This is a genomic window from Pseudonocardia sp. GCM10023141 (assembly GCF_042653605.1).
In genome coordinates this window covers 1-48422 of sequence record NZ_JBHSIR010000034.1, presented here as the reverse complement: position 1 = coordinate 48422, position 48422 = coordinate 1, and the positions used below count along the sequence as shown (strand labels likewise).

Sequence of the window (48422 nt, the reverse complement as noted above, 5' to 3'; positions counted from 1 at the left end):
GGCGCGCCGAGGCATCTGCCCAGGTCAGAGGCACAATCGGTAGCTACTTCTTCAGGTCGAAGTAGCTAGCCAACAGCAGGGTGATCGAATTCGGAAGCCTTCACGCCCTGAACAAACGCAGACCATTCGCCTTCGGTGTACCGGATCCGTGCGCTCTGGTCCCGCGAGCTTCCGACCTCGACGTCCCCATTGTCTCGTACCGTCACGACCACGCAGTTCTGCACGCTGAAGCTCGACTTGGTCGCGACATTGTATGCCAGCATGGCGATCTCTACTCCACTGTGCTGTTCGGGGTGAGGTGTTTGGTCAAAACTCGGCAACGGTCCACCGTCGGCACTACATCACCGACGCAGTTGTCAGCTCGACGCTGGCAGCGCAGCGGATTGACTTCAACGCCTCCGCCGACCAAGGTCGCAACCAACATAAGTCGATGCTGCTCCTACCAAAGAGGGTCGACTCGCGCCGGTGGGCAGCCTACGTCATCTAGAGCCCAATGGCGGCAGACACGCAGTTCGTTCACCTGCGCAGGATATCTGAAACCCTACAAATGCCAAGACCCTATGACCCTACTGGGTGATGGATCCAGCGATCGGCGCCTTTTAGACGGCGAACGGCCCACACTTCGAGCAAGTGACCCAGTCAACATTGAATGAATCCAATGACTACCGCTTGTCGTCCCTTGAGGACCGCTTACGGAGGCGTCCGGCCAGCGGTGCGCAGGCATGGACTTGCCGTGGGCCCCGTCCACCTCGGGACAACCTCAGTCCCGTTGAGGCTGACGGGACAGCCTCCGCACCTACACATCACGTTACGCCGTTGGCGGCCGCTTGCTCCACACGCCCATCTCACTCAACCGTTCAGTCGCTACACAGGGGACGAACTTTCACAACCTCTTCGACAGGACTGGTCCGTCTGGGTGCCAGTGACAATCAGCAGTCGCACCGCTAAATCACGCCAACTAATATTGCGGTCGATGCCACCAAGCAACGGATCGCGACGGACCTGGGAAGCGGTCGCCCATGAGATCCGCGAGCTTGTCGTCACGGGAATTTGTCCGATTGGGGCGAAACTCCCAACCAAGAAGGATCTAGCCCAGCGCCACAACGCATCGGGCGCCACGGTCCAACGCGCTATGGATCAACTCGCCGACGAAGGTTTCGTGGAGGCTCGACCTGGACGAGGATGGTTCGCCTCCAAACCAGTCCACATCTCACTCCTTCGCAGTTCGCCACATTGGCACGAACGCAATGCTCAAGTCAAGCCAAGCGGAAACCACGGCTGGCTGGACCCAACTATCAGGATCACGACACACAAAATGGGTGCCGATCCGCGCGTTGCGGCCGACCTGCACGTCCCAGTCGGCACCCGAGTCTGTCGACGAGAGCGGCGCGTCAGCAACGGCGGGCGAATTATCCACCTTGGACGAAGCTACCTGCCAGAGGCAATAACGAGAGACACAACACTCGAAACCGACGCGATGATGGAAATTGGAACATACGAAGAACTAACGCGACACGGGCATGCCCCCAAGAGTATTACAGAGACTGTTTCCGTAGGGACCGCAACGGTTAGCGAAAGCAAAATCCTGGAACTTGACATCGCCCGGTCTCCGATGGTCATACGCCTTGTTCGGATCGTGCACGGTGAGCGCGGAAGACTTGAGGTTGACTATCTGACGGCCCGCATGGGACAACTCCGTCTGGAGTACCAGCTACCAATCCCACGTTAGAACGGATGGACCCAACAGGGCCCAAGTTGTAAGTTTTCTGGCACACCCGACAGCTTCCGCACGTACCCGAGAGACGCGCGTCAGGGCGACCGGTCGTCGGCGTCCCCCATGTCCTGGGCGAGCACGGCCAGGAACTCCCGGCCGGCGAGACCGGCGTCCTGTGGGCCGAGGTCGGCCGGGAGTTCGGCTATCACCATGCCCCGGACAAGACGGCCGAGTCGCACGACGCACGCGGCTGGGCCACGGTCGGCGACATCGGCCGTGTCGACGACGACGGCTATGTCTGGCTCGTCGACCGGCGGACCGATCTGATCATCTCCGGCGGGGTCAACATCTACCCGCGTGAGGTCGAGAACGTCCTGATCGCCCATCCTGCGGTCGCGGACGCGGCTGTGGTCGGGGTGCCTCACGAGGAGTTCGGGGAGCAGGTCACCGCGATCGTCGAACCGACGTCCCTGGCAGCGGCGGGTCCGGACCTGGCGACCGAGCTGGTCGCCCATTGCCGTGCGAAGCTGGCACCGGCCAAGTGCCCGCGCTCGATCCAGTTCCGCGAGACCCTTCCGCGGCTGGCGAGCTGTCGAAACGGGCGCTGCGGGACGAGTACCTCGGGCTCACGTCGGCCGCTGATCGGGGGTAGGTGCGGACAAGGCTCCCCTGCGCAGGGATCGCAGCCGCCCGGCACCCGGATCGCCGGCGTAGGCCTGCGCCACCGACGTCCACGCCTCTGCGGTGCCCCCTACGACGTCGAGGTCGAGGTCGTCCTGATGCCGACGACGGGTCACGAGGAGTGCGAAGGCTAGCGCTGTCCCGGAGATGCGGTCGCGAGCGGTCGGCGAGCCGTGTGTCCAGCGGCCACCGTCGGGCGCCTCGAGATCGACGAAGACCTCGCCGCCGAGCGGTGACACTCCGTGCAGTGCGAAGGAGTAGTCACGGGTACGGATACCCAGGTGCACGACGTGGCGGATCCGGTCGCTCACCGAGGTGGGCAATCCGAGCGCGTCCGTCACGTCGACCCCGTGTGCCCACGTCTCCATGAAGCGGGCCGTGGCCATGCTCACGCGCGACATCGGCGGGCCGAACCACGGGACCTTCTGCTCGGACGGGTAGCAGCGCAGGGCGGAGTCGACCGCTGCGCGGGAGCTCCGCCATCTGGCCATGACCGCGTTCGGCCCGTCCCGGGCGAGAGCCCAGGCAGCCGTGTCCGCAAAATGTGTGGGGTCCGCGGCTTCCTCCCGACGCAGCCTCGACAAGAGCTCCGGATCGGTGAGAGCCGCGACCGCGACCTCGTCGGTCCATGCCAGGTGGGCGATCGAGTGCAGGATGGACCATCCAGGAGCGGGTGTCGGCCGGTCCCAGCCGCTGCCATCGAGGTCCGCGACGGCCGCATCGAGGGCGGCCGACTCCACGGCGAGGTCGGCCAGCACCGCGTCAAGCAACGGCGTCGAGTCGGCGTCGGTCACGCCCGCCTGCCCTCGCGCGCCACGGTCAGACCGAGCGCGTCGAGGTCCCAGGTCTCGCCCTCGATGCCGGGGAGTTCGTGGCGCATGACCCGCCCGAGCGCGTTGCGGGGCAGGGACTGCGACACCGTCACGAACCGCGGGATCGCGAAGTAGGGCAACGCCTCGACGAAATGGGCGAAGAGGGAGCTTGCGTCGAGGTGCCGCCCGTCCATCGGAACCACGCAGGCCAGGATGTCCTGCTCGCCCGACGGCGACGGCACTCCGACGACCGCTGCCTCGACCAGGTCCGGGTTGGTGAGCAGTGCCGTCTCCAGTTCGAGCATCGAGACGTTCTCGCCACGCCTGCGGATCGACTCCTTCTTCCGGCCCGCGAACCGGAGCGAACCGGACGCGGTGATCCGGCCGAGATCGCCGGAGTGGTACCAGAGGTTGCGGGTCGCCTCGACGGTCGCGTCCGGGCGTTTCCAGTAGCCGGAGAACATCACGCCGGGTGCCCGCGGGCGGACGCAGATCTCGCCGGCAGCGCCCGGCTCCACCGGACGGTCGCCGTCGTCGAGGATGGCGACGTCGAGCCACGCTGCCGGACGCCCGTTCTCGCGGTCGGCCAGATCGCGCATCCCCGTGCACGAGATCGGCAGGCACTCTGTCTGGCCGAACGCCTCGGCCCACACCGGCACTCCGAAGCGTCGCTCGAACGCCACCTGGGCCTCCGGGTCCATCGGGGTGGACATGAAGCCCCGGAGCCGGTGCCGGTCGTCGTGGCTGCGTTCGGCCGTTGCCAGCAGCGCCATGCCCATGGCCCCGACGGTGCAGGCGAATGTCGCGCCGGTATCGGCCGCCCTGCGCATGAACCGGCTCGCCGAAAACGCCGGTTCGACCACTAGAGCAACACCGCTGACCAGTGCTGTCGCCACCGTCATCAGGCGCCCGGCGCTGTGGAACATCGGCAGGGTCGTGAACAGGACGTCGTTGTCGATCAGCTCCCACGCCCGGGCCATCGCCCGTCCGGTGTGCAGGTAGTAGGCGTGCGACATCATGCAGCCCTTGGGCAGGCCGGTCGTGCCCGAGGTATAGAGGATCGACATGAGCGCGTCCGGTTCCACCTCCCTATCCCAGGCGGGACCCGGCAACAGGAGGTCGGCGAAACCGATGTGTTCGTGAGCCGATCCCCGGTGCTCCAGCGGTGAGTCGTCGAGTGCGACCAGCGTCCGCAGGCTCGCGAGAGCCGGGAGGTGGGGCGCGGCCGCCCGCAGCCCACTTGCGTCGGCGACCAGGACGACGGGGTCCGCGTCGGCGATCTGGTGCGCGAGGAACTGTCCTTTAAGAAAGGAGTTCAGCGGTACCTGGACCGCGCCGAGTCTCGCCACTCCGAAGTAGAGGTCGAGGACCTCGATTCGGTTCGGCGCGAGGATCGCGACCCGGTCTCCCGGCTGCACACCTCTGGCCGCAAGACCGCGGGCGATGCCGTCGGCGCGCCGGTCCATCTCGCCGAACGTGCGCGATGCGGTACCGCAGGTGAGGAACGTCTGCTCCGGTCGGAGCGCAGCCTGTCTCCTCAGCTGCTCTCCGACCGTCGACGCGTCACTCATGAGGTTCCTCCTGTCGGGACGTCGTCCGGTGCACGGTCACCGGGAGGGCCGTCATGATCGGTTGACCGGCGAGAGGATCGACGTCGCGGGTCGACGAGCAGAGCCGGGAGACGTTGTGCTCGAGCCAGCCGTTGGCCACCGAGACGACGCCGGGTGCGACGTCGGTGCTCAGCTGCACACCGGCGGTGACAGATCCGTCTGATCCCACCACGTTGACCAGGTCGCCCTCGACCACGCCCAGGTCCGCGGCGTCGCCCGGGTTGAGCGCGACAGTGGGTCGATCACGGCTCCGGTCCGGAGCAACGAGGCTCTCCGAGCAGCTGCGCGAGAGCTGGCGGCCGCAGACGAAGGTGAATCTGCCGGTCCCGGGCAGGTCCGTCTGCAGCTCCACCAACCGGTCGAGCATGACCGTTGGCAGAATGTTCCACCGCCCACCGGGGACGACGCGCTCGCGCATGTAGCCCGAGATGTGGGGTATGCGGAGCCCGTACGGGCCCGCCGCGATCGGATCGCCGAGATCGGTCCGGCCGCCCGCCAGTAAGGCCCGGACCCGGTCGAGGTCGTCGCCGTCGTCGGGATCGGCGCCGTCGAGGATGTCGACGCCGAGCCTCCTGCCGAGCTGCGCCGCGACCCACCACAGTGGACGTCGCTCGGCGCCCGGGTCGACGACGGCAGGCGCCACGCGTACGTAGTCGTCGGTCCAGGTGAGGAGGTCGGTCCGTTCCATCTGACCCGCGACCGGCAACACGTGGGTCGCGATCGCGGTCGTCGCCGACTCCGCGACGTCGACGGCGACGAGGACGTCCAGCTCGCGCAGGAACCTCTCGGTCTCCGGCGGGTCGGGGAAGGAGCTCATCGGGTTCCCGCCATTCACGAACAGCGCGCGCAGGTTTCCCGCGCGGATCTCGTCCCCCATCGCCACGACCGGGACCTCGCCGGCGAGACGCTGCAGGTCGGGACGCGACCGGGGCGCGGGCAGGCCTTCCTGAGGACGTGGCAGGCGCTCCTGGAGGAGATCCAGGGCCTGGAACCAGTCGCGGCCGAACCACATCCCGCCGGGCTGGTCGAGGGAGTCGGTCACGAGAAGGAGTACCCAGCGCAGCCACTCCGTCAGTACTGCGTGGCGCTGGAACAGCACGCCGGTCGAGCTGACCACCGCGATCCGACCGGCCCGGACGACCTGGTCCAGCAACGTCCGCAGCTGTGCCACCGGCACACCGGTCTGGGTACCTGTGGCGCCGAGCGTGTAGCGGTCGATGCCTGAGAGCAGGTGTTCGCGCTGAGCGGGAGTGGTGCACTCGAGGAAGGAACTGCTGACCGTTCCCGACCGCAGCAGCTCCCCCACCAACCACGCGAGCAGGACGTGGTCGGTCCCGGGCCGGATCTGCAGGTGATGGTCCGCGATGGCGGCAGTCCTGGTGGCCCGCGGATCGACGATCCACAGGGACCCACCGCGAGCCCGGAACATGCGGATGCGCCGCACCGGGTCCGGCATCTGCGTGACGTAGCCATGGGACACGGCGGGGTTGCCTCCCAGCCAGATCGCCAGGGTCGAGTCGGGGTCGTCGGGGAGCCAGCGGGGCAGCGCCGCCGCCGTCCCGGCGACGATCTGGGCCACCCGCAGCATCGGTGCGATGTCGATCGTCGACACCGAGTAGCGCTGGTCGCTGCCCAGCGCCGTCAGGAGCGCGGACAGCGCTGCGATGCCGGACTTGTCGGCGTGCCCGCCGTGCCCGCGGAACGTCCCGATGCAACCGGCGCCGTGCGTGGCGATCAGGCCGGCCAGCTTGCCGGCGAGATCGTCGAGTGCCTCTGACCAGGTCACGCGCTTACCCCTGACCATGGGATGGTCGAGCCGGTCGGGTCTGGCGTGCGACCAGGGCAACGCGCGACCCTTCGGGCAGAGGTAGCCCTGCGACAACGGGTGGTCACGGTCGCCGCGGACGTCGACCAGCCGGCCGTCAACGACCTCGGCGACGATCCCGCATCCGGCGCTGCAGCAGCGGCAGGTGCTGAGCAGCTTCATCCCGACACCCCGATCACTTCCGTGCGGTCGAGACAGCCATCTCGGCAGGCTCGTCGGTGGCGTCGGCTGTCCCGGCCTGTGGAGCGGCCACCGTCGGCCGACCGGTGATCTTCGACCTGGCCCAGCCGATCGCGTCACGAGCGGCGACCGTCGCCCCATCGGGGTGGCCCATGACGGTAGCGACGAGCAGGATGCCCGAGATGAGCTCGACGTACTGCGGATAGTCCGGGAAGCGCTCGGTGAGGAACAGGTAGAGGATCCCGCCGTTCGCGGCGATCCCGGCCAGGACGGCCCCGCTGACCACGGCGACCCCGCCGATGTAGACGAGGGTGATGATCGCGATCGAGCCGAAGACGTCGAAACGGTCGTAGGAGACGGCGCCGATCTGGTAGGCCAACAGCGCACCGGCCATCGCCGCGATCGCCGCGGACAGCGCGAAGGCCTGCAGCTTGGTGGCGGCCACGTCGATCCCGGCGACCGCCGCAGCTCGTTCGTTGCTGCGGACGGCCAACATCCGCAGGCCTGCTGGGCTGCGGCGCAGGTTGCGGACCAGCACCACCAACAGCGTCGCCACGATCAGGCAGAAGACCGCGTACCGAGCCGGATAGAGCGTCGCGTCCAGCGAGAATCCGAACAGCGACGGGGCCGGCACCAGGTCACCGGAGACGCCTCCCGTCAGATCGATGTTGTTGAACAGCACCGCCGTCATCGCGACCGCGGCGCCGACGGTGACCACCGCCAGGTTGAGCCCGCGGACCCGTAGGGCGGGCAGTCCCAACAGCGCACCGATGGGAATCATGCACAGGCCGGCGAGCACGATGGGCAGCGGGAACGGCAGCCCCCAGCCCTGCGCGATCTTCGACGTCAGCATGCCGCCGAGGCCGGCGAAGGTCATCGGCATCAGCGAGGTCTGCCCCACGTAGCCGGTCACGACGACGATCGAGAGCGCTGCGGCCATCGCGATGAACGAGGTGGTCAGGGCGGAGTTCGCGAGATCGTCGAAGAGCACGATCCCGACGACGGCACAGATCAGCAGGACGATCCCGGTCCGGTCGCCGAGCGCCATCCGCGGGGCGAGGGGCTGGCGGATCAGCGAGAGGGTGCCTCGCGCCGGGATCGACCGCCCGGTCAGGACCATCGCCACGATGACGACGACGAACGGCAGCGCATCCGCGGCCCCGGGCAGGGTCCAGTAGTTGCCGACCACCGACTGCGCCGAGCCGATCGCGATCGCGGCCACGGCGGTGATCGCGAACGAGGTGAAGGAACCCAGCAGCGCTGCGGCCAGACCCGGGAGGATCATCAGCGTCAGAGTGGTGATGCTGAGCCCGACGATGGGGCTGATCAGCACCCCCGCGAGGGCACCGAGTGCACACCCGATCGCCCAGTTGGCCATGGCGATCAGTCCTGGCGAGTAGCCCAGCAGCGACGCGCCGCGCTCGCTCTCCGCCGCAGCCCGGGTGGCGATGCCGAAGATGCTGAAGCGGTACCAGGCCCACAGTCCGAACGCGACGAGGACGACGATGCCGAGGAGCCAGAGCCGGTCGCCACCGAAGGCGATCTCGCCGACCCTGACGACGTCGGTCGGCAGGAGCGACGGGGCGGTCCTGATCTCGGTCCCGTAGCGGATCAGGGCGACCCCCTGCAGCAGCGAGAGCAGCCCCAGGGTCGCGACTACCTTGGCGAGCACCGGTGCTCGGCGCAGCGCCCGCATCACGATCAGATGCCACAGGACGCCCAACAGCGCGGCCCCGACCAGGACGACGGCAAGCGCCACCCCGGTCGAGACGCCGCTCTCGACCATGTCGGCGAACCCGAAGGCGGCCACCATGCCGATCGCACCCTGCGCGAAGTTGACGGTTCCGGATCCGCGCTGCACCAGGACGATGCCCAGCGCGAGGATGGCGTAGGCCGCCCCCGAGCCGAAGCCGAGCACGGCGAACACGAGCACGGTCTCCATCAGACTCTCCTGTCCGGCCGGGGCGGCGCTGCCACAGCGCCCGCCTCGATGCCCAGGTAGCTCGCTTCCAGCAGCTCGCGCCGCTCGGCCAGCTCGGTCGCCGGGCCCTCCTGGACGAGGTCGCCGTGATTGAGCACGTACGCCCGGTCGACCGACCGCAACGCGATGTCGATGTGCTGCTCGACGATCAGCACCGCGGTGCCCAGCTCCGTCGCGATCCGGCGCAGGACCGGCATCAGCGACTTCACGACCACAGGGGCCAACCCCAGGCTCATCTCGTCGACCATGAGAACCTTCGGTCGCGTCGCGATCGCCCTGCCCAGGGCCAGCATCTGCTGCTCGCCGCCCGAGAGCAGGCCCGCCCGCAGCGACATCCGATCGCCCAGGGCCGGGAAGTACTCCAGCACCAGCTCGGTCGGATCCTGGCCCCGCTGGCCTCTCGCGAGCCGGAGGTTCTCCCGGGTCGTCAGGCCGTAGAAGATCGAACGGTCGTCGGGAACGAGGCTCAGGCCCCGACGGGCCACCCGGTGCGGCCGGCCCGCCGGAACCGGCTCGCCGCAGAACAGCGCCGCACCGTCGATCGGAGCCAGTACCCCGGCGAGGGTGAGCAGCGTGGTCGTCTTGCCGGCGCCGTTCGGCCCCAGGATCGCGACCAACTCCCCCGCGTCGACGTGGATGTCGAGCTTCCGCACGACCGGGACGCCCGCATACCCCGCGGTGAGCCCCACACACTCGATCATCGCGGTGGACATCAGCCGGCGCTCCGCGACGGTGCAGCCGGCTCGCCGTCGTCGGCTCCGAGGTAGGCGCGGATCACGCGGTCGCTCGTCCGGATCTCCTCCGGCGTCCCGCTCGCGATCAGCTTCCCGAAGTCGAGGACCTGGATCCGGTCGCAGACCCGCAGCACCAGCGCCATGTCGTGGTCGATCATGACGATGGTGACGCCCTGCTCGACCAGTGCGCGCATGCGCAGCCCGAACTCCAGGCCCTCCCCGCTGTCCAGACCGGCTGCGGGCTCGTCGAGCAGGAGCAGCCGCGGACTCTGCGCCAGTGCCCGCGCCACCGTGACCAGCTTGCGGCGGCCCAGCGGCAGGTCCGGTGGCAGCAGGTCCGCGACGGCACCGAGGTCGAGCAGCATGATGGCCCGATCCACGGCCTCCGCCGCGGACGCGCTGGGACGCGGGCGGACGAGGTCGCGCGCCAGCGACCACCAGTGCTGCCGCTCCGCGGCGACGAGCAGGTTCTCCCGGACCGTCAGGTCCTCGAACAGCTCCAGGCTCTGGAAGGTGCGGCTGACGCCCGCTCGTACACGCTGGTGGGAGCGGTACTTGTTGAGGTCGCGCCCGTCGAGCACGATCCGCCCGGTGGACGGGACGAGCCCGGTCACTGCGTCCATGAAGGTCGTCTTGCCCGCACCGTTCGGACCGATGAGACCCACGAACCGGCCTTCCTCCACGTCGAAGGAGACCTCGTCGACGGCCTTCAACCCGCCGAAGCGGACCGACAACCGATCGATGTGCAACAACGTGCCCACTGCTCAGCTCCCAATTCTCGGGTGATGCCGCCGCCGGGTCGGCAGCGGCATCAGTGCGCGGGAAGGTCGAGTCGTTTGAGGTGGAACCGGCTCGCCGACAGCGCCTTCGACACGATCGCCGTGAGCACCGGCTCCGGGGCGAGGCACTCGGCGCAGTCCGCGGACCCCGCGCCGATCCGGACGGTCACCCCGCCGTCGGGGTCGAGGTCCCACGCCGCGGTGAAGCCGTCCCTGGCCAGCAGGGCCACGACCTCGTCCAACCGCGTACCGGGGCCGTCCTCGAAGCGCCGCCCCGCCGTCTCGACCGGAACGATCGACGGCGCACCACCGATGAGGTCGAAGATGTCGACGACCGTCGACACCCCGGCGTTGGCCGCCCCCGCGACGACGATCTGGACCGCTGTCGGCGAGGTCAGGGCGTGCAGGTTCCCGTCAGCCCCGATCTGGTCGTCGACGATCGCGTCGGAGTGGCCCCGGGGCAGGCGCCAGTGCTGCTGCCGGGAGATGCCGCCCTTGCCGACCGCGTCGAGCTGCTGCTGGGTGACCCGTGCCTCGGCGAACAGGAACTCGCCGATGCCGGCTCGGTCCCAGCCCTGCCCGGCCAGCAGCGAGGCGTGCTCCGGGCAGAGGACGAGACACGAACTGCTCGTGCGGAACATCATCGCTCCGGTGCGCGCCACCGTTCCGGCGATGTCGCGCAGCAGCTGTTCTGCATCTGTCGTGTGCCGGGCCTCGATGTGCGCCGCGGACCGCATCGTCAACACGGTGACCGCGCTCGCCGCCGACGCGAAGCCGTGCGCCTCGTGGAAGGCGGGCCACGGACTGGCTTCCTGGTTCTCCCCGATGCAGGAGGTGTACTTGGCCGGTGTTCCCTGGGTCGACTGGTCGAGCGCGTGGGGGCGCACCCCGAACACGTTGAGGATGCCCAGGCGGACGGCGCGACCGATCGTCGCGTTGGCGCGGAACCCCGGACCGAACACGTTCCCGGCCGAGTTGATCCCGATCTCGGCCCGCACGTCGCCGTTGACGATGATGAGCGGCGCCGTGCCGGTGGTGCTCTGCATGACGCCGTTGGCGTAGCCCTCGGTGGTCATCGACCGCCACGCCGCCACGACGGTCGGGAAGTACTCGGGCCGGCACCCGGCCATGGCGGCGTTCAGAGCAGCGAGCCGGACCGTGCACGACCGCCCGAGGTGGGGCATGGTCAACAGGACGTCGTCAGGGCCGCGATCGGTCGTCGCGAGGAACTCCGCCAGCAGCCGCTCGGTGCAGGGGACGACCGGCAGGCCGTCGGTCCACCCCTGCGCGTAGCAGTACTCGAGGGCGTCGCGGACCTCGTCGACGCTCGAGTGCTCCCGAACCGCGGTCATCCGTCCGCTCCGAGGATCGCGAGGATGCGCGGCAGCGCGTCGGTGACCCGGGTGCGGACCCCGGCCAGGTCGAGGCTCGCCACCGGATGACCCACCGACACGTACTCGTATCCGGGGAAGCCCCTCGTGTCGGCCATGGTGGCGGCGGACAGGCGGAAGGCGTCCGAGCAGATGCTCACCGTCGGCACCCCGACCCGTTCGAGCTCGATCCCGTCGGCCACCGTCGCTGCACTGCACGATCCGCAGTCCCCGATGGCCGTGACCGCGACCCCACCGAGCGCCACCAGATCGTGGAGCATCGCGTCCGGCAGCGTCGTACCCGCGTCGTCCTTGACGAAGACCTCCACGCCTGCGAGGCGGAACCGCTGCCCGAGTGCACCGGCGACCTCGGAGAGAAGGAGCCCACCGTTCGCCTTCCCGTTGTCGAGGAGGCAGAGCGTGAGCCCGTCGAGGGTCGTCGGTCGGGGGGCGAGCCGGGTGTCCAGGACACTCTTCTCACCCGAGGTCGGATCGAGAATCGTACGGGCCCAGTCGGTCATGTCGGCGTACCTCTCCTCGCATCGACCGGTGGACGTCAGGGCTTGTCCTCGGTCTTGCCGGTTGCGGAGTTGGTCCAGCCCTCCTGGACGTTCTCGATCTTCCCGCCGGCGTAGCGCACGTACTTCACGTAGGGATTGCCGATCGCCGGGTAGTCCTTCGGGGCCGCGGCCCGTGAGTACGAGGCGCCGGCGAACACCGGAACGGTCTGGGTGGAGTAGGCCTTCGCCATGGACTCCTTGGTGAAGTTCGCGAAACCCATCGACTCCGCGAGCTTGAAGTTCGTCATGACCACGGAGAATCCGAGGAGCGCGTTCTGAGACCGTCCCTCGATGGAGGTGTAGTCCTTCATCGCCTTGCGATAGACGGCGACGTCCGGATTGGTGACGTCGTCGGGCGAGGCGCATTCCAGCTCGTAGATGCTGCCTTCGAGCGCGGCCTGGGGTTGCACCTTCGCGTAGAAGTTGTCGACGTCGACGAGGGTGCCCGAGCCGAAGACCTTGCTCGGGTCGAGTCCCTGCGCGAACAGCCCTGCGTAGAGCGCTGCCCCCTTGACGCCGGAGAGTGAGTTGATCACGACCTCCGGCTTCGCCTGCATGATCTTGGCGATGGTCGGCGCGACGTCGGCGCTGGAGGCGGGGATGAGTGCGTTCAGGACCGAGCCGCCGGCCTGCTGGTAGATCGGCTCGAGCTGCTTGAGCGCGAGCTGCGCGGGGACACTGTCGACCGCGGTGAAGACGGCGACCTTCTCCCCCTTGTTGATCGAGTAGAGGGCCCTGGCCGGGTAGGACGCGGCGCTACCGCCCGCGAGGGGGAAGCTGTTCGCGGCCGTGTAGTCCTGGGTGGCGATGGGGAACATCTGGACGGGGATGCCGGCCTTCTCCAGTACCGGAACGCCGTTCGGCCCGAAGTTGAGCGAGTACCCGGTGACGAAGTCGACCTTCGCGGCGGCCATCTTGTTGGCGCAGGTCAGCGCGCCGGCCGTGGTCGACTCGGAGTCGCACTCCACGACCTCGACCTGCCGTCCACCGAACCCGCCGCGCTCCTTGTTGATGTAGTCGGCGGCAGCCTTGGTCGCGGTGCCCCACTGGGTGATGTAAGCGGCCTGGTAGGGCCCCGACTCCTCGAGCACGAGCCCGATCTTCACAGGGGCCCCGGAACCGCTCGCCGCTCCGGAGGGGGCACTCCCGCCCCCGCATGCCGCGAGGAGAACCACGGCTGTTCCCAGTACGAGCCCGACCGTCCACCGTCTGTGTGAGGCGTGTCCCATGAGACGTCCCTGTCCCTTCACGAAGGTCCTGCTGCGCTACCGAGGCATCGGGCGGACATCCGCCCGCCGTTGATCGCGGCCGCCCCCGATGCGGCCTCGCACGACGCCACACCAACCGGTTGTTGGGGAGCATGACAGCTGGAAGAACGGGCTGTCAACGGCTCACGTCGACCGGGCGCCCGGCCGATCGACAATGTCCGCGAGCTCCTTCTTCAGCACGTACTTCATGACCTTCCCGGACGGTGTGCGCGGCAACTCGTCGACGACGACGACGGCTTTCGGGGTCTTGAAGCCGGCCAGCCTCTCTCGACAGAACGCGATCAGAGCGTGCTCGCCGACGACGTGCCCTGGGCTGCAGACGACGACGGCGACGACCGCTTCGGTCCATCGCCTCGACGGCACGCCGATCACGGCACACGCCGCGACCGCGGGATGGCGTGTGAGCACGTTCTCCACCTCGGCCGGGTAGACGTTCTCCCCACCGGTGACGATCATGTCCTTCAGCCGGTCCGCCATGTGGACGTAGCCGCCGTCGTCGACGCGCGCGGCGTCGCCGGTCCGCAACCATTCGCCGTCGACCAGCGTCGCGGCCGTCGCCTCGGCCTGACGCCAGTAGCCTGCCATCGTCGACGGCGACCGCACCCACAGCTCGCCGACCACCCCGGCGGCGACGTCGTCGCCGGTCTCGGGATCGACGATCCTGATCGCGGCGCCGGGGACGGCCCGCCCACAGGACCGGAGCAGCTCCGGGGTGTGCTCGGCCGGGGCCAGCACCGTCACCAGCGGGCACTCGGTCAACCCGAAGCCCTGCACGAAGTCGCACCGCAGCGTCGTCAGCGCCTGGTCGAGGAGCCGAGCCGTGATCGGGCCGCCTCCGTAGTAGAGGGTCGCGAGCGACGTCACGTCCGCCGTCCCGATCCGCGGCGAGTCGAGCAGCGACTGGATGACAGCCGGAACCGCGATCATCACGGTGACGCGCCGGCGCTCGACGGCAACCAGCAATGCATCGGCCCCGGCGTCGCGCTCCAGGACCGTGAGACACCCTGCGGCGAGCCCGGCCAGCGCCCACCCGATCCCGCCGATGTGGAAGAGCGGCAGCGTGGAGAGGCTCACCGACGACGCCTCGATCCGTGCGGCCTTGCCGAGCGCACGCAGGTACGGCGGGAAAGCACTGTTGCGGCTCATGACCCCCTTGGGACGCCCCGTCGTCCCGGACGTGTAGATCTGCAGGACGACCTCGTCAGGTGCGGACCGCAGGACGGCCGGCACCTCCCGGCGCCCGTCCCGCCACTCGACGTATGCGTCGGGGCCGACCGGTGTACTCACGACCACCCGCCGCAGGTCGGGCAGCCGCTCGCGCATCCGGCCGACGACAGGTGCGTACTCGGCGTCCACCACGATCAGCTCTGCGCCCGAGTCTGCGAGCACCTCGGCGATCTCGGGGGCCGCGAGCCGCCAGTTGACCGGCACCAGCACAGCACCGACCTTGGCCGTACCGAACAGGACCTCGAAGAACGCGATCGCGGTCCGGCCCAGATACGCCACCCGGCTCCCGGGCTCGATGCCGTCTCCGGTCAGGGCGGCCGCGACGCCGTCCGACCGCACGTGGAGTTCACGGTAGGTCGACACGTCCTGTCCGCAGCGCAGAGCCGCGACGTCGGGACAGGTGCGCGCCCGCTCGATGACGAGCCCGGCCAAACCCTCGAACCACACCGTCTCACCTTCCGCCGGCACGCACAGGAGGCGCGCACAGCGGCATTCTGCCCCAACAAATGGTCGGTGGGGTATGGTCGTCGTGCGGTCGTGCCGCCGCTTCTCACCACGCCTCGCGGGGTATCCTGCGCCGCAACAGCTCGACGCTCGGCCCGTCCGGGATGACATAGGGGGGACCGTGACGTCGGTTCGCAGTGATTCCCAGCGTCGACCCGTCGCACGTGCGGACATCGAACGCGCCGCCGCCCGGGTCTTCCGCCGGGAGGGCTACCGGGGTTCGACGATGCAGCACATCGCCGACGAGGTCGGGCTGCACAAGACCAGCCTCTACCACCACATCCAGTCGAAGGATTCGTTACTGCTCGCCATTGCGGAGTTCGCCATGGGAGAGCCGTTGCAGGAACTCCGCACACTGTCCCAGGACGAGTCCCTCGACGAGGTCCAGAAGCTGGAACGTGCCGTCTACGAGCTCGTCATGATGGTGACCCAGCGGACCGATTCCGTTGCGGTGTTCACGATGTACGCCCAGGACATCGGCGATCCGGACCGCGCGCGGTTCTTCGCCCAGCAGCGCCATGAGTACGGCGAGATCTTCGAGGGTCTCGTCGCCGATTGCCTACGGGTGAGCGGCTGCGACGACGACCCGCGGAAGGTGTCCACCGCGATCCTCGGGATGTGCAACTGGATGCTGCACTGGTACCAGCCCGGGCACCGAGAGACACCGGTCGAGATGGCCGAGGCATTCTCCAGGATCGCCCTGCGAATGGTCGGGTGCGTCGACGGTTCCGACGGGCAACCGGCCACGGGGACATCTGCGGACTGATCCGCAGCCGGGCACACCGCAGCCCCGTACTTCCAGCTCGCCCACCCGTCCGCCCGCCGGCAGGTCGGTACGTCGCTGTGCGCACTTCGGTCGACCGCACCTGCCGAGACGAGGCCTTCGCCTCCTATCGGCGGTCGACGAGCGTTGTTGACGACATCGTAGTGCCGCCCTACGCTCGCCCCACCAACCAGTTGTTGGAGCCGAGCGCGCCGTCAGTCTTCCCGGCGCCCGCCCTCACTGACAGGAGCTGCTGTGGACGCCGCGATGTTCCAGACCCCGTTCATCCCACCAGGTCGATCGCCACGTCAGGTGTTCGAGTGGGCCGTCGACCAGGCGATCGTCGCTGACCAGGCCGGCCTCACCGAGTACTGGGTCGGCGAGCACGCCACGCAGGCATGGGAGTGCATCCCCAACCCGGAGCTCGTGATCTCCGCCGTGGCGTGCCAGACCGAGCGGATCAAACTGGCACCGGGCGCGCACCTGCTTCCCTACCACCACCCGGCGTCACTGGCGATGCAGGTCGCGTACCTGACGCAGATCCTCGAGGGTCGCTACATCCTCGGGATCGGCGCCGGCGCCTTCCCGGCCGATGCCGCTCTACGCGGTATGACCGACCTGTCGGCCAACCACAAGATGGTGGTCGAGTCACTGGAGATGATGCAGAAGATCTGGAAGGGCGAGCCGTTCCAGCAGACGGGCACCTACTGGAGCGCCGGTTTCCCGCAGGCCGAGGAGGGCCACCCGTTCCGAGACATGCTGCCCTACGGCGGGCACGTCGACATCGGTCTTGCCGGGCTGAGCCCGAACTCACCATCGCTGAAGTTCGCCGGAGAGCGGGGCTACATCCCCCTGTCGATCTTCAGCGGAGACGAGTTCCTGAAGAACCACTGGGAGACCTATTCCACCGCGGCGGCCGCCAACGGGCACACGGTCGACCGGTCCATCCACCACGTCGTGCGCGACGTGTTCGTCGGTGAGACCGACGCGGAGGCCAAGCGCTGGGCCATCGAGGGCGGCCTGGGCAAGTCGTGGAGCGAGTACCTGCTCCCCCAGTACAAGCACTTCGGGATCATCGACGGGCTGATCAAACACCCGGGGATGAGCTACGACGCGATCGATCTCGAGTACCTGGCCGAGCACGTCTGGCTCGTGGGATCGCCGGAGACGGTCGTCGCCAAGTTCGAGGAGGCGATGGAGAGCTCCGGCGGTTTCGGGACGATCATGGCCTACAACCACGACTACATCGACAACCCCGAGCCGTGGAACCAGTCGATCGAGCTACTGGCGCGAGAGGTTGCGCCCAAGGTCCACCTGCCCGTCTGACGTCGACGCCCTGGAGAGGAAGATCGATGAAGATCTCGTGTGCCTTCGGCCCGTCGTCCCAGACCCCCGACCACATCGCACTTGCCGAGGAGCTGGGCTACGACCGCGCGTGGGTCTACGACTCCCCCGCGGTCTACCTGGACGCGTGGGCGACCCTGGCCGTCGCGGCCGGTCGTACCGAACGGATCGGCCTGGGCACCGCCGTCGTGACCCCGTCACTACGGCATCCGATGGTGACCGCGGCGGCCGTGTCGACCATCGAGGGCCTGGCGCCCGGCCGGGTGGCACTGGGCATCGGAGCCGGCGCCAGCGCACGGTGGCTACTGGGCCGCTCGGCGATGCGGTGGGCCGACGTCGAGGCCTACGTCGTAGCCGTCAGGGGTCTGCTGCGCGGCGAACAGGTGCAGTGGGACGGTACGACGCTCAAGATGGTGCACCCCGCCGGTTGGGGGCCGAGCCGCCCGATCGACGTCCCGATCATGGTCGGGGCCGAGGGCCCGAAGGGCATGGCGGTCGCGCGGCAGCATGGCGACGGCGTCTCGACCTTCGTCCAGACGGCGCCGACGGAGTTCGACTGGATCATGCGTCTGGTCTTCGGGACGGTGCTCGACGAGGGCGAGGCACCCGACTCGGACCGGGTCGTCGACGCGGCCGGCGCGATCGCGGGCCTCGGCTACCACGCCACCTACGAGTGGCAGGGACCCGACGCCGTGCTCGGCCTCCCCAACGGCGCCGAATGGCTCGAGGCCGTGCGAGCGGTGCCCGAGCCGGAACGGCACCTCACCATCCACAACGGACACGGGGTGGTCATGCACGACATCGACCGCCGGTACGTCCCGCGCGACCTGGTGGCGGCGTCGACCTGGGTCGTGCGGCCCGGTGAGCTGCGGGCACGCGTCGAGCAGCTGGTCGCCGATGGCGTCACCGAGGTGACCTACCAGCCCGGTGGGGGCGACGTACCGCGCGAGCTGCGGACGTTCGCCGAGGCGACGATGGCCGTGCGGGTCTGACGGCGCGTCAGTCGACGATGCCCCCGGGGATTCCCCGGGGGCATCGTCGTGCGCAGGCCTCAGCTCAGCGGGCCTCCGACACGACCCCTTCGGCCACGGCGAAGGCCGCGGACAGCAGGTCGCGTTCCTGTTCAGCGCTGTGCGGCACGGCGTAGCCGTCCTCGGCGCAGATGGTCGCCCACTGGTCGCGGACGTCCTCGAGCGTCAGGTCGGGCGTGTAGAACCCACGCGTCTCGGCGATGAACACCTTGGCGACCCGACCTGCAGCGACCGAGAAGACGTCACCGTTGACCGGGCAGTCCTCGTGGGCGAGGAAGGCGACCGCGGGCGAGACGAGCTCGGGACGCAGGCGGCGCTCCCACTCCTCGTCCAGGATGCCGGCCGACATCGCCGTGGCCGCGATCGGCGCCACGACGTTCGCCCTGATCCCGTAGCGCTCGCCCTCGAGGGCGAGCACCCTGGTCAACCCGACCAGCGCCATCTTGGCCGCGCCGTAGCCGGTCTGGCCGAAGTTGCCGAAAAGGCCGGCGGCCGACGAGGTCGACACGATGCGCCCGTATCCGTTCTCGCGCATGACCCGGAACGCGGGGCCCGTCACGTGGAACGCTCCGCGCAGGTGTACGTCGAGGACCGGCTCGAGCAGGTCGGGTGTCAGCTTGGCGAAGGTCTTGTCCCGCACGATGCCGGCGTTGTTGACGACGATGTCGACGCGGCCGAACTGCTGGAGCGCTGTCGCGACGATCGCCGCACCACCGTCGGGTGTGGCGACCGAGTGGCCGTCGGCAAACGCGGCACCACCTACGGCGACGATCTCCGCGACGACGGATGCAGCGGATCCGTCGCCGTCGCCGGCCGCGATGTCGTTGACCACGACAGCCGCACCGCGCTCGGCGAGCAGCAGGGCGTGCGCGCGGCCCAGGCCCGAGCCCGCGCCGGTCACGATCGCGACGCGTCCATCGAAACGCATGGTCATCCTCGACTCATCTCCTGCTCCTCGGACGCCGCCACGACCACGCCGAGCAGCAAATCCTCCACCTTGGACGGCGCGTAGCCCAGCTCGGCCAGGATCTCGCGGGTGTGCTCCCCCAGCTTCGGGGCCGGCCGGGTGATCGGCCCCGACCGGTCGTCGAACAGCACCGGCTGCCGGACCACACGCAGGCCGGGCGCACCCGTGACCGGCGCGATGACGCCGCGGGCGACCACCTGGGGGTCCTTCGCGACGCCGGCGTCGTCGTTCACCAGTCCGAATCCCACTCCCCGCCCAGCCAGCGCCGCCTCCAGGTCACGGGGATCCGCCCCCCGTAGCGTCTCGGCCAACCACGCACTCAACTCCTCGCGGCGCGCCTCTCTCGCCGAGACCTCGATGGTCGCCATGTCCGGACGGCCGAGCACGGTGCACAACGCATGCCACTGATGGTCCTCGCCGGCGATGCTGAGGGTGAACAGCTCGCCGCCTGTACCGACCGCGAACACCCCGTAGCCTGGATCCTCCGGCGGGTAAGGAGCGGGCGCCAGCCCGTTGAGCGCCGACACGATGGCGGTGCTCCGCCACGACACCAGCGAGTCGAGCATCGAGACGTCCACCCTGCTGGCCCGACCGCCCCGCTCCCGTCCGAGCAGGGCGCTGACGATGCCCAACGCGGCGAACATGGCCGATGCGATGTCGGCCAGCGGCAGCGGCGCCGGTGCCGGCCGGTCGCCCGGCTGCACATATCCGGCGAGCCCCTGCACCGAGAGGTCGTGGCCGCCGCGCGCGCCGAGCGGCCCGGTCTGACCGAAGCTGGAGACCGAGGCACACACCAGGTCGGGGAAGCGTCGCTGCAGCTCGACGGGGTCGAGGCCGAGACGGGCCATGACGCCCGGACGGAAGCCCTCGATCAGCACGTCGGCACCCGCGACCAGGTCGAGGAAGACCGCTCGCCCCGCGTCCTGCTTCAGGTCCACTGCGATCGAGCGCTTGTTCCGGTTGAGCGCCTCGAAGTGCCCGGAGAACCGACGGGTCGGGTCGCCACCCCGGGGGCGTTCGACGAGCACCACGTCCGCGCCCATGTCGGCGAGCAGCATCGTCGCGAACGGACCCGGGTACTGCTCAGCCAGGCTGACCACCCGCATCCCCGCGAGCGGGATGCTGGGATCACCCGCGGTCGGATCTGATGCCCGTTGCGCCGAGCTACTCATGCCCGGGCTCGAACCAGAAGTCGGTCACCCGACCCTCCGGCTCCGCCGCGAACACCGCGTGCACGGGCGCCTCGATCGCGATCGCCGCGGGCGGAGCAGTGCCGTCGCCGAGGTCGACACCCCGGACGTAGTTGGCGATCGCCGAGGTGGCGCCCTCGAGTCTGACGTAGACGACCGCGTACGGCACCGGTGGGCTGCCCGCGAACGGGGCGGTGACGACAGTCATCGCCTCCACCACGCCGTTGCGCCCCACCTGCTCGAGCGTCTCGATCGGGATGAAGCAGTACTCGCAGAACGACTTGGGCGGCACCGCGACTCGATCACACGTCGAGCACCGGCAGCCAATGATCCTGCCCTCGCGGAGACCGTCGAAGAACGCTGTCGCAAAGGTACCGACCGTGTAGTTGTAGGGGATCTTCCACTCCCCCGGGATCCGTACCGGACTGGTCATGCTCGGGCTCCCTGCTCGTCGTGGGTCATGACTGTTCAGAGGCCAGCACGGCCGCCGTGTAGAACTGGTCGATCCCGCCACAGGCCGTCGCGAGCGCCAGGCGGGCCCCGTCGACCTGGTGGTCGCCGGCGCGGCCCATCACCTGCAGGGCCGCCTCGCCGAACCGGACGAGCCCCGTCGCGCCGATCGGGTTGGCCGTCATGCAGCCGCCGGAGGGGCAGACCGGGATGTCACCGTCCATCGCGGTCGCCCCGGTCTCGACGAGCTCGAACCCCTTGCCGGTCTCCGCGAGACCCATCGACTCGTAGTAGGCGACCTCCAGGTTGGCGAAGGGCGCGTACACCTCGACGACGTCGAGCTCGCGGCGGGGATCGGTGATCCCCGCAGCCGCGTAGGCGCGGTCGCAGGCCCACTTCTGCGCCCTCGGGATGGCGAAGTCGGACTCGGCGTCCTTGATCCGGTCGCCGATGCGGTAGACGTCTGCAGCACAGCTGTTGCCCCGGACCCACGCCGCGTTGCTGTGCCGCCGCGCGCCGGCGGCCGAGGTCATGACGACCGCGGCGGCGCCGTCGGACCGGGGGCAGCAGTGCAGCAGCCGCAGCGGCCACGCCAGCTGCCGCGAGGACTTCACGTCCTCCGCGGTGATGTCCTTCTTGAGATGGGAGTACGGGTTGCGCAGCGCGTTGCCGAAGTTCTTCACCGACACCCACGCCATGTGGTCCTCGGTGAGCCCGAAGTACTGCATCTGGCGCGACGCGACCAGGGCGATCCCCGTGATCACGTTCAGCTGGACGTCCTGCTCGTAGATCGGATCGAAGATCGTGGTGAACACGGCCTGCGCGTCGGCCGTCTCCGATGTCCGCTGCAGGCCCACGACCAGCACCGTGTCGTACATCCCGGATCGGATCAGCTGGGAGGCGGCAAGCGGCCCGGACCCGCCCGTCGCACCGCCGGTGTGCACCCGGATCAACGGCTTGCCCTGCGCGCCCACCGCATCGATGCACCAGCGATCCGGCTCGTAGACGCCCTCGAACACCTCGGGCGCCGAGGCGAAGACGACCGCGTCCACGTCGGTCAGGTCGGTGCCGGAGTCGGCCAGGGCCCGGCTCACCGCCTCGAAGACCAGTTCGGTCGCGCCGACGTCGCTACGAGTGGTGGTGAATCGGGTCTGCCCGAAACCGAGCACGGCGACGGCGGCGGCGTTCATCGGGTCTCCAGTACGACGGCGTGGGCGTTCTCCATACCGATCCCGCCGGCCGAGACGACGAGCCGCAGGCCGGGCTCGGACTCGTCGAGCGCGGCGTCGACACCGAGCAGGCCCGTCGCGTAGCCGGTGTCGGCCCACCGCCGCGGAGCCCGCACGAGCCGTTCGAGCGTGACCCCGAACGCGGCGCACAGCTCGTCGTCGTCAATCGTGTGCATGCCGGCGACGACGACGGCGGCCAGCGCCGACGACTCGGTCCCGGCCACCCGGCACGCCGCTGCGGCCGCGGCGCGGGCAGGTGCCATGACCGGCTCCCCCGGGCGTAGGTACGGCCCCGTCGAGGCACCCGTACCCACGACGCACACCCGGGCCGATCCGGTCCGGGCCGGCGACACCAGCACGATCGCGGCCGCGGCGTCGTGGGGCTCGATGCGTGACGGTTCGGTCAGGGTGACGGTGCCGGTCTCCTGGGAACGGCGCAGCGCCAGCACCGCGTCGGGGTGGTAGCCCAAGCCCCGGTGCATGGCCGGCTCCATCGCGAGCGCCGGGATGGCGGCCGGGTCCACGACGTCGCTGAACTTGTTCCAGGCGCAGACGATCAGAACGTCGGCCTCGCCGGCACCGATCTCCGCGGCGCCGAGCCAGACGGCCGCGAGGCCGTCGTTGCAGACCCGCATCTCGGTGCGCCCGAACGAGCCCGTGCTGCCGGTCAGCGTCATCGTGGAGATCGCGCGGCCGTCGTTGAGGTCGGACGAGGCCATGCACACGCCCGACACGTCACCGATCCCCAGCCCGGCGTCGGCGAGCGCGCCCGACGTGACGCTGTAGATCAGCTCGTCGAGCGAGCCGTGGATCTCGGGTTCGGGTCGTAGCACCGCCCGACCCGCTATTCCGATACGCAACTGATCTCCCGTGATCTGTCGTCGGGCAGCTGATGGGCCATGAAGATCACCACACCAACCGGTTGTTGGGGAACAATGACATCGGATCTGGACACCTGTCAACGTGTCCGGGAAACGTCGCTCCATGTCGCGGTGGCGGTCCCGGCGAAGACCGTGCGGCCGTCGCCGGTGCGAGTGGTGAAGGCGAGCTCGACGACAGTGACGCCGTCACCGAGCACCGTCGTGTCCCCGACCTCCACCCGTACCGTCAGACTGTTGCCGGGCAGTACCGGCGCGTGGAAGCGGCCTCCGAACGTACGGAGCCGCCCGTCGCCGACCAGGTCCGTCAGCACCCGGCCGGTGATCCCCATCGTCAACATCCCGTGGGCGACGACCGTCGGGTAGCCGGCGACCACCGTCGCGTACACCTCGTCGGTGTGGAGCGGGTTGTAGTCGCCCGAGGCGCCGGCGTACTGCACCATCAGCGACCTCGGGAGGTCCTCGATCGCCGTGGTCTCGACGACCGTGCCCGGCTCGAGCGACGGCGCGGTCCCAGAACGTCGGCAGGGCTCAACCGCCATCGTCGCGCTCCTCGACCGGCGGCATTGCCACTTCCACCGTGCGACACGTCACCACGAGCGCACCGGACCCGTCCCGGAACTCGGTGACGAACTCGGCGAAGCGCAACAGCCCGTTGCGGCCCTGCTTCTCCCACCGCGCACCGTCGCGGACGATCATCGTGAGGACGTCACCGGGACGGACGTGGCGGTGGTACTCGTAGTGCTGCTCGGCGTGCAGCACGGTCGTCACGCCCGGCTCCGCCGGTCGTCCGGAGGGCTCGGAGCCCGACCCGACCCACGGCTGCCCGACGGCCGGCCGCCACGCGTAGTCAGGGACGTACTGCTGCCACACCTGGGTGAACGTCGGCGGGGCGATGATGCCGCCGACCTCCGTGCCCTGCGCGTACGCCGGATCGCGATAGACCGGGTTGTCGTCGTAGACCGCCCGCGCGAACAGCATGACGTGACCGGGTTCGACCGGGAAGGTCACCGGATCCACGAGCAGTCCTGTCCGAGCATGGCGGCAGCGACGCGCGCCCGGTGGACGTCAGGTGCGCCGAACAGCTCCCTGCTGGCGACGGCGCGGCGGAAGTACCGGTGGGCCGGGTGCTCCCACGTGTAGCCGATCCCGCCGAGCACCTGGATGAGGCCGCCGGCGGCCTGCGTGAACGCGTCCGACGCCGCCGCCTTCGTGATGCCGGCTACCCGGGCGGCGTCGGCATCGAGCTCTTGCACCGACCACGCGGCGTGCAGCGCCGCCCACTTGGCCGCTTCAACGGCCAGCAGCATGTCCGCGCACCGGTGCTTCACGGCCTGGAACGACCCGATCGGCCGGCCGAACTGCTCCCGCCGCGTCGCGTGCTCGACCGCCATCTCCAGGCAGCGTTCCGCAGCGCCGACCTGTTCGGCGGCGAGGACCACCGCACCGACGGCCAGCAGCCTGTCGAGCAGCGCCGCCGCCCCACCGGGCGGGCTCAACGGCCGCAACGCGACGCCGGCCAGCCGCACCGTGGGGAGCGGGCGCGTCGGGTCGAGGGACGGCCGGTCCTCGACCTCCACTCCGACACTCGCGGGAACACGCCGGTCCACCACGAACCACCCGGGGCCATCCGGTGTCTCCGCGAGCACGACGAATACATCTGCGACGTCGCCGTCCAGCACGTGGTCGGCCTGCCCCGATCCGACCCAGCCCGCGTCGCTGCGGTCTGCGCGCATGGTCGACGCCCCGGCCAGGACCGGCCCGATCACCGTGCCCAGCGCCTCGCCCGCCACGATCTGCCGGACCAGCTCGGCCGTGTCCGGCCCGGCGGCAGCATCGGTGCCGTGGCACAGCGCCTCGAGGGCGAGCACCGCGGAGAGGAACGGCCCGCCGTACAGGACCCGGCCCATCTCCCCCATGACCACGGCCACCTCGACGAGGCCGGCGCCCGAGCCGCCGAGGGACTCCGGCACGGCCAGGCCCACGAGGTCGAGGTCACGGGCGAGGCGTTGCCACGACACCGGATCACGTGGGTCCGGTTCCGACGCAGGGTCGGACGCGCCGAGGAACGATCTCAGCACGGAACGCAGCTGCTCCTGGTCGGTGTTCAGTCCGAGCAGCACCCGGTCACCTCGGTTCCTTGGGCAGGCCGAGCAGCCGCTCGCCGATGATCGTCCGCTGGATCTCGCTGGAACCGGCGTAGATCGTCGCCGCGCGGGCGCGCAGGAAGTAGTCGACCCACGCTCCGGTGGAGTTGGGCGTGCCGGCCTCGGCGGCGGGGAAGGCGACGCCCTGGAGCCCCGGACCCTCCGGGGTGAGGGCGTCGAGACCGAGGATGTCGACCGCCAGCTCCGTCGTCTGTTGCAGCCACTCGCTCCAGTACAGCTTGTGCAGCGACGACTCGGCGCCGATGTCGTCGCCCGCCAGCCACCGGCTCACCGCGCGCAGGCCCATGCACCGCATCTGCTCGACACCTTCGGCGCACCGGGCGAGCCGGAGGCGGATCGCCGGATCGTCCGAGCGGCCGCAGCGCACGGCGAGCTCGACGAGCCGCTCGAGATCGTTGCGGAACTTCATCGGCAGCGTCGCCGCGGCTTCCCCGCGCTCGAACCCCAGCAGGGTCATCGCCACCGTCCACCCGCCGCCCACGTCGCCGACGACGTCGCCGATCGGGCACCGGGCGCCGGCGAAGAAGACCTCGTTGAACTCGGCCTCCCCGGTGAGGGTGCGCAACGGGCGCACCGCAACACCGTCCTGGTCGAGGGGGCACAGGAGCAGGCTCAGGCCACGGTTGCGTTGCGAGCCCGGATCCGTCCGGCAGAGCACGAAGATGTGCGTCGCGAGATGGCCGTACGACGTCCACGTCTTCTGCCCGTCGATGATCCAGGAGTCACCGTCCCGCACCGCGCGGGTCCTGATGCCGGCGAGATCGGATCCGGCGTCCGGCTCGGAGAAGCCCTGGCACCAGATGTCGTCCTGGCGCAGCACCCGCGGCAGGTAGTGCTGCCGCTGCTCCTCCGTGCCCCACCGCAGCAGCGTCGAGCCGAGCATCTGGATGCCGAAGTTGTCGTTGAGGCCACCCTGCGGCACGCCGAACGCGGTGAACTCCTCGGCGAGGATCAGCTGCTCGACGGGGCTCAGACCGGCACCGCCGTACTCGCGGGGCCAGCCGACGGCCAGCAGCCCGTTGTCGTTGAGCCGGCGCCGCCAGTCGGCCAGGAAGGTGCCCTGCTCCTCCGCGGGCAGCGCACCCATCCCCGCCCAGCCGTCCGGCACGTTCTTCCGGAGGAAGTCGCAGACGACGCCACGGAACGCTGCACTTCCGTCCGGATACGTCAGGTCCATCGGAGACCGCTTCCCTCAGACCCGCTCGATGATCGTCGCATTGGCCTGGCCGCCGCCTTCGCACATCGTCTGCAGGCCGAGGCGTCCGCCGGTGCGTTCGAGCTCGTGCAGCAACGACGTCATGATGCGCGCCCCGCTGGCCCCGATCGGATGCCCCAACGCGATCGCACCGCCATTGACGTTCAGCCGGGCCGGATCCGCGCCGATCTCACGCTGCCAGGCCAGGACGACCGAGGCGAAGGCCTCGTTGACCTCGACGAGGTCGATGTCGTCGATCGTCAGACCGCTGCGCCGGAGCACGTCCCGCGTCGCCGGGATGGGTGCGGTGAGCATGAATATCGGGTCGTCGCCGCGCACGGACATCGCCCGGACCCTGGCCCGCGGGGTGAGACCGTGCTCGGCGAGTGCCCGCTCCGAGCACACCAACAGCGCGGCGGCACCGTCGCAGATCTGGCTCGCCATCGCCGCGGTTGTCAGTCCGCCCTCACGCAGCGGCTTCAGGCCTGCCATGCGCTCGAGTGTCGTGTTCCGCCGGAAGCACTCGTCCTGGGCGAGGCCGGCGTAGGGGGCGATCTCGCGCTCGAAGCGGCCCTCGTCCACCGCGGTCGCCGCCCGCACGTGGCTGGACAGCGCGTACTGCTCCATCTCCGCCCGCCCGATGTCCCACTTCTCCGCGATCATGTCGGCGGACCGGAACTGGTTCAGCTCCTCCTTGCCGTAGCGCGCCTGCCAGGTCCGGCTGGTCGAGAACGGGTCGGGGTGCACCAGGTCCGCGCCGACCGACCACGCCATGTTGATCGGGATGACGCTCATCATCTGCACGCCACCGGCGACGACGACGTCCTGGGTGCCGCTCATGACGGCCTGAGCGGCGAAGTGCACGGCCTGCTGCGACGAGCCACACTGCCGGTCGAGGGTGACCCCGGGAACGTGCTGAGGAAGACCCGCAGCGAGCCACGAGAGCCGTGCGATGTCGCCCGCCTGCGGACCGACCATGTCGGTCGCCCCGAAGATGACGTCCTCGACGATGCCCGGATCGATGCCCGCACGTTCCACGAGCGAGGTCAGAACATGCGCCGAGACATCCACCGGATGCTCCGCGGCCAACGATCCGCCACGCTTCCCGATCGGCGTGCGAACGGCGTCGACGATGAACGCGTCGGGCATGCTCCAACCTCTCACCTGTGACCGGAGGGAGTCTCCACGCCGGACTTTCGAGCAAAACACACCAACCGTTTGGTGTGGACCCGACGCTACGGTCCGACCCGATGCACGTCAAGACAGCCCGGTTCACCGCCGTACCGGCTCGTTGACAAGAGGATTTGACGCAACCTAGCGTCCCCACCGATCGGTCGGTGGAGTGCGACGTGAGGGGCATCCGTGCCGGAACATGCAGTGGCCGACGAGGTCGAGCTCGTGCGGTCGATGATCCGGGATGCCACCGCACTCGGCGGCATCGACGGCGTCCAGACCGCGCTCGCCGGGGGCCGCGTGCGCGCGATCCTCGTCGAGTTGCTGATGGAGATCGCACCGCACGAGATCCAGGGTCCGTGGCAGGACGTGACCTGATGTCCGGCGACGCCCACGCGACCCGGCACGTGCTGAACCCCGCGATCGAAGACATGACGCGTCCCGAGCTGCTCGAGGTGCAGCTGAGCCGGATCATCGCGCAGGTGCGACGCTGCGCCGTCGACGTCGCCTTCTACCGGGAGCGCTGGCCCGCCGAGGCCGCTCGGATAGAGACCCTCGACGACTTCCGGCGGGTCATCCCCTTCACGGCGAAGGCCGACTTCGTCCACGGCCTTCCGGAGCACACGGGGCGGCTCGCGGACGGCACCTCGGTCTTCCAGCACCACCTCACGAGCGGCACCACCGGTCTCGGCCAGGAGGCCCATCCCATCTCGCTCGCCGATCACGAGGCACTGGCCGCCGGATGGCAGTACCAGGCGTACTGGGCCGGGATCAGGCCCGGCGACACGATCTGCTTCACCTGGCCGATCGGGCTGCAGACCGGCGGACTGTCCACGCCGATCGTCGCTCAGCGACTCGGACTCGTCGGTGTGCAACTCGGGCCCTACCCCAGCAAGGACAAGATCACCTACCTCCGCACCTTTCAGCCACAGGCGCTGGTCGCGTCGCCGTCCTACATCACGCACCTCACTCACCTGTTCGAGCAGGCCGGAGTGTCTCCTCGCGAGGCACTACCGACGCTGAAGGCTCTGTTCGTCGCCGGCGAGAGCTACCCAGCGTCCTGGGCGGAGGCAGCCGCGGCGAACTGGGGCTGCGTCGTGTCGGAGTGGTACGGCCTGATGCAGGGGGCGATGAACCAGGCCTTTTCCTGCGAGACCGGGGTGCTACACGCGGGCAACCGCGGGTCACTGCACGGTATGGACCACCGCATCCTCGGAGAGGTGCTGCATCCGGGCACGAACGAGCCCGTCGAACCCGGCTCGTCGGGCGAGATGGTCCTGTCGACACTGACCCGCGACGCGTTCCCGATCATTCGGTTCCGTACCGGAGATCGTGTGACCGTCCCCGCCGAGCCCTGCCCGTGCGGGCGTCCGTTCTCGACGATCGAGGCAGGGACCATCGCGCGCTACGACGACATGATGAAGATCCGTGGCCAGAACCTCTGGCCCGAATCGGTCGATCGCGTGGTGCTCTCCGACCCGAGGGTCGCCGAGTACGCAGGGGAGGTCTCGTTGGATGCCACCGGGCGCGAGGACGTCCTGTTGTCCGTCGAGTTCGTGGACGACGCGAGCGATCCCTCCGGCGCAACGGCGGAGCTGAGGGAGCGGGTGAAGAGCGCGACGAACGTCGGGATGCGGGTGCAGGCCGCTCCGAGCGGATCGCTGCCCCGGTTCGAGTTCAAGGCCCGGCGCTGGACCGATCACCGCCGCACCGATCGACAGGTCACGCGCTATGTGACCGACGGCTGATCCGTCCCCCGTATCCACACTCTGACGACAACGGCGTAGTGCTGTCGCCGACACGATCTGCCGAAGGGTCGGCCCGCAATGATCGCGGAAGCTGACGGCGGCATCGGCCGCGAACACCGGCGTCACATCAGTGGCCGAGGGATCCCACCACGAAGACCTTCGATCAGTTCGCAGTGGCACTCGTCGAGCACGGCGCGTTGGACGAATGTGCCACCGCCGGTCACGAACGCCGTGAGGTAGTGCGTGCCCCGCCACTCAACGACCCCGTGGAAATCGTCGTCAGCGGCCGCCGTCAATCCGTCACGCGGTGGTGGTCGTGATCCGCGTGCGGCGCGCGCCGTACGCCGCCACCACCGGCGCCAGCTGGGCCGGGGTCGATCCGTGCAGCAGGACACCGTCGACGCCCAGCCCGAACTGTCGGCGGGCCGCGGCGGCACAGTCCTCCGCGCGCCCGCTCGCGGCCAGCGCCGACCACTCCGAGGGCAGGACCGTGGCGAGGTGCTCGACCTGCTCCGGGCTCGCGACGGCGTCCGCCCAGCCGGACAGGCCCGCCACCACCGGGTCCTCGCGGAACCGCTGCAGCAGCGCCGGGTCCCACGCGTTCGTGCGCACCAGCAGATCGCCGTACATCTGCAGGTAGGTCGCCAGGCGCGCGACGACGCGCCGCAGCCGGGACTCCTCGTCGACCGGATCGGGCACGGTCGCGAGACACGACCACACCCGCACCGAACCCGGGTCGCGATCGGCGCGCTCCGCCGCGGCGCGCACGCGGTCCACGCACCGCCGCACCGCGTCGTCGGCGAGGAACGGGTGCAGCACGACGACGTCCCCGGCCCGCCCCGCGAGGTCCAACGTCGAAGGGCCGAGGCCCACCAACCCCACCCGCACGGCCTCGTCGAAGGACGGACCCAGCTTCAGGACGGGCCAGCGTCCGGCCGGTCCGTCGTGGTCGACGACGGTCTCGCCCCGCCACAACCGGCGCATCAGCCCGATGAAGTCCTCGAGCTTCGCGGTCGTGACCGGCTCCTCGCCCAGTGCGTCGAGCATCCCCGGCAGCCCGCGGCCGAGACCGAGGGCGAAGCGTCCGCCGCTGAGCCGGTGCACCGTGGTGGCCCACGCGGCGGTGACGGCGGGATGTCGCAGCGTCTGGTTCGTCGCGGCCGTCACGATGTCCATGCGCTCCGTGACAGCGGCGGCCGCCCCCGACAGGGACGCCGCCTCCTTGACGTTGAGCCGCTCGGACAGAAAGGCGGTGCCGAGCCCGAGACCCTCGGCGAGGCGGAGCTCGTCGAGCATGTCGCGGGGGCTCTCTACGTGTCCGGCCAGGGCGTAGAAGCCCAGCTCCGGGAAGATCTGTGGAGTCATGAGTCCTCGGTGAGCGTGTCCTCGAGGGCTCTCAGCTCGTCGGCCGTGAACCCGTGGTCCCGTAGCCAACCGCGGATGCCCCCGAACCGCAGGTCGAGCTGGACGAGGTAGCGCTCGGCCGTTTCGCGCTCCGTGGTGCGCGCTTCCGCGGGGAGTGCCGCCAGACGCTCGCCGTAGCTGGGCAGTGCGATCAGTGTGTCGAAGACGGCGGCGATCTCGTCCTTGCCGGCCACGTAGTCGCCGACGATGGCCCCGCGGTCGATACCGACCGCGTCGAGCACGAGCATCACGGCCGCGCCGGTCCGGTCCTTGCCCGCCGTGCAGTGCAGCAGCGCAGGACCGGTCGCCGGGTCCGCGAGCGCCCGGAACAGCCTGAGGATCGAGTCCTCGGAGCTCGGCAGGTAGCCGAGGTAGTGCGGGACGAGCGGGTCGACCGCTTGCATGACCGGCACCGACGACCCCGCCTGCTGGGCTGCGGCGACCAGGAACGGCGCGGAGATCCGCGTGTGCGGTGCGGCCGCCAGGCCGCCCTGGCCCTCCTCGGCGGCCTCCTTCTCCTGCCTCAGGTCGACGACGAGCCGGATGCCCGTCTCCTCGACCATCCGGCGGGCCGCCTCCTCCGACATCAGCTGCGGAGTCCCGCTGCGGTACAGCAGTCCACGCCGCAACCGGCGCCGGCCGTCCGCGGTCGGGAGGCCGCCGACCTCGCGGAAGTTGAGCGCTCCGTCGTACACCTCAGCGAGCCTTCCGGTGCACCGACTGGAAGACCTGGTACGAGAACATGCCCTCGGGGCCGAACTCCACGCCGACCCCGCTGTCCTTGCGACCGGCGAAGGGCGCCGCGTAGTTGGAGGAGTAGAAGTTCACGCCGACGTTGCCCGTCTCGATCCGGCGGGCGACCTGCTCGGCCCGCTCCTCGTCGACACCCAGGACCGCGCCCGCGAGGCCGTAGTCGCTGTCGTTGGCGATGCGCACGGCGTCGTCGACGTCGGTGTAGGGCAGCACCGACAGGACCGGGCCGAAGATCTCCTCCCGGGCGATCCGCATGTCCGGGCCGACGTCACCGAAGACGGTCGGCTCGACGTACCAGCCACGGTCGAGGCCTGCGGGCCGGCCGCCGCCGGTGAGCAGTCGCGCGCCCTGTCGAGTGCCGAGCTCGATGTAGCCCTCGATCCGCTCGCGTTGGCGCTGCGAGACGACCGGTCCGAAGACGGTGGTGGGGTCGGTGGGCTCCCCCACCCTGGCGGCCCGCACGGCGTCGACGATCACGTCCGTGATCTCCGCGTAGCGCGAAGCCGGGACGAGCACGCGGGTGCAGTTGTAGCAGGTCTGGCCCGAGTTGCGGAGCGAGAGGCGCACGACGGACCTGGCCAGGAGCTCGAGGTCGACATCGTCGAGCAGCACCGCGGCGGACTTGCCGCCCAGCTCGAGCGTGACCGACCGCAACAGCTCCCCGCAGCGCGCGCCGATGGCCCGCCCGGTCCGGGTCGAACCGGTGAAGGCGATCTTGTCGACTCCCCCGTGCTCGACCAGGGCGGCACCGGTGGCGCCACCACCGGTCACGACGTTGATCACGCCGGCCGGGATGCCCGCGGCCTCGGCGGCCTCGATCAGCGGCCGCACGTGCAGGGACGTCTCCGGCGCGGGCTTGACGACCGTGGCGCAGCCGGCCATCAGGGCGGGAGCGAGCTTGGTCATGACCAGCGCGAGTGGGTAGTTCCACGGCGTGACCAGTCCGGCGACCCCGGCGGGCAGCCTGCGGACGACGGACTCGAACGGCCCGCGCGGGAAGGGCCGGATCTCGTCCTCCAGCAGGTCGGTCAGCCCCGCGTAGTAGCGCAGGGTCGCCGAGGCGTGTGCTGCCGCGGCTCCCGTCTCCGTGACCGTCGATCCGTTCTCCCTGGTCAGCAGGGCCGAGAGGGACTCTGTGCGGCGCTCGAACTCGTCCGCGAACCGCAGCAGCGTCGCGGCGCGCTCCGCGGCAGGGGTGCCCGACCAGTCCGGGAACGCTCGACGAGCCGCGGCGACGGCGCGATCGACGTCCGCCGCGTCACCGTCCGGGACGCGGGCGTGGACCTCCTCGGTCGCCGGGTCGATCGCGTCGATCCGCGCCCCCGAGCTCGACGGGACCCACCGCCCGTCCACGTAGACGTCGTCGTGGACCTCGACGGGAACGGTCGCGGTCATCGGGAGCTCCCGCGGTTGTCGATCGCCACCAGGCCGGCGGCGGTGTTGGAGACCGGCACGTGGTAGCCGGAGTGGACGCACGAGACGTCGTCACCCAACGCGCCCCGCATGACCAACCACATCACCAGCTCGGCCCCCTCGGAGCCGGCCTCCCGGATGTAGTCGGTGTTGGTGAGCTCGGTCAGGGCCTGTGGCTTGTCGACGATCGCGGAGAGGAACATCTGGTCGAACACCGTGTTGATGTGGCCCGCCCGTCGGCCCTGCAGCTGGTGCGACATCCCGCCCGTGCCGACGATCCCGATCCGGGATCCGCCGGGATAGCTCGCCACCGCCCGTCCGATCGCACGACCGAGGTCGAAGCACCGCTGGGCCGACGGCGTCGGCTGCTGCACCACGTTGACCTCGATCGGCACGACCGTGACCGGCCACTCGTCGGGCGAGCCGAACAGCACCGTGAGCGGCACGGTCAGTCCGTGGTCGACGTCGAGCTTCTGCGCGACGGCCAGGTCGAACCCGGCCGGGATGACCGAGTCGATCAGGTGCCACGACAGGTTCGCGTCACCCCGCACGACCGGCACGTCCCGGGCGCCGTAACCCTCGTCGGCCGGAGCGTAGGACTCGGCGGCACCGATCGCGAAGGTCGGCAACAGCTCCAGGGAGAACGCCGACGCGTGGTCGTTGTAGATCACGATCACGGTGTCGAGCTCCAGGTCGCGCACCCACTGCCGGACGGGCGCGAACTTCTCGTGGACCACAGCGGCGGGTCCGCTGCCGTCGCCTTCCATCGCCACACCCAGAGCCGGGATGTGCGAGACCCCGACCCCGGCGATCAGTTCAGCCACGAGGATCCCTCCCGCCGTTGCGCATCATCTCCACGAACTCCTCGGTCGTCTGCCCGGCCATCGACGCGACGATGTCCGGCACTCTGAGTCCGTCGACCATGCCGATCTTGTAGATGAAGTAGATGTTCCCGCCGAGCTCGATCATGCGGAGGAAGTCGCGCTGCCGCACGGCGTCACGCTGCTCGTCGGAGAGGCCGAACCGTTCCATGAACGCCTCGGGGTCGGCGACGAACGAGTCGCGCTCCGCCTTCTTGTTGAGCGTCATCGCCAGGTTGTTCAGCGGGAGCCCCGCCCGGGACCGTCGACCGTCGAACACGATCGTTCCGGGGATCTCCTCCGCCGGGTCCGGCGCCGGACCTGCTGGGGGTGCGGTCATCGACCGGCCTCCTTCCTCTCCCCGCTGCGGCGCGGGGCGACTGCCGATCAGGACTGGCCGAGCCGGGCGGCGAGCCTCGGGAAGAACGAGCGGGCGTTCTCCTCGTAGATGGCCCGACGGTCGGCGTCGGTCAAGAAGTCGATCTTGTCGATGACCGGCTTGAGGTCGTCGAAGTGGTGCCCGGTGTCCGGGTTCATCGCCGAGCCGCTGCCGGGGCGTTCCGTGCCGAACAGCACGCGCTCCGGCCCGACCGTCCTGAGCAGCAGCTCCAACGACGGCGGGTTGTGCAGCACGCTGTCGAACCAGAAGCGCTTGAGCGATGTCTCGAAGCGCTCGGACTCCGCGCTGCCGCCCAGCAACGGCAGCAGGCGCTCGGCCTGCCAGCGCCCGATCTGGTAGGGCACCGAGCCGCCGCCGTGCGAGACCATGATCTTCAGATCCGGGTAGCGCTCGAACACATCGCTGCGCAGCAACGACAGGATCGCGATGGACTCCTCGGTGACGAAGTGCTCGCTGTAGGACTCACGGCCCGAGTAGCACCCTGCCGAGTGGATCTGCATCGGGACCTCGAGCTCGATGAGCTTCTCGTAGAGCGGGTACCAGTACGGCTCGTTGAGCGTCGGTGCCTGCCCGGTGCCCTCGTACGGGTCGGGGTTGACGATCACGCCGACGAAGCCCAGCTCGTGGACCGCGCGGTCGAGCTCCCCGAATGCGCGCTCGACCGGCTGCCCCGGCAGGATCGGCAGCCCCGCGACGCCCGCGAACCGCGTCGGATGCATCTCCACCGTGCGGGCGATGGTGTCGTTCCACGCCGCGATCCAGGGCTCCACCAGCGACGCCGGTGTCATCGAGTGCCCCTGCTGGAAGGGTCGCGGCGACAGCAGCTGGATGTCGGTGCCGACCTCGTCGAGCGCGGTCACGTTCGCCTGGGCACAGGTCGCCAGTGCCTCGTCGCTGATCTTGGGCTTGCCGAAGTGGTAGCCGCCGTTCGCGATCAGGTTCGCCCGGTAGGCGTAGAGGCCCTCCGGCGCGACGAGGTGGGCGTGCGAGTCGATGATCATCGGGCGAGCCTCTCGATGTTGGCGACGATCTCGCACTGGAGGGCCTGGACCGTCAGCTCCTGGACGAGCGTGTGGCGAGCCGGCCGGCTGGCCGGGTCGGGGAAGGCCTTCAGCCAGTGGTCGTCGATCACGGTCTTGAGCGAGCGGTCGCGCACGAAGAACGTGCACTTGGCGACGTCACCGAGGGTGCCGCCGGCCTGCTCGAGGATCCGTCGGATGTTGTCGAAGACCAGTGCGACCTGGGTCTCGGGGTCCTCGGGGATGGAGCCGTCCGTGGGGTCCATCCCGTTGATCCCGCTGGAGAACAGCAGCGAGCCGACGAGGCTGGCCGCCGGGATCGGGGCACCTGCGTGGTGCAGCCCCTCGACGTCGACGGAAGTCCGCCACATGGAGATCAGTCCTTCCTCGTCTGGAGGGTGTGGTAGCCGTTGGCCGCGCGTGCGTCGCGCAGGGACGCCCCGCCCTCGACGGCCGCGCGGATGGCCTCCTCGGCCTCCCGGATGCCGGCCGCGATGTCGATCACCTCGTGGACCCGGGCGGCCGGCACGCAGACGACCCCGTCGCCGTCGCCGACGAGGTAGTCCGCAGCCTCGACGCAGACCCCGCCGACGGTCACCGGGATGTCGTAGCTCTCCACCCGGACCCGGTCCTTGCCCGTCCGCATCCAGCGCGACCGCGCGTACAGCGGGTAGTCCAGGTCGACCGCACGGTCGGAGTCCCGGCAGACCCCGTCGATGACGGTGCCCGCGACGCCGCGCTGCGACGCGGTCGCGGTCAGCAGGTCACCCCAGACCGTGACGTCGAGCCGGCCCGCGTTCTCGATGACGACGACGGTGCCCGGAGCCAGGTCGTCGATGTAGTCGCCGACCGTCCCGCCGGTGCCGGTGATCGGCACGTAGCGCACCGTGAAGGCGCGTCCGACCAGCCGGGACGTCCGCTGCAGCGGCAGCAGCCCGGCGATCTGCGCGTTGATGCCCAGCTTGTCGAGGGCGTCGCTGACGTGGCTGGTGTCCAGGAGCGCCAGGTCCCGCACCGCCGGGTCGGTACCGGAGTCGGGGAGGGTCTCGGTCATCGTCAGCCCTTCAGGAGGTTCTCGTAGTCGGCGCCCATGACCTCGACCATGGGCAGGCCCTCGCGGACCTTGGCGACCATCGCGCGTTCCTTCGCGGCGACGGCCTCGGCCTTCACCAGTACGGTCTCGATCTCCGCTGCCGGCACGACGACCACGCCACTGCCGTCGGCGAGGACGAAGTCGCCGGGGCGGACCGGCACGCCGGCCAGCTCCACGTCGACGTTCCACGCCCGCTCGACCACCCGCCCGCGCGCCGTGACGGGAACCCCGGTGAGGGCGAAGACCGGCAGACCGAGGTCGGTCGCCTCGTCGACGTCGCGCACGGCGCCGTCGACGATCACGCCCTCGATCCCGGCCTGGCGTGCTCCGGTGCTCAACACCCCACCCCAGCCCGACACGTTCGGCCGGCCGTGGTGCGCGACGACCAGGACGTCACCGGGCCCGGAGGCGTCGATCGCCGCGGTGCCCAGGTGCCGGGGACTCGCCACCGTCCCGGCCTCGACCAGGTCGATCGTCACCGCGCGGCCCGCCAGCCGGTGGCGGCCGGTGACCGAGTGCAGGCCGAGCACCGCGCCGGACCGGCCCAGCGCGTCGAGCGCGTCGGACACCGCACACGTGTCCAGCGCACGCAGTCTCGTCACGTGGTCCGTCGCCACGCCTGTCTCTGTCGCCATGTCGTCGAACTCCTCAGATCGGGTTGGCGCGCAGCCAGTCGACGTACTCGGCGACGGCCTCGTCGACGGAGTACCGCGGGGCGAACCCGAACTCCTCGCGGATCCGGGTCGTGTCCACGACCATGCCCAGGGGCAGCTCGCTGCCCGGCGCACGCTCCGCGAGCTCGCACCCGAATCCCGGCACGGCCTTCTGCACGGCCTCCAGGACCCGCCCGTTGGTGAGCACCTCGCCCGCGCCGACGTTGTAGATCGTGTGCTTGGGCTTCGGCTCGAGGTGGACGGCCGAGATCGCCCGCCCGACGTCCTTGACGTAGAGCTGGTCGTAGCCGAACTCCGCGAGGGGAACACCGTCCACCCGGTCGGAGAAATCCGGGGCCTCGCCCCGCGCCGCGGCCCTGACGAGCCGGCTCGGCACGTTCAGGAAGGTCCGGTACATCGGCCCGTACGCACCGCTCGGGCGAACGGTCACGATCCGCAGTCCGGTCTGCCGCCGGTACATGCTGGCGACGACCTCGAGGGTCTTCTTCGCCCAGGACTGCACCATGTAGTTGTCCTCTGCCTCCTGCAACGGGACCAGCTGGTCCTCGCGGAACGGCATGAGGGCGGCGTCGAGGCCGTAGTACACGTCGAACGAGCTGGTCAACGTCAATCTCGGGACGTCGTACTCCCGGGCCGCCTCGAACATGTTCACGTAGTTCGAGATCCGCGTGGAGATCTCCTGCGCAGGCGAGAGTTCCTTCGGCGGATAGCCGGTGATGTCCAGGATGCTGTCGGGCCGGTGCTTGGCCACCAACGCGAACAGCTGCTCCTTGTCGGAGATGTCGACGGGCTCGATCACGGCGTCACCGCGCTCGACGGCCGCCCGGACAGCAGGGGTCTCGTGGTTGCGCCGGTGGGTCGTGAGGACCACCCGCTCGCCCTTGTCGAGGATCTCCTGGGCGGCGTGCAGCCCGATGAACCCGGTTCCACCCAGCACGATCGTCGTCATCGTGGAGCACCACCCTCCGTGGTCGCCATGACCACTGCTCTGCCCTCGTCGGCACGATCGAACCTACGTACGCACATCTGTGAATTCAATTCCGAATGCAGTGATTCGGCTCTGCGGAACGGCCCGCGAATCCTGGTCACAGCCTGCTCGCGGAGCGTGTCGCGGCGTGCTCGGCAGCCCATCCGACCAGGGTTCCCAGCTCCGGCAGGGCCAGCGCGAGGATCTCCTCCTCCTGCTCCGGCCGGGTGTCCGCTACCGCCACGTCGCCACGCCACACCTCGCCGGTCGTCCCGTCGATGGTGATCGTCTCCCCGGGTTCGATGCGCGTGCCGTCCGCCAGCACCGCTCCGTCCTCGCCGATGCGCAGCTCCGCAGCGCCGACGACAGCCGGGATCCCCCAGCCGCGCGCGACCACGGCCGCGTGGCTGACCAGGCCACCGGTCCCGGTCAGCACCCCGATCGAGACGGCCATGCCGGCCACGTCGTCGGGACTGGTGTCCGGCCGGACCAGGATCAGCGGATCGTCGCTCTCGTCCTCGGCGGCGAGTTCCGAGCTGAACACCGCCCTCCCCGACACCCGGCCCGGCGAGGCACCGAGAGCCACGGTCAGCGGCACCGTGCCCGGCACCGCGACCCCGGCCTCGGCGAGGCAGCTGCGGCGAGCCGTCAGCCGGATCGTTTCTGGTACCCGCTCGAGCGCCTCCGCGGGAGTCAGCGCGATCTCGGCCTCGCCCGCCATGGCCACGGCACACCGCACCGCGGCCACCGCGCTCCGCTTGCCGACGCGCGTCTGCAGCAGGTACAGCCGACCCCGCTCCACGGTGAACTCGACGTCGCAGATGTCGCGGTAGTGCACCTCGAGGCGGTGGAGCACGTGCCGCAGCTCGACCCACGTGTCCGGCATCGACGCCGCCATGTCCGCGACGGGAACAGTGCGCGCTCCGCCTGCCACGACGTCCTCGCCCTGGGCCTGTGGGAGGTAGTCGCCGTACGGTCGGGGCTCCCCGGTCGACGGATCACGCGAGAAGACCACGCCCGTCCCCGAGTCGGCACCCCGGTTGCCGAAGACCATCGCCTGGACGTTCACCGCGGTGCCGAGATCGTCCGGGATGCCTTCCCGCGCGCGGTACACCCGCGCGCGGGGGGAGTCCCACGACCGGAAGACGGCTTCGACCGCCGACCGCAGCTGGACGACCGGATCGTCCGGCACCGGGGTCCCGGTCGCCTCCGCGATCCGGGCCTTGAGATCGGCGACCTCGTTCTTCAACGAGCCGATGTCACCGTCGCGCCGGAGCCCGGGCATGTCGTGCCCGCAGCCCAGCACGGTGGTGCCGTACATCCGCAGGAACCGGCGGTAGCTGTCCCAGGCGAAGCGCTCGTCGGCCGACGAGCGGGCCAGCGCCTCGACGGTGACGTCGTTGAGGCCCAGGTCCAGAACGGTGTCCAACATGCCCGGCATGGAGCGCACCGAGCCGCTGCGCACGGCCAGGAGGAGTGGCTCCTCCGGGTCGCCGAGCCGTGATCCGGTCCGCTCCCCCAGCCGCGCGCACTGCTCGGCGAGGACCGCGTCCAGCCCGTCCGGCCACCCGTTCGCCCGGTGATCGCGGCAGAGCGGGATGCCGATCGTGAATCCCGGCGGGACCGGGAGGCCGAGGACCGTGGTCATCTCGGCCAGCCCGGCACCCTTCCCGCCGAGCAGCTCGGCCAGGGTGCGCGGGGGCGCGCCGTGATCGTGGTCGAAGGGGTAGACGGGGAACCCGTCGGGCACGGTGTGCTCCTTCCTGGATGGGCGGTGAACGGTCAGGTGAACGTCTTGCCGCCGTTGACCAGCAGCGCCTGTCCGGTGATGAACCCGCTGCCCTCACCGAGCAGGTACTCGACGGCGCCGCACACGTCGGCAGCGGTCCCGACCCTGCCCAGCGGGGTGCCCTTCGGGTCGTACTTCCCGGCACCGCCGACGAGGTTCAGCCCGCCCTCGGTCTCGGTGAACCCCGGTGAGACGGCATTGATCCGGACGTTCGCCGGACCGAGCTCGCGGGCGAGTGCCCGGGTCAGGCCGATGACGGCACCCTTGCTGGCGACGTAGTGCGAGAGGTTGACCGACCCGGCGTTGACCACCTCGCTGGCGATCGTGACAATGCTGCCGCCGCCGGCGGCCCGCAGTGCCGGAAGGGCGGCCCGGACCGTCAGCCACACGCCCTTGACGTTGACGTCCATGACCCGCGCGTACTCACCCAGGGTGAGCTCCTCGATCGGCGCGCGCACGATGCCGTCGAAGATCGCCGCGTTGGCGACGACGCCGTCCAGACCGCCCCACTCCTGCTGGGCGATGCCGACCACCTCCGCGAGGGAGTCCGGATCGGTGACGTCGCACTTCGCGACGCGCACCCCCGGCAGATCGATCGGGACGTCCTGGATGTCGACGGCGAGGACGCGGGCACCCCGGGCGGCGAAGTGCTCCGTGAAGGCGCGGCCCATCCCCTGGGCCGCGCCCGTGATCAGAATTCGTGCGGACATCGGTTCCTCGGTTTCCGTCAGCCCTCGTCAGCGGCGTCGCGGGTACGCCCCAGGCTGGTGATCAGGTCCTGGTGCAGTTCCATCCAGACGTCGTGGTACGACTCGGTCAGCGGCTTGGTGAACGCCGAGACCTCACCGCCCTGCACCCGTTCCAGTGCCGCACCGAGGCGCAGGGGGTAGCGGGCGAAGCGGGCGAGTGCCGCGCCGGCCGGCCCCAGGAACGCCGCGGCCGCACCGTGCAGCTCCGCGAGCTCCGACACCACACCGGCGTCGTACGCGGCGTCGGTGTGATCGTTGAGCTCGGAGCCGCGCAGCTGCCACCGCGTGCAGAGATCCTTGAACCGTCCGTTGAGCGGCAGGAACGCCTGGTAGACGTCCTCCAGAGCACCGACGGCGGCCGCGTCGACGTCCGCCGACAGCAGCTCGGCGTGCACGGCCCGGCCCGCGTCCACGAGCGCGAGTCCGCCGAGGCGGCCCTTGCGCCGCCGGACGAGCTCGGCCTCGAGCAGGTGCTCGACCTCGGCGAGGACCGCGTCCTGCGACAGCCCGGTCACCTCGGACAAGGCCGCCTCCGACGCCACACCCTTGACCTTGAGGGCGTGCAGGACCTGGAATCGGGTGGCCGTCGCGGTGTCGATCACGCCTCCGCCCCGGCCGTCGGGAACGACTGCCAGGTGGGTTCACCGGCGTCCGCGCGGATCTTGTCGAGGTCGGCGCGCCGCAGCGTGGAGCCCTTGCCCTCGATCAGGCGCGAGCCCTCCTGGGTGTGCTTGTACAGCGCGTCGACCTCGTCGGACTTCCAGTTCCACTTCACCCACGAGTCGTCGATGTGGACCCACGGCTCCTGCGCGCCCTTCGGGCGGAACGCACGGGCCTTGGAGTTGAACTCCTCCTGGGTGAGATCGCCCTGGGTCGTGCGCCACTTCCCGGTCTTGCCGGGCAGTGAGTTCTCCCCGCGCAGCTCGCCCCGGCCGTCCGGGTTGACCCGGCGCGAGTAGTCGTGGTCGCGCAGCACGTTGCTGGAGACCAGGAACCCCTGGCGGCCCGGGTGCGGGACCGGCGCCCCGGCGGGCTGGCCCGCCTTGCGCCAGATCTGGTAGTGCTCGGGGTGCAGGTAGTACTCGTTGGACGAGCCCTGCGGGCCCAGCAGGGCGGCCCAGTTCTCGACGTAGGAGTCGAGCGCGAACTCCTCGTTGTACATCGGGCGCAGCCGGTTGTTGCGCTCGTCGACGAACTCCCACTCCTCATGGCGGAACACCCCGGCCATGTGGGCGGGCTCGGCGAGGCCCTGGAAGTAGACGTAGAGACCGGCGTCGATGCGCTGCCGGGCGGTCCAGCCGGAGATCCGCTTGTAGAGCTTGCGGGTCGCCTGGGTCAGCGTCTCGGTGAGGTGCTCGAACGTGTCGGCGAGCTCCTTCGGCGAGCCCATCCCGACCGGGACGTGCCGCTCGCTCAGCGAGTCCGATGCGTAGAGCCCGACGCCCAGCACCTTGGACTGGTAGTCCTCAGGAGAGGTGTAGGCGCTGCCGAAGTCGGTGATCTCGATCCCGACGCCCTTGGTGATCACCGGCATGACGAGGTTGCCGAAGGGGACGTCCTCGGCAACGCCGTCCAGCCAGCTGAAGTCGCCCTCGGCCAGGTTCGTGAAGTGCCGGACGTGCATCAGCGTGTCGCCACCGAGCGCGTACGGACCACTGGAGTGCAGGCCGAGCCGGCACTCGCAGTGGGCCAGCAGGTTGTACTGGGTGGCGGTGGCGATGAACTTCGCCGCCGCGTTGCGCAGCTTCGGGTCGGCGTCGACGGCGATCGCGTCGGCCTCGAACACCTGCAGGGTGCGCTCGGCGTGCAGCGGGGCGATGTTGGCGGCATCCGCGGCGAACGTCGTGGCCCGCTCGCGGTTGAACGCCTTCATCATGCGGTTCCACCAGTCGCACATCAGCCACAGGTCCTCGAGGTTGTCCTCGGGACGGATCAGGCCCATGCGGATCAGGTTCGCGCGACCCAGCAGGTAGAAGTTGAAGTGGCAGTACGCCCGCATGTGCGTGAAGTTGTTGCTCGACTCCCGCGCCCAGTGCCCGATCTCCTCGGGCGTGACGTGCTGGGTGATCTCGCGGACGATGTCCGGGTACCGGTAGTACGACTCCGTCATGCACAGGTTGATGTAGGGCAGGACGGGGAAGAGCTTGGACTCCTGCGCCGTCCGGGTGATGAACAGGTTGACCAGGACGTTGTCCGAGCGCTGGAGCAGCGTGTTGACGTCGTAGAGCTGGGTCTCGGTGATCTGCCAGTCGCTCACGCCTGAACCTCCTCGATCAGTGCCGGCGGGTTCGACTCGCCGCCGTGGTAGGCCTCCGGGTTCTGCGCGGCGGACGAGTAGCGGACCCGCAGCCGCTCGCCGGTGCGCGGCTCCCGCCGGAACACGCAGCCCATCAGGACGGGCACCTCGAACTCGCGGGCGATGATCGCCAGGTGGCTGCGCACGGTGCCGGCCCGGCACAGGACCGCCGCGAACTCCGGAAGGATCGGGGCCGTCATCGTGCCGCCCGAGTCGTCGATGACGGCGATGACGCCTTCCGGAACGCCTTCCTCGATCAGCCGGGTGATCTCGTCGACCTCGCGCAGGACGAGGGCTTCGCCCTCGACGTCCGCGTGCCGGAAGACGTTGTCGCCCTGGCCGATGGCGCCCTCGGGGAGCCCGGAGAGGTCGATCCGACCCTCCTGCGCGGCGGCCCAGTCGGACCGCAGGATGTACAGCTCGGGATCCTCGTCGACCGCGATCTCGGAGCCGGAGAGCAGCTTGCGCCCCTCCGCCTCCATGAACGCCGCCACGACCTCACCCGCGAGCGCTTCCACCTCGGCGGCCGACAGCAGCTCCAGTGTCCGCGCGCTCGCCGCTTCCGCGAACGTCACGTCGTCTCCGAGCTTCTGGAAGTTCGCCTGGATCCGGTTCTGGATCTTCGCTTGCATCGAGCCCGACAATGCGGACACCGATGGCAGGGCCCACTTGGGCTCGGCCAGGGGATAACGACTCACGACAGCCTCCTTGCTGCTGGTCGGGGCCATGGCGGACCCGGGGGACGTGCGGGATGTCAGACGGGCCGGGCGACCGTTGCGGGAAGTCGCTTGAGGCCGGTGAAGGAGTTCGACGCGACCCGGACGCCGGGACCGGTGGCGGTGATCGAGAGCCCGCGCCGGAGGATCTCGGCGAAGAGGGCGACGGCCTCGGCCCGGGCCAGGTGCAGGCCCATGCACGCGTGGATCCCCCAGCCGAACGTGAGGTGCGGGTTCGGGGAACGGTCCACGACGAAGGTCTCCGGGTCGTCGAAGACGCTCTCGTCACGGTTCGCGCTGGCGAACCACGCGACGAGCTTCTGGCCCTTGCGGATCGGCTGACCCAGGATCTCCAGGTCCTCCAGGGCGGTGCGCCGGATGTTCGTCACCGGGGTGACCCACCGCAGCATCTCCTCGACGGCCGGTCCGAGCAGCCTCGGCTCCCCGCGCAGCCGCTCCCAGGTCCCCGGGTTCTGGTCGAGCACCTCGATGCCGCCGGAGATCAGGTGGCGCGTGGTCTCGTTGCCCGCCGCCACGAGCAGCACGTAGTAGGCCGCGAGATCGTCCCAGCCCAGCAGCTCGCCGTCGATCCGGCCCGCGCCGAGCCGGCTCGTCAGATCCTCCTGCGGATCGCGCCTGCGCTGCTCGGTGAGATCCTTGAAGTAGGCGAACAGCTCCTCCCTCGCGACATCGCGCATCGCCGGGTCGGGGAGGTAGTCGGGATCATCCGTGGTGATCTTGTTGGTCCAGTCGACCATGAGCGGGCAGTCCTCGGGCGGAACGCCGAGCACCCGGCCGAGGACCAGCATCGGCAGCCGCGCCGCGATGTCGTGCACGACATCGATGTGGCCCTTCGCCTCGGCCTCGTCGAGCAGGCCGGTGATCGCGGCGTGGATCATCTCCTCCCACGCCTTCACCCTGATCCCGCGCAGGTACGGCGCGGCGATCTGGCGCAGCTTCGCGTGCTTCGGGTCGTCCATGTTGTGCAGGCTGTGCAGCTTGCCCTCGGCGCGTCGGCTCTGGAGCATCGTGCCCTCGGCGTTCGAGAGCCTCGGCTGGTCCAGCATCGCGGCCTTGACGTCGTCGTAGCGGACGACCGACCAGAACCCCGGGCCGTCCGGCTCGTCGTTCCAGTGGATGGGCTCCGTCGCCCGGAGCCTGGCGAACATCTCGTGCTGCCGACCGGACGTGACGACGTCCAGGTCCATGAGATCGGCGTGCTCGGGACTGGGCGCGGAAGCGGATGGAACCACCGCTCGACCTCCTGTGGCACCGTCGTCGGTGCCGGTTGTCCATAGCTGACACTGCGTGGCGGGTATGCGTATCAGGTTTTGAATTCAGACGTGGAGACTATCGAACGTGGCGTACGCCATGCCAGCCCACCGCGGAAAGTAGTCGAAACTTCGGCCTGGACCTGCGCGAACTCTCGTCGTCCCGGCGGTCAACCCAGGTAAATCCAGCGCGAACAGCGCTGTGGCCCGCGGATACGAGGGCGTAGTCCGCGCAGATCCTTGCACAACTCTCCATTGACTGAACCCAAAATTAGTATACGATCTGACGCCTGGCGAGCAGCTAGTCACATCGACGGCTCCGCAACGGCCCCAGAGATCCTCCAGGCGGCCCCGGCTCACCTCGGCAACGACGGAGATGTCATGCCTTCCACCCGCCCGTCAGCACCACCATCCGACAGCAGCACCGGCCTCGATCCGCTCCGCCGGTCACTGGCCGACGAGCGCATGACCCGGTTTCAATGGGTCGTGGTCGCCGTCTGCGTCCTCGTCAACACCCTCGACGGGTTCGACATCCAGGTCATGGCGTTCACCTCGAACGCGGTCACCAAGGAGTTCGGTCTGTCGGGCTCGCAGCTCGGCCTCCTGCTCTCGGCGGGATTCGTCGGTATGGCGGCCGGATCGCTGTTGATCGCGCCCTTCGCCGATCGGGTCGGCCGTCGTCCGATCGTGCTCGCCTGCCTGGTCATCGCCGCCGTCGGGATGACCCTCTCGGCGATGACCCAGTCCGCGGAGCAGCTCGGACTGCTGCGGGTCCTCACGGGCCTCGGTATCGGTGGCATCCTGGCCAGCAACACGGTGATCGCGGGCGAGTACGCCTCCCGACGCTGGCACGGCATGACGATCGCCCTGACCGCCACGGGCTACTCCGTGGGCGCGATCGTGGGCGGGATCCTCTCGGTGACGCTCCAGAGCAGCTTCGGTTGGCGCTCGGTGTTCCTGTTCGGCGGCCTGGCGACCGCCGCGGTGCTCGTGCTCGCCGCGTTCCTGCTGCCCGAGTCGCTCGACCACCTGCTGACGCGCCAGCCGCCGCGGGCCCTCGACCGGGTCAACCGGTTGGCCCGGCGCATGGGCCGGGCTCCCCTCGATGCGCTGCCCGCGAAGCCGCCGCGCACCGCCCGCGGCGTGGCGGGCGGACTGCGCAAGCTGCTCGGGCCGGAGCTACGACGCTCGACACTGATCCTGTGGGTCGGATTCTTCCTGGTGCTGGCCGGCTTCTACTTCGTCACCAGCTGGACGCCCCGACTGCTCGTCGAGGCCGGCCTCACCCCCGGCGCCGGCATCTCCGGCGGGGTGCTGATCAACATCGGCGGCCTGTTCGGGTCGGTCGCGCTCGGCTTCTTCACGGCCCGGTTCGCGATGCGCAAGGTCGTTTTCGGGTACCTGCTCACCTCTGCGGTGATGCTGGCGCTGTTCATCACGACCGTCGGCTCTCTCCCGCTCGCCCTCTGCGTCGCCGCCCTCATCGGCCTCTTCCTCATCGGTTGCGTCGCGGGCCTGTACGCGCTGGTCACCGCCGTCTACGACGCCGACGTCCGCGCTACCGGGATGGGCACGGCCGTGGGGATCGGCCGGATCGGCGCCATCATCGCCCCGATCGCGGCGGGCGCGCTGCTCGACGGTGGCTGGACCCCCAACGCCCTGTACGTCTCGATCGCCGTCGCCTTCGCCGTCACGGCGGTCGTCCTCCTCGCTCTGCGGACGTCCGATCCGCGGGCTGTGGACTCCCCCGCAGCCGCCGGGGCGAACCGGTGACGCGGTCGCCCGGCGAGCGCGCCCGACAGGACGCGCGCGGCTCGGTGGCTATCGTTGGGATCGACGGGCGCCGGTTCGCGGTGTCGGCTACGGGGGCGGAGGGGCCACGAGTGTCGGAGCCAGCCGCGGAGGTGCCGTCCGACGGGGAACCGCGAACCAGTTCGGTCGCCGCGGCCGTCGAGTCACTCCGCCGGAGCGTGCTGCTCTGCGAGCTCATGCCGGGGCAGCAGATCCGCCAGGACGAGATGGCCGCGACACTCGGGGTCAGCCGAGTCCCCCTCCGCGAGGCGCTGCGCGTCCTGGCCGGTGAAGGCCTGCTGATTCACCGTCCCCACCAGGGCTACTTCGTCGCCAAGCTCAGCGCCGAGCAGTTCCAGCAGATCGTCTTCCTGTTGGACTACCTCGAGACGGAGCTGATCCGCACAGCTCGATGGCCGACGACCGAGGAACTGCAGCAGCTGTGCGACCTCAACGCGCAGGTCCTGCACGCATCCGAGGCGTCGGACCTGGCGACGGCCGCCGACCTCAACCGCCGGCTGCACTTCATGGTGTTCCGCCTGTCGCCGCAGGAGTTCCTCCTCGGCGAGGCCGAGCGCTTCTGGCAGCTCGCTCAGCCCTACCGGCTCCTGCACGTGGCAAGTTCCGACATGACACGCTCGGCCCACCAGCACAACGAGCTGATCGACGCACTCGCGGCTCACGACCGCGGCCTCTGCCTGCGGATCAGCTCCGACCACCGCCGGTCCACGACCGCGGTGGCGATCGGCATGATCGACTCGGCGGGCGCGAGCCGACACCGGCCCGTCGCCGGTCTCTGAGCCCGCCCCCTCTCCTGCCCCGCCGGGGCGAAAGGACGCCGTCCATGACCACCACGTCTCCCGGGACGACCGAGACCTACCGCGCCGCTCGGGATCTGCTGCAGGACCTGTCCTCCGACTACGCCAAGGCGGTGGCCGAGTTCGCCTGGCCGGATCTCGGGGACCGCTTCAACTGGGCGATCGACTGGTTCGACGCCGTCGCGCGCGGCGTGGACCGCACCGCACTGTGGATCGTCGAGGAGGACGGGTCGGAGGCGAAGTACTCCTTCGACGAGATGGCCCGTCGCTCGGACCAGGCCGCCGCGCACCTGGCGGCCAACGGCGTGGCCCGGGGCGACCGCGTGCTCCTGATGCTGAACAACCAGGTCGAGCTGTGGGAGGCGATGCTCGCGGTGATGAAGCTCGGCGCGGTCATCCTGCCGACCACCACCGCACTGGGCCCCACCGATCTGGTGGACCGCATCGAGCGCGGCGGCGCCCGCCACGTCCTGGCCAACAGCGCCGACACGGGCAAGTTCGACGACGTCCCGGGCGAGTACACGAGGTTCGTGGTGGGCGAGGGCGCACCGGGCTGGGTGTCCTACCGCGAGGCCTACGACCTCGACGTCGCACCCGCGCAGCACCCGGGCACCGCGCCGGACGACCCGCAGCTGCTGTACTTCACCTCGGGCACGACGAACAAGCCCAAGTTGGTGCTGCACACCCAGGTCTCCTATCCCGTCGGGCACCTGGCCACGTCGTTCTGGGTGGCGGCCAAGCCGGGCGACGTGCACCTCAACATCAGCTCGCCCGGTTGGGCCAAGCATGCCTGGAGCTGCTTCTTCGCCCCGTGGATCGCGCAGGCCACGATCTTCGTCTACAACTACGCGCGCTTCGACGCGGCCGCGCTGCTGGGGCAGATCCGCCGGGCCGGGGTGAACACCTTCTGCGCGCCGCCGACGGTGTGGCGCATGCTGATCAAGGCCGACCTGACCGGCGGCCCGGGCGCGCTGCGCGAGTTGCTCTCGGCGGGCGAGCCGCTCAACCCCGAGGTCATGGAGCAGGTG

At 69.8% G+C, this 48422-nt stretch carries 47 protein-coding genes and 1 pseudogene; 10 read left to right on the top strand and 38 right to left on the bottom strand.

Annotation, left to right across the window (positions count from 1 at the left end):
• Window positions 1-65 precede the first annotated feature (65 nt).
• On the bottom strand, window positions 66-263 hold the full coding sequence (locus ACFPFQ_RS20220; RefSeq protein WP_379621057.1) for a DUF397 domain-containing protein: 198 nt from the start codon (window positions 261-263) through the stop codon (window positions 66-68).
• Window positions 264-649: 386 nt separating this feature from the next.
• Between ACFPFQ_RS20220 and ACFPFQ_RS20215 the strand changes: the two genes are divergently transcribed.
• Complete coding sequence (locus ACFPFQ_RS20215) at window positions 650-1729, top strand: GntR family transcriptional regulator (RefSeq protein WP_379621055.1); 1080 nt, start codon at window positions 650-652, stop codon at window positions 1727-1729.
• Window positions 1730-1809: 80 nt separating this feature from the next.
• Here ACFPFQ_RS20215 and ACFPFQ_RS20210 read toward each other — a convergent pair whose 3' ends face one another.
• Window positions 1810-2229 carry a hypothetical protein gene (locus tag ACFPFQ_RS20210; RefSeq protein ID WP_379621059.1) on the bottom strand — a complete coding sequence of 140 codons (420 nt, stop codon included), beginning with the start codon at window positions 2227-2229 and terminating at the stop codon, window positions 1810-1812.
• Between ACFPFQ_RS20210 and ACFPFQ_RS20205 the strand changes: the two genes are divergently transcribed.
• Window positions 2122-2529, top strand: a complete 408-nt coding sequence (locus tag ACFPFQ_RS20205; RefSeq protein ID WP_379621053.1) for an AMP-binding enzyme — start codon at window positions 2122-2124, stop codon at window positions 2527-2529. The genes ACFPFQ_RS20210 and ACFPFQ_RS20205 overlap by 108 nt on opposite strands.
• Here the strand turns inward: ACFPFQ_RS20205 and ACFPFQ_RS20200 are convergent.
• The 10 genes and pseudogenes from ACFPFQ_RS20200 to ACFPFQ_RS20155 form a co-directional block, all read right to left on the bottom strand.
• Window positions 2413-3153: pseudogene (locus tag ACFPFQ_RS20200) on the bottom strand (TIGR03084 family metal-binding protein); the annotation flags it as partial. The gene ACFPFQ_RS20205 and the pseudogene ACFPFQ_RS20200 overlap by 117 nt on opposite strands.
• A gap of 32 nt (window positions 3154-3185) precedes the next feature.
• Entirely contained in the window at window positions 3186-4778 is a 1593-nt protein-coding gene (locus ACFPFQ_RS20195; protein WP_379621051.1) for an AMP-binding protein, read from the bottom strand.
• Window positions 4771-6804 (bottom strand): molybdopterin-containing oxidoreductase family protein, encoded by a 2034-nt coding sequence (locus tag ACFPFQ_RS20190; protein WP_379621049.1) that lies wholly within the window; start codon window positions 6802-6804, stop codon window positions 4771-4773. Before ACFPFQ_RS20190 ends, ACFPFQ_RS20195 begins: the two co-directional genes overlap by 8 nt.
• Before the next feature lie 13 nt (window positions 6805-6817).
• Window positions 6818-8764 carry an ABC transporter permease gene (locus tag ACFPFQ_RS20185; protein ID WP_379621047.1) on the bottom strand — a complete coding sequence of 649 codons (1947 nt, stop codon included), beginning with the start codon at window positions 8762-8764 and terminating at the stop codon, window positions 6818-6820.
• Window positions 8764-9516 carry an ABC transporter ATP-binding protein gene (locus tag ACFPFQ_RS20180; RefSeq protein ID WP_379621045.1) on the bottom strand — a complete coding sequence of 251 codons (753 nt, stop codon included), beginning with the start codon at window positions 9514-9516 and terminating at the stop codon, window positions 8764-8766. The genes ACFPFQ_RS20185 and ACFPFQ_RS20180 overlap by 1 nt, the downstream gene beginning before the upstream one ends.
• Window positions 9516-10289, bottom strand: coding sequence for an ABC transporter ATP-binding protein (locus ACFPFQ_RS20175; protein WP_379621043.1), 774 nt, complete (start codon window positions 10287-10289; stop codon window positions 9516-9518). Before ACFPFQ_RS20175 ends, ACFPFQ_RS20180 begins: the two co-directional genes overlap by 1 nt.
• A gap of 59 nt (window positions 10290-10348) precedes the next feature.
• Window positions 10349-11668 carry a hypothetical protein gene (locus ACFPFQ_RS20170; protein ID WP_379621041.1) on the bottom strand — a complete coding sequence of 440 codons (1320 nt, stop codon included), beginning with the start codon at window positions 11666-11668 and terminating at the stop codon, window positions 10349-10351.
• Window positions 11665-12207 carry a UGSC family (seleno)protein gene (locus tag ACFPFQ_RS20165; RefSeq protein WP_379621039.1) on the bottom strand — a complete coding sequence of 181 codons (543 nt, stop codon included), beginning with the start codon at window positions 12205-12207 and terminating at the stop codon, window positions 11665-11667. The genes ACFPFQ_RS20170 and ACFPFQ_RS20165 overlap by 4 nt, the downstream gene beginning before the upstream one ends.
• 35 nt (window positions 12208-12242) lie before the next feature.
• Window positions 12243-13352 carry an ABC transporter substrate-binding protein gene (locus ACFPFQ_RS20160; RefSeq protein WP_379621037.1) on the bottom strand — a complete coding sequence of 370 codons (1110 nt, stop codon included), beginning with the start codon at window positions 13350-13352 and terminating at the stop codon, window positions 12243-12245.
• 285 nt (window positions 13353-13637) lie between these two features.
• Complete coding sequence (locus ACFPFQ_RS20155; protein WP_379621035.1) at window positions 13638-15188, bottom strand: long-chain-fatty-acid--CoA ligase; 1551 nt, start codon at window positions 15186-15188, stop codon at window positions 13638-13640.
• Here ACFPFQ_RS20155 and ACFPFQ_RS20150 point away from each other — a divergent pair.
• The 3 genes from ACFPFQ_RS20150 to ACFPFQ_RS20140 all read left to right on the top strand — a co-directional run bounded on the left by ACFPFQ_RS20150 (window position 15157) and on the right by ACFPFQ_RS20140 (window position 18344).
• Entirely contained in the window at window positions 15157-16011 is an 855-nt protein-coding gene (locus ACFPFQ_RS20150; protein ID WP_379621033.1) for a TetR/AcrR family transcriptional regulator, read from the top strand. The genes ACFPFQ_RS20155 and ACFPFQ_RS20150 overlap by 32 nt on opposite strands.
• Before the next feature lie 252 nt (window positions 16012-16263).
• Window positions 16264-17334, top strand: coding sequence for an LLM class flavin-dependent oxidoreductase (locus ACFPFQ_RS20145; protein WP_379621031.1), 1071 nt, complete (start codon window positions 16264-16266; stop codon window positions 17332-17334).
• A 26-nt stretch (window positions 17335-17360) separates the two neighbouring features.
• Entirely contained in the window at window positions 17361-18344 is a 984-nt protein-coding gene (locus ACFPFQ_RS20140; RefSeq protein ID WP_379621029.1) for an LLM class flavin-dependent oxidoreductase, read from the top strand.
• 64 nt (window positions 18345-18408) lie between these two features.
• Here the strand turns inward: ACFPFQ_RS20140 and ACFPFQ_RS20135 are convergent, their stop codons facing one another.
• The 10 genes from ACFPFQ_RS20135 to ACFPFQ_RS20090 form a co-directional block, all read right to left on the bottom strand.
• The gene (locus tag ACFPFQ_RS20135; RefSeq protein WP_379621027.1) at window positions 18409-19317 is read right to left on the bottom strand and encodes an SDR family NAD(P)-dependent oxidoreductase; all 909 of its coding nucleotides are present in this window, start codon (window positions 19315-19317) and stop codon (window positions 18409-18411) included.
• Entirely contained in the window at window positions 19314-20456 is a 1143-nt protein-coding gene (locus ACFPFQ_RS20130) for a CaiB/BaiF CoA transferase family protein (RefSeq protein WP_379621025.1), read from the bottom strand. Before ACFPFQ_RS20130 ends, ACFPFQ_RS20135 begins: the two co-directional genes overlap by 4 nt.
• Window positions 20457-20514: 58 nt before the next feature.
• Complete coding sequence (locus tag ACFPFQ_RS20125) at window positions 20515-20973, bottom strand: Zn-ribbon domain-containing OB-fold protein (protein WP_379621023.1); 459 nt, start codon at window positions 20971-20973, stop codon at window positions 20515-20517.
• Between the two features lie 25 nt (window positions 20974-20998).
• The gene (locus ACFPFQ_RS20120; protein ID WP_379621021.1) at window positions 20999-22180 is read right to left on the bottom strand and encodes a thiolase C-terminal domain-containing protein; all 1182 of its coding nucleotides are present in this window, start codon (window positions 22178-22180) and stop codon (window positions 20999-21001) included.
• Window positions 22177-23052: a hypothetical protein gene (locus ACFPFQ_RS20115; protein WP_379621019.1), complete on the bottom strand. Its 876-nt coding sequence runs from the start codon at window positions 23050-23052 to the stop codon at window positions 22177-22179. The genes ACFPFQ_RS20120 and ACFPFQ_RS20115 overlap by 4 nt, the downstream gene beginning before the upstream one ends.
• A 125-nt stretch (window positions 23053-23177) precedes the next feature.
• On the bottom strand, window positions 23178-23639 hold the full coding sequence (locus ACFPFQ_RS20110; RefSeq protein ID WP_379621017.1) for a MaoC/PaaZ C-terminal domain-containing protein: 462 nt from the start codon (window positions 23637-23639) through the stop codon (window positions 23178-23180).
• On the bottom strand, window positions 23629-24117 hold the full coding sequence (locus tag ACFPFQ_RS20105; RefSeq protein WP_379621015.1) for an FAS1-like dehydratase domain-containing protein: 489 nt from the start codon (window positions 24115-24117) through the stop codon (window positions 23629-23631). Before ACFPFQ_RS20105 ends, ACFPFQ_RS20110 begins: the two co-directional genes overlap by 11 nt.
• The gene (locus tag ACFPFQ_RS20100; RefSeq protein ID WP_379621013.1) at window positions 24105-25220 is read right to left on the bottom strand and encodes an acyl-CoA dehydrogenase family protein; all 1116 of its coding nucleotides are present in this window, start codon (window positions 25218-25220) and stop codon (window positions 24105-24107) included. The genes ACFPFQ_RS20105 and ACFPFQ_RS20100 overlap by 13 nt, the downstream gene beginning before the upstream one ends.
• A 4-nt stretch (window positions 25221-25224) precedes the next feature.
• A complete protein-coding gene (locus tag ACFPFQ_RS20095) occupies window positions 25225-26442 on the bottom strand; it encodes an acyl-CoA dehydrogenase family protein (protein WP_379621011.1) in 1218 nt (405 codons plus the stop codon).
• A gap of 15 nt (window positions 26443-26457) precedes the next feature.
• Window positions 26458-27609 (bottom strand): acetyl-CoA C-acetyltransferase, encoded by a 1152-nt coding sequence (locus ACFPFQ_RS20090; RefSeq protein ID WP_379621009.1) that lies wholly within the window; start codon window positions 27607-27609, stop codon window positions 26458-26460.
• Window positions 27610-27822: 213 nt separating this feature from the next.
• Here ACFPFQ_RS20090 and ACFPFQ_RS20085 point away from each other — a divergent pair, with 213 nt between their 5' ends.
• Window positions 27823-28011, top strand: coding sequence for a hypothetical protein (locus ACFPFQ_RS20085; protein ID WP_379621007.1), 189 nt, complete (start codon window positions 27823-27825; stop codon window positions 28009-28011).
• Complete coding sequence (locus ACFPFQ_RS20080; protein ID WP_379621004.1) at window positions 28011-29381, top strand: phenylacetate--CoA ligase family protein; 1371 nt, start codon at window positions 28011-28013, stop codon at window positions 29379-29381. Before ACFPFQ_RS20085 ends, ACFPFQ_RS20080 begins: the two co-directional genes overlap by 1 nt.
• Before the next feature lie 300 nt (window positions 29382-29681).
• On the opposite strand, the gene ACFPFQ_RS20075 is transcribed toward ACFPFQ_RS20080, so the two are convergent.
• From ACFPFQ_RS20075 to ACFPFQ_RS20000, 16 genes are all read right to left on the bottom strand, one after another.
• Window positions 29682-30746, bottom strand: coding sequence for a TIGR03857 family LLM class F420-dependent oxidoreductase (locus ACFPFQ_RS20075; protein WP_379621002.1), 1065 nt, complete (start codon window positions 30744-30746; stop codon window positions 29682-29684).
• A complete protein-coding gene (locus ACFPFQ_RS20070; protein ID WP_379621000.1) occupies window positions 30743-31480 on the bottom strand; it encodes a tyrosine-protein phosphatase in 738 nt (245 codons plus the stop codon). Before ACFPFQ_RS20070 ends, ACFPFQ_RS20075 begins: the two co-directional genes overlap by 4 nt.
• A 1-nt stretch (window position 31481) precedes the next feature.
• A complete protein-coding gene (locus ACFPFQ_RS20065) occupies window positions 31482-32933 on the bottom strand; it encodes an aldehyde dehydrogenase family protein (RefSeq protein WP_379620998.1) in 1452 nt (483 codons plus the stop codon).
• Window positions 32930-33775 carry a class III extradiol dioxygenase subunit beta gene (locus ACFPFQ_RS20060; protein ID WP_379620996.1) on the bottom strand — a complete coding sequence of 282 codons (846 nt, stop codon included), beginning with the start codon at window positions 33773-33775 and terminating at the stop codon, window positions 32930-32932. Before ACFPFQ_RS20060 ends, ACFPFQ_RS20065 begins: the two co-directional genes overlap by 4 nt.
• Window positions 33768-34151, bottom strand: coding sequence for a protocatechuate 3,4-dioxygenase (locus ACFPFQ_RS20055; protein ID WP_379620994.1), 384 nt, complete (start codon window positions 34149-34151; stop codon window positions 33768-33770). The genes ACFPFQ_RS20060 and ACFPFQ_RS20055 overlap by 8 nt, the downstream gene beginning before the upstream one ends.
• A gap of 47 nt (window positions 34152-34198) precedes the next feature.
• Window positions 34199-35212 carry an amidohydrolase family protein gene (locus ACFPFQ_RS20050; protein ID WP_379620992.1) on the bottom strand — a complete coding sequence of 338 codons (1014 nt, stop codon included), beginning with the start codon at window positions 35210-35212 and terminating at the stop codon, window positions 34199-34201.
• Entirely contained in the window at window positions 35209-35601 is a 393-nt protein-coding gene (locus tag ACFPFQ_RS20045; RefSeq protein WP_379620990.1) for a RidA family protein, read from the bottom strand. Before ACFPFQ_RS20045 ends, ACFPFQ_RS20050 begins: the two co-directional genes overlap by 4 nt.
• Before the next feature lie 5 nt (window positions 35602-35606).
• Complete coding sequence (locus tag ACFPFQ_RS20040; protein ID WP_379620988.1) at window positions 35607-36284, bottom strand: RraA family protein; 678 nt, start codon at window positions 36282-36284, stop codon at window positions 35607-35609.
• A 2-nt stretch (window positions 36285-36286) separates the two neighbouring features.
• Complete coding sequence (locus ACFPFQ_RS20035) at window positions 36287-36958, bottom strand: RraA family protein (RefSeq protein ID WP_379620986.1); 672 nt, start codon at window positions 36956-36958, stop codon at window positions 36287-36289.
• A 13-nt stretch (window positions 36959-36971) separates the two neighbouring features.
• Window positions 36972-37946, bottom strand: a complete 975-nt coding sequence (locus ACFPFQ_RS20030; RefSeq protein ID WP_379620984.1) for an NAD-dependent epimerase/dehydratase family protein — start codon at window positions 37944-37946, stop codon at window positions 36972-36974.
• Between the two features lie 136 nt (window positions 37947-38082).
• A complete protein-coding gene (locus ACFPFQ_RS20025; RefSeq protein WP_379620982.1) occupies window positions 38083-39714 on the bottom strand; it encodes a PEP/pyruvate-binding domain-containing protein in 1632 nt (543 codons plus the stop codon).
• 32 nt (window positions 39715-39746) lie between these two features.
• Window positions 39747-40463: an SDR family NAD(P)-dependent oxidoreductase gene (locus ACFPFQ_RS20020; RefSeq protein WP_379620980.1), complete on the bottom strand. Its 717-nt coding sequence runs from the start codon at window positions 40461-40463 to the stop codon at window positions 39747-39749.
• A 17-nt stretch (window positions 40464-40480) separates the two neighbouring features.
• Complete coding sequence (locus ACFPFQ_RS20015) at window positions 40481-41104, bottom strand: MarR family transcriptional regulator (RefSeq protein ID WP_379620978.1); 624 nt, start codon at window positions 41102-41104, stop codon at window positions 40481-40483.
• Window positions 41101-42759, bottom strand: a complete 1659-nt coding sequence (locus tag ACFPFQ_RS20010; RefSeq protein ID WP_379620976.1) for a hypothetical protein — start codon at window positions 42757-42759, stop codon at window positions 41101-41103. The genes ACFPFQ_RS20015 and ACFPFQ_RS20010 overlap by 4 nt, the downstream gene beginning before the upstream one ends.
• Window positions 42756-43496 carry a PEP-utilizing enzyme gene (locus tag ACFPFQ_RS20005; RefSeq protein WP_379620974.1) on the bottom strand — a complete coding sequence of 247 codons (741 nt, stop codon included), beginning with the start codon at window positions 43494-43496 and terminating at the stop codon, window positions 42756-42758. The genes ACFPFQ_RS20010 and ACFPFQ_RS20005 overlap by 4 nt, the downstream gene beginning before the upstream one ends.
• A gap of 56 nt (window positions 43497-43552) precedes the next feature.
• Window positions 43553-44767 carry a cytochrome P450 gene (locus ACFPFQ_RS20000; RefSeq protein WP_379620972.1) on the bottom strand — a complete coding sequence of 405 codons (1215 nt, stop codon included), beginning with the start codon at window positions 44765-44767 and terminating at the stop codon, window positions 43553-43555.
• A gap of 399 nt (window positions 44768-45166) precedes the next feature.
• Between ACFPFQ_RS20000 and ACFPFQ_RS19995 the strand changes: the two genes are divergently transcribed.
• From ACFPFQ_RS19995 to ACFPFQ_RS19985, 3 genes are all read left to right on the top strand, one after another.
• Window positions 45167-46558, top strand: coding sequence for an MFS transporter (locus tag ACFPFQ_RS19995; protein WP_379620970.1), 1392 nt, complete (start codon window positions 45167-45169; stop codon window positions 46556-46558).
• 110 nt (window positions 46559-46668) lie between these two features.
• Complete coding sequence (locus tag ACFPFQ_RS19990) at window positions 46669-47376, top strand: GntR family transcriptional regulator (protein ID WP_379620968.1); 708 nt, start codon at window positions 46669-46671, stop codon at window positions 47374-47376.
• A 44-nt stretch (window positions 47377-47420) separates the two neighbouring features.
• A partial coding sequence (locus tag ACFPFQ_RS19985; protein ID WP_379620966.1) for an AMP-binding protein occupies window positions 47421-48422 on the top strand: 1002 nt, incomplete at its 3' end.

Excerpts from the sequence above, each read along its gene's own strand:
- ACFPFQ_RS20220 (WP_379621057.1), bottom strand. The coding sequence starts at position 263 with ATGCTGGCATACAATGTCGCGACCAAGTCGAGCTTCAGCGTGCAGAAC.
- ACFPFQ_RS20215 (WP_379621055.1), top strand. The coding sequence starts at position 650 with ATGAATCCAATGACTACCGCTTGTCGTCCCTTGAGGACCGCTTACGGA.
- ACFPFQ_RS20210 (WP_379621059.1), bottom strand. The coding sequence starts at position 2,229 with ATGGGCGACCAGCTCGGTCGCCAGGTCCGGACCCGCCGCTGCCAGGGA.
- ACFPFQ_RS20195 (WP_379621051.1), bottom strand. The coding sequence starts at position 4,778 with ATGAGTGACGCGTCGACGGTCGGAGAGCAGCTGAGGAGACAGGCTGCG.
- ACFPFQ_RS20190 (WP_379621049.1), bottom strand. The coding sequence starts at position 6,804 with ATGAAGCTGCTCAGCACCTGCCGCTGCTGCAGCGCCGGATGCGGGATC.
- ACFPFQ_RS20185 (WP_379621047.1), bottom strand. The coding sequence starts at position 8,764 with ATGGAGACCGTGCTCGTGTTCGCCGTGCTCGGCTTCGGCTCGGGGGCG.
- ACFPFQ_RS20180 (WP_379621045.1), bottom strand. The coding sequence starts at position 9,516 with ATGTCCACCGCGATGATCGAGTGTGTGGGGCTCACCGCGGGGTATGCG.
- ACFPFQ_RS20170 (WP_379621041.1), bottom strand. The coding sequence starts at position 11,668 with ATGACCGCGGTTCGGGAGCACTCGAGCGTCGACGAGGTCCGCGACGCC.
- ACFPFQ_RS20165 (WP_379621039.1), bottom strand. The coding sequence starts at position 12,207 with ATGACCGACTGGGCCCGTACGATTCTCGATCCGACCTCGGGTGAGAAG.
- ACFPFQ_RS20150 (WP_379621033.1), top strand. The coding sequence starts at position 15,157 with ATGACGAGCCCGGCCAAACCCTCGAACCACACCGTCTCACCTTCCGCC.
- ACFPFQ_RS20140 (WP_379621029.1), top strand. The coding sequence starts at position 17,361 with ATGAAGATCTCGTGTGCCTTCGGCCCGTCGTCCCAGACCCCCGACCAC.
- ACFPFQ_RS20135 (WP_379621027.1), bottom strand. The coding sequence starts at position 19,317 with ATGACCATGCGTTTCGATGGACGCGTCGCGATCGTGACCGGCGCGGGC.
- ACFPFQ_RS20130 (WP_379621025.1), bottom strand. The coding sequence starts at position 20,456 with ATGCGGGTGGTCAGCCTGGCTGAGCAGTACCCGGGTCCGTTCGCGACG.
- ACFPFQ_RS20125 (WP_379621023.1), bottom strand. The coding sequence starts at position 20,973 with ATGACCAGTCCGGTACGGATCCCGGGGGAGTGGAAGATCCCCTACAAC.
- ACFPFQ_RS20120 (WP_379621021.1), bottom strand. The coding sequence starts at position 22,180 with ATGAACGCCGCCGCCGTCGCCGTGCTCGGTTTCGGGCAGACCCGATTC.
- ACFPFQ_RS20110 (WP_379621017.1), bottom strand. The coding sequence starts at position 23,639 with ATGGCGGTTGAGCCCTGCCGACGTTCTGGGACCGCGCCGTCGCTCGAG.
- ACFPFQ_RS20095 (WP_379621011.1), bottom strand. The coding sequence starts at position 26,442 with ATGGACCTGACGTATCCGGACGGAAGTGCAGCGTTCCGTGGCGTCGTC.
- ACFPFQ_RS20090 (WP_379621009.1), bottom strand. The coding sequence starts at position 27,609 with ATGCCCGACGCGTTCATCGTCGACGCCGTTCGCACGCCGATCGGGAAG.
- ACFPFQ_RS20080 (WP_379621004.1), top strand. The coding sequence starts at position 28,011 with ATGTCCGGCGACGCCCACGCGACCCGGCACGTGCTGAACCCCGCGATC.
- ACFPFQ_RS20075 (WP_379621002.1), bottom strand. The coding sequence starts at position 30,746 with ATGACTCCACAGATCTTCCCGGAGCTGGGCTTCTACGCCCTGGCCGGA.
- ACFPFQ_RS20065 (WP_379620998.1), bottom strand. The coding sequence starts at position 32,933 with ATGACCGCGACCGTTCCCGTCGAGGTCCACGACGACGTCTACGTGGAC.
- ACFPFQ_RS20055 (WP_379620994.1), bottom strand. The coding sequence starts at position 34,151 with ATGACCGCACCCCCAGCAGGTCCGGCGCCGGACCCGGCGGAGGAGATC.
- ACFPFQ_RS20050 (WP_379620992.1), bottom strand. The coding sequence starts at position 35,212 with ATGATCATCGACTCGCACGCCCACCTCGTCGCGCCGGAGGGCCTCTAC.
- ACFPFQ_RS20045 (WP_379620990.1), bottom strand. The coding sequence starts at position 35,601 with ATGTGGCGGACTTCCGTCGACGTCGAGGGGCTGCACCACGCAGGTGCC.
- ACFPFQ_RS20040 (WP_379620988.1), bottom strand. The coding sequence starts at position 36,284 with ATGACCGAGACCCTCCCCGACTCCGGTACCGACCCGGCGGTGCGGGAC.
- ACFPFQ_RS20035 (WP_379620986.1), bottom strand. The coding sequence starts at position 36,958 with ATGGCGACAGAGACAGGCGTGGCGACGGACCACGTGACGAGACTGCGT.
- ACFPFQ_RS20030 (WP_379620984.1), bottom strand. The coding sequence starts at position 37,946 with ATGACGACGATCGTGCTGGGTGGAACCGGGTTCATCGGGCTGCACGCC.
- ACFPFQ_RS20020 (WP_379620980.1), bottom strand. The coding sequence starts at position 40,463 with ATGTCCGCACGAATTCTGATCACGGGCGCGGCCCAGGGGATGGGCCGC.
- ACFPFQ_RS19995 (WP_379620970.1), top strand. The coding sequence starts at position 45,167 with ATGCCTTCCACCCGCCCGTCAGCACCACCATCCGACAGCAGCACCGGC.